Here is a 51,746-nt window from a genome sequence, read left to right as displayed (position 1 = left end):
CCGGCCGCAGCGGCCGAACGTCGTCCGCGCGGCCGTCGCTGCCGCGCCCGCCGGCGCCGGTGCAGTCGGGCGATCTGCAGCCGGCGCGCACACTGTCGCAACCATGATCGAAACATCCGCTGGCGTCCTTCCCGGCGCAGCCGCCTGCACGTCGCCATGCGCGTGCAGCGGCACCGTATCGCGCGCACGGTTGCTTCCATCTTAGGTAGAAACGCGTGCGGCCAGCAGTGGGAAACACCCGCGAAAAATCGAAAGTGTGCGACAGCCGTCACGTGCAAGACGATGCACGCGCAATTGTTCAGCGGATTGAGCGCAGGCGTGCGTCAAACTTCATACGTTCATCGGCGTCGCACGCTTGCGCGATGCGCGACGCTCGACGCACGGCGATCGTTTCGCGCGCTACGAAACCACCGACAAATCGAACGGTGTCTCGCGCAACCGTTTGCCGGTCAATCGGAATACCGCGTTCGCGATCGCCGGCGTAACGGCAGGACTCGACAGCTCGCCGACACCGCCCGGCTTCGCGCGGTCGCCCTGCACGATGTGAATGTCGGTTTCCGGCATGTCGTTCATGCGCATCACGCGATACGTGTCGAAGTTCGACTGCTGCACGCGGCCGTTGCGGATGTCGATGCGGTCGGACGTCGCGTGACCGAGCCCCCACATCAGCCCGCCGTACAGTTGCTCCTCGACGCCGGCCGGCGACACCGCGATCCCGCAGTCGGCGACGCACGTGAGCTTGGCGACGCGCACCGCGCCGTCCGCATCGCGCGCGACACGCGCCACCACCGCGACGTAGCTGTCGTAGGCCTGATTCGTCGCGACGCCGAGCGCGACGCCGTCCGGCAGCGGCTGCCCCCAGCCGGCGCGCGCCGCGGCCTCGCGCAGCACGGCCGCGTGCCGCGGGCGGCCTTGCATGTGCGCGAGCCGGAATTCGACCGGGTCGTGCGCGGCCGCGTGCGCAGCCTCGTCCATCAGCGACTCGACCGCGAATACGTTCGGGATATAGCTGACCGCGCGATACCAGCCGGTCGGCACGCCGGTCTCCAGACGAATCCAGCCGATGTCGCGATGCGGCGCCGCATACGCGAACTCCCATTTGGTGAGCGCTTCGGTCGTGCTGAAGTCCATCCGGTCCGCGCGCTCGAGATAGCCGGGCTCCCATTGCTGCGGCGAGGCGGGCATCACGGCGCGCAGCCACAGCGACGCGAGATTGCCGCGCGCGTCGAGCACCGCGCGTGCACGATGGCAGCTTGCCGCGTGATAGAACAGCGCGCGCATCTCGTCCTCGCGGCTGTTCATCAGCTTCACCGGCTTGCCGGTCTTCACCGCGAGCCAGGTCGCCTCGAACAGCCAGTACTTCGATTCGCGCGCACCGAAGCTGCCGCCCGATACGCGTTCATGCAGCGTCACGCGGTGCGCGGGAATGCCGCCGATCACCTGAGCGGCTTCCATAGCCGTGGACGGCACCTGCAGCCCGCCCCAGTATTCCATTCCGCCGTCGCGCGCCCATACGGTCACGTTGATCGGCTCGAGCGGATTCGCGGCCTTGTACGGCATCGCATAGGTCGCGTCGACCGTGCGCGCGCCCGCGAGCGATGCATTGGCGGGATCGCCGTCGCGGATCGTCGGCACGACGCGCGCGGCCGGATCGTCGACCCACGCGGCCTGCCGCGCGGCCAGCGTGCTGCTGTCGAACCTCTCGAACAGGCTGTCCTCCCATTCGATCTTCAGTGCGGCCTGCGCGCGATGCGCGGACCAGTAGTCGTCGGCCAGCACCGCGACGCCGGCCTGATTGCCGCCGAGCACGTCGGGGCGCGGCGGAATCTGCAGCACGTCGCGCACGCCGGGCATCGCGAGCGCTGCCTTCGCGTCGACGCTGCGCACGCGCGCGTCGATCACCGGCGCGCGCGTGACGACGGCGACCAGCATCCCCGGCAGCGATACGTCGATGCTGTACGGAAACGATCCGTCGGCCTTTTGCGCGGCGCCGCGCTTGCGACGCAGCTTGCCGATATAGCGGAATTGCGCCGGGTCCTTCAGCGCGACACGCTGCGGCGCCGGCAACCGTGCGGCAGCCGATGCAAGCGATCCGTACGTCGCGCGGCGTCCGCTCGCCGCATGCTGCACGGCGCCGTCGGCGGTTGTGCATGTCGACGCCAGCACGTTCCATTGCCGCGCAGCCGCTTCGACGAGCATCGCGCGCGCAGTCGCACCCGCCTCGCGCAGCCGGTCGTACTCCATCGCGACGCTCGTGCTGCCGCCGGTCGAGAACACCTTCCACAACGGATGGATGTAGTCGGCAAAGAACGGATCCTCGGGCGTGATCACCTCGACCCTGAACGGATCGACGTCCAATTCCTCCGCGACGAGTGCCGCGAGTGCGGTGCGCGTGCCGGTACCCGAATCGTGCTTGTGCACGACGAGCTTGATCGTGTCGTCAGGGAGCACGCGCACCCATGCGTTCGGCTCGAACTCGCCGGCGGCCGGATGCGGGTCGCCGCTCGCGCGTGGGCCGGCCGCCGTTGCATCGGCCAGCCGAAAACCGACGGCGACGCCGGCCGTGAGCAGCGCGGCGCTCTGCTTCAGAAAGCGGCGCCGCGGGGTGTCGTCGATGGGCGGCATCGGTTGGGTTCGATCGTGTCGCATCTCATGCCTCCTTGGCGTCGCCGGCCACCGCGTCGAGCGCGGGATCGCCCGACGCCGCGCGCTTGATCGCGCGATGGATGCGCGCATAGGTGCCGCACCGGCACACGTTGCCCGACATCGCGGACACGATCGCCGCGTCGTCGACGGGCCGGCCGCCGTTCAGCAGCGCGGCCGCCTGCATCAGCTGGCCCGGCTGGCAATAGCCGCATTGCGCCACGTCTTCGGCGACCCATGCGAGCTGCAGCGGATGCCGTCCGTCCGCCGACAACCCCTCGATCGTCGTCACGTGGCGGCCCTGCACCGCGACGGCCGGCATCACGCACGACCGCGCGGCCTGCCCGTCGACATGCACCGTGCATGCGCCGCACAAGCCCTTGCCGCAGCCGAACTTCGTACCGGTGAGCTTGAGCCGGTCACGCAGCACCCAGAGCAACGGCATATCGTCCGGTACCTGGTCGAGCGAATGGCGTGTATCGTTCACGACGATGTCGATCATACGCGGTCTCCTGAGTCGGGTCGTGGGGCCGCGCATCGCCGTGCGCGGTATCGCATTATCGAAACGCGGCACGCGGGCGCGCCAGCGATCATTTCGTCGATTCCCTGTCAGTCGGACTAACAGATGCTCAAGCGATACCCTTCGATCCAGTCGATGCAGGCATTTCTGCAGGCCGCGCGGGTCGGCAGCTTCTCCAGCGCCGCACGGCAGCTCGCGCTGACGCACAGCGCGATCAGTCAGCAGATCCGCTCGCTCGAGGAATTCATCGGCCAGCCGCTGTTCGTGCGCACGGGCGGCCGCGTGAGCCTCACCGATGCTGGCACGCTGCTCGCCCACCAGTTGTCGGACGGCCTCGAGCAGATCGATCGCGCGTTATCGTCCGTGAAGGGCCGCGCGAGCGCGCCGTCGCTGCGGCTCGACGTCGATCCCGAACTGATGCAGGGCTGGCTGCCGGCGCGCATGCCGGCTCTGATACGCGCGCTCGGCGGCACGACGCTGACGGTGCTGTCGGCGCCGCGCCACGATCGCGATGCGTTCGATCGCGTCGATGTCGCACTGCGCTACGGATACGGCGAATGGGAAGGCGTCGACAGCGCGCTGGTCTGCCCGGACCGGCTGACCGCGATGGCCTCGCCGGCGCTGCTCGAACGCTACGGGTTGCGCGCGCCGCTCGCGCCGGCCAACGTGCTGACGCTGCCGCTGCTCGGCTATACGAAACGCTCGTGGATTCCGTGGCTCGAAGCAGCCGGGCTCGCGCCGGTCGAACCCGACACGATCGCCGTGTTCGACAACGCGGCCGGGCTCGTCGCCGCGCTCGCCTCAGGGCTCGGCGCAGGCCTCGCACGCGGGCTGCTCGCCGCCGACGCTCGCCGCGACGGCCGCCTCGTCGAGCTGTGCACGATCGCGATTCCGACGCACTACAACCTCCATGCGATCTGGCCGCGCGAGCGGCACGCGCGCGTGAAGCCGCTGCTCGACGCGATCGGCGCGCTGGTCGCGCAAACGCTCGCGCGTTGAGTCACGCGCGGTATTCGGCCGCGACTTCGCGCACCGTATCGAGAAACGCGCCGAGCACGGCGGACGTGTCGTCCGCGCGGTAGCGCGCCTGCAGCGACACTTCGAGCTCGGGCGCGAGCAGCGGCACGAACGACACGCCGCCCGTCGAGATCTGTCGCGCCGACGCGGGCAGCAATGCGACGCCGAGCCCCTCGCGCACGAGCGACAGCAGCGTGTGCACCTCGACGACCTCATGCTCGATCCGCGGCGTGAAGCGCGCGTCCACACAACACTGTTGCAGGAAGCGCGCGAGCTGCGAATGGCGCAGCCCGAACGACACGAAGCGCTCGTTCGCAAGCTCGCCGAGCGCGATCGCTTCGCGCGACGCGAGCCGATGATCGAGCGGCAGCGCGGCCACCGCCGTTTCGCGCACGACGACCTCGCTGCGGATCGCCGGATCGTCCTGGAACAGCCGGAAGAAACAGACGTCGAGCCGCTTCTCCTTGAGCGCATCGATCTGCGCGGCCGGCGTCATCTCGTGCAGCGACCACTGCACGTGCGGATGCCGCTCGGCGAACACGCGCAGCGCGCGCGGAATCGGCGCGACCATCGCGGAGCTGATGATGCCGACCGCGACGCGGCCTTTTTCGCCGCGCCCTGCGCAGCGCGTCAGGTCGATCGCGCGATCGAACTGCGCGACGATCAGCGGCACCTGCTCCTTCAGTGTTTTCCCTGCCTCGGTCAGCTCGACGCGATGCTGCGAGCGCACGAACAACGCGGTGCCGAGCTGTTCCTCGAGCAGCCGGATCTGCTGGCTCAGCGGCGGCTGCGAGATATGGAGCCGCGCGGCCGCGCGCCCGAAATGCAGCTCGTCCGCAAGCACCGCAAAGTAACGCAACACACGCATGTCCATATCGGAAACGTATCAAGAGCGTCAGTAAAAAATATTGTACAGAGCGCATTTGGCTTGTGACACTCGGTCCCAAGCAGCAGTGCACGTCGCAGTGTGTCGCTCGATGCCGGCGAGGGGAAGGCGCCAAAAAAGGACGCCTTGAAAAGGGCCGCGTGAATCCGACCGGAACGGTCGCTTCATCGACGTGCCTGCCCGCGACCCGGCAACCGGCCCTTCCGGTTCCTCTCAAGGAGATCGAGTAGATGATCATCGACACAAGCTGTTATCCGACGAACCTCGTCGACCTCGCCTGGCGCCACGACGGCGAGCCGTTCACCGGCGAGCGCCTGATCGACACGATGAACGGCCCGTTCCTCATCAACGGCAAGCCGCGCCGCATCGACAAGGCGTTCATCCAGCCGCCGCAGGGCAACACGATCTACACGTACACCGACGGCGAAAAGTCCGGCACCGAATCGATCGATGCGTACATGGCCTACACCGTCGAGATGGTGCGCAAGTATCCGGACCGCTTCATCGGCTGCTTCGTCTACAACCCGCGGTGCGGCGTCGAGAACGGCGTAAACGCGATCGACCACTACGTGCGCAAGCTCGGCTTCAAGATGGTCCAGTTCCAGGCGAACATGCACGCGTACCGGCCCGACCGCGCGCTCGACTGGCTGCGGCCCGCGCTCAGGAAATGCGCGAAGCTCGGCGTGCTCGTGAAGCTGCATACGGGCGACGGCCCGTACAGCATCCCGACCGAATGGGTGCCGATGATCAAGGAATTCCCGACCGTCAATTTCATCATGGCGCACTTCGGCGTGCAGACGGGCGGCGTCTACTGCTTCGAGCCGTTCCAGCTCGCGATGGATTTGCCGAACGTGTACTGCGAATCCGGCTGGTGCCTGCAGTCGCGCATCGTCGAATTCGCGAAGGTGCTGCCGACGCACAAGATCCTGTTCGGCTCCGACACGCCGCCGAACGAACCGGGCATGTGGCTGCGCCTGCTCGAAGTGCTGTGCTTCGATCCGCCGCAAGGCATGAATCTCGACGAGGACACGCTCGAGGACTACCTCGGCAACAACACCGCGCGGATGATCGGCCTCGAACCGACGCCCGCGCCGCGCACCGTCGACGAAGCGAAAGCGCTGCTGGCCGCCTGACGCCGCATTCCCTGTCCCGATTCCGGAGCATTGCATGATCATCGATACGCACCTGCACCCGACCAACCTCGTCGACGAAGCGTGGCGCCACACCGGCGAGCCGTTTACCGGCGAACGCCTGCTGAAGATGATGGACGGCCCGTACATCATCAACGGCAAGCCGCGCCGCATCGACATGGGCTTCATCCAGCCGCCGCCCGGCAACACCGGCTATCGCGACGGCAACCGCCGCGGCCGCGAAGGCATTCGCGACTACATGGCCTATATCGCCGAACTGACGCAGAAGTACCCGGACCGCTTCATCGGCAACTTTACGTACAACCCGCGCTGGGGCCCGGAGAACGGTGCGGCGGAACTCGAGCTTCACATCAGGGAGTACGGCTTCAAGATGGTGAAGCTGCACGCGAACATGCACGGCTATCGGCCCGATCGCGCACTCGACTGGCTGCGGCCCGCGATGAAGGTCTGCGCGAAGTACAACACCGTCGTGCTGATTCACACCGGCGACGGCCCGTACACGATCCCGACGCAGTTCTACCCGATCATCCGCGAATTCCCGATGGTGAACTTCATCATCGGTCACTTCGGAATCCAGACGGGCGGCAACTATTCGTTCGAGGCGTTCTGGATGGCGATGGACACGCCGAACGTCTATTGCGAATCGGGCTGGTGCTACCAGTCGCGGATCGTCGAATTCGCGCGCCAGCTGCCGCGCCACAAGATCGTGTTCGGCACCGATTCGCCGCCGAACGAGCCGGGCATGTGGCTGCGCGAGCTCGAGATGCTGTGCGGGCCGGCCCCGCAAGGCATGGATCTCGACGAAGACGGACTCGAAGACTACATGGGCAACAACATCGCACGGCTCGTCGGTATCGAGCCGACGAAACCGCCGAAGGACCTCGCCGAAGCCGAGAAGCGCCTGAAGGCGACGTACGTGTAAGCGCGCGCGGCCGGACCGCGTCGCGCATATGCGCGTGCCGTCCGGCCATTTCTGTTCCGTATCCGACGGAGTGCATCATGGCGTCGAGCCTTTTCGCCGAGCAGCAGGACTTTCATCACTTCGCCAACGCATATCGCGCGCATTACCCCGACGACGTGCTCGAGATCGCGCAGCCGCTGTCGGCGGACCAGGACGTGACGGCCCTCGTCGCGTCGCTCGCGGCGCGCGGGCGGCACGACATGCTCGTCTGCGAGCGCGTCGACGGTCTCGCGGTGCCGGTCGTCACGAACGTGTTCGCGTCGCGCACGCGCATCGCGCGGCTGTTCGGCGTCGACGCGCAGGGCCTGTTCGACGCATGGCAGCGGCACGCAAGCGAGCCGATCGCGCCGGTCGTCGTATCGCACGGGCCCGTGCTCGATCACGTGGTCGAAGGCGACGCGGTCGATCTCGCGCAGTTGCCGATGATCCGCCACTTCGAAACCGATCGCGGGCCGTACGTGACAAACGCGGTGATCGTCGCGGAAGATCCCGAAACCGGCATCGCGAACCTCAGCTATCACCGTTCGATGCGCGCTGCGCGCGACGCGCTCGCGACGAGCCTGCATTCGCGCGGCCATCTGTGGCGGATGCTGCACGCGGCGAAGTCGCGCGGCGATACGCTGAAGGTCGCGATGGTGATCGGCGCGCATCCGCTGTTCATGCTGGCCGCCGCCGCGCGCGTGCCGTTCGGCGTCGACGAGCGCGCGATCGCGGGCGGGCTGTTCGGCGCGCCGCTGCAGCTCGTGCGCACGCCGCGTTACGGCATCGGTGTGCCGGCCGCGGCGGAGTTCGTGCTCGAAGGCACGATCGATCCCGACGCACACGCGCAGGAAGGGCCGTTCGGCGAATTCACGGGCTATTCGTCGGACCGATCGACGAACAACGTGCTGCGCGTCGACACGATGATGCGGCGCCGCGATGCGTGGCTCGTCGACGTGGTCGGCGGCCCCTATGCGGAGCACCTGACGCTCGCGCGGCTGCCGCGCGAAGCCGAGATGAGCGAGAAGCTGAAGGCGCGCTTTCCGGCCGTCACCGCGATCCACTATCCGAATTCGGGCACGCACTTTCACTGCTACGTCGCGCTGAAGCAGACGCGCGACGGCGAAGCGCGGCAGATCATGCTCGCGCTGCTCGGTTGGGATCCGTATCTGAAGAACGTCGTCGCGGTCGACAGCGACGTCGACATCACCGACGACGCGCAGGTGCTGTGGGCCATCGCCACGCACTTCCAGCCGCATCGCGACCTGTTCGTCGTCGACGGTCTGCCGGGCAGCCCGCTCGATCCGTCGTCGTCGGCCGACGGCACGACGTCGCGGATGGGCCTCGACGCGACGCGCGGTGCGCGCTTCGACGGTGTGCGCGCACGCGTCGGCGACGCCGCCATGAAGCGCGTGGCGCAGCTGGTCGCGCAACTCGACGGAGCCGCGCGATGAGCGCGCGCCGCCTCGTGGTCGGCATCAGCGGCGCGTCGGGCTTCGTGTACGGAATGCGGCTGCTCGCGCTGCTGCGCGCGCTCGACATCGAAACGCACGTGGTCGTATCGCGCGCGGCCGCGCTGACGATGGCGCACGAGACCGACTGCAAGCTCGCGGACGTCGCCGCGCTGGCCGGCGTGCTGTACCGCAGCGACGACATCGCGGCGCCGATCGCGAGCGGCTCGTTCCGCACGCTGGGCATGATCGTCGCGCCGTGCTCGATGAAGACGCTCGCCGAGATCGCGTGCGGTTTGACGTCCGGCTTGATCTCGCGCGCGGCCGACGTCGCGCTGAAGGAGCGCCGCCGGCTCGTGCTGCTCGCGCGCGAGACGCCGTACACGCTCACGCACCTGCGCAACATGGCGGCCGTCACCGAAATGGGCGCGATCGTCGCACCGCCCGTGCCCGCGTTCTACGCGCGCCCGGCATCGCTCGACCAGATGATCGATCACACGCTCGGCCGCGTGCTCGATCTGTTCGACATCGATTCCCGTACCGTCCATCGCTGGAAGGACAACGATTCGCAGCCCCACCGACTCAACGGAGACGCATCATGACGCATATCCACACCACGCACAGCGACGTCGAGAAGATCCCGGTCACCGTGCTCACCGGCTTTCTCGGCGCGGGCAAGACCACACTGCTCAACTACATCCTGCGCGAAAAGCACGGCCGCAAGATCGCGGTGATCGAGAACGAGTTCGGCGAGATCGGCATCGACGGCGGCCTCGTGCTGGAATCGACCGAGGAAATCTACGAGATGACGAACGGCTGCGTGTGCTGCGTCGGCGCCGTGCGCGAGGATCTGGTGCGCATCGTGCGGATGCTGGTCGCGCGGCCCGACCGGCTCGATCACATCATCGTCGAGACGAGCGGCCTCGCCGATCCGTATCCGGTCGCGCAGACGTTCTTTCTCGACGATCCGATCGCGAAGGAGGTCGCGCTCGATGCGGTCGTCACGATGGTCGATGCGAAACACATTCGCGCGCATCTCGACGATCTCGTGCTCGACGGCCGCGACAACCAGGCGGTCGACCAGATCGTCTGCGCGGATCGCATCGTGATCAACAAGGTCGATCTCGTCGACGCGGCCGACGTCGAATCGCTGAGCGCGCGGCTGCGCGCACTGAACGCGACGGCCGAGATCGTCACGTCGAGCTACGCGCAGGTCGATCTCGATCGCATTCTCGGCATTGGCGCGAACGAATTCGCGCAGATTCTCGTCGAGAGCGGCGGGCTGCACGCCGACACGGACGCGTATGCCGACGGACATGCCGAGGAACACGCGGCGCACGACGCGCACGACGGCCACGATACGCACGCGCATCGCGACCACCCCAGCTACGACCGCCACGACCGCCACGACGATCACGACGACCACGAACACGACGCGAGCGTGTCGTCGGTCGGGATCGAAGTCGACGCCGACGTCGATCTCGACGCGCTCGAAGCGTGGCTCGCGGAGCTGCGCGACGCCGACACCGCGAACCTGTTCCGGATGAAAGGGATTCTCGCGGTGCACGGCCGCGCGCAGCGCTACGTGCTGCAGGGCGTACACGGCGTGATCGAGCTGCGCGCCGCGCAGGCGTGGGGCACGGAGCCGCGTGCGTCGCGCATCGTCTTCATCGGCCGCGATCTCGATCGCGCCGCGCTGACCGTCCGTTTCCATGCCTGTCTCGCCGCGCCGGTCGCGGCCTGACGGGGCGCCGGGCGCGCGCATGCCGCGCGCGCCGGATCACGAACATCAGGAGACACGCCCATGCACTCTGCCTCACATCCCGTCGACCGCATACTGCCGCGCCGTCAGATGCTGACGCTCGGCCTGCAGCACATGCTCGTCGCGTATATCGGCGCGATCGCGGTGCCGCTGATCGTCGCATCCGCACTGAAGATGTCGCCCGCCGATACGACCGTGCTGATCAGCACCGCGCTGTTCTGCTCGGGGATCTCGACGATCCTGCAGACGGTCGGCATCTGGAAGCTCGGCGTGCGCCTGCCGATCCTGCAGGGCGTCGCATTCAGCAGCGTCGGCCCCGTGATCGCGATCGGCCTCACGCCGGGCGTCGGCTTCGCGGGCGTGTGCGGCGCAGTGATCGGCGCCGGCATCGTCACGACGCTCGCCGCGCCGCTGATCGGCCGGCTGCGTCGGCTGTTCCCGCCGGTCGTCACCGGCTGCATCGTGACCGTGATCGGCCTGCAACTGTTTCCGGTCGCCTATCAGTGGGCGGGCGGCGGCGACGCGGCGAAGCTGCAGTTCGGCGAGCTGTCGTTTCTCGCGGTCGCGCTCGTCGTCGCGGTCTCGATCCTCGCGATCAACCGCTTTGCGAACGCGTTCCTGCGCAACCTGTCGGTGCTGATCGGGCTCGTCGCCGGCAGCCTGCTCGCCTATGCGCTCGGGATGGGCAATTTCACGAACGTCGCCGCGGCGCCGTGGTTTACCGTGCCGATTCCGTTCCACTTCGGCGCGCCGGTGTTCGCCATCGTGCCGGTGCTCACGATGGTCGTCGTGATGATCGTGCAGATGGTCGAGTCGATGGGGCTGTTCGTCGCAATCGGCGAGATCGTCGAGAAGCACGTCAGCGAGGACGACGTCGTGCGCGGCTTGCGCGCAAACGGCGTGGCAAGCGCGATCGCCGGCACCTTCGCCGCGTTTCCGTTCATCGCGTTCATGGAGAACGTCGGCCTCGTGATCCTGACCGGCGTGCGCAGCCGCTGGATCGTCGCGGTCAGCGGCGTGCTGATGTGTGTGGTCGCGCTGGTGCCGAAAATCGGCGCGGTCGTCGCCTCGACACCATCCGCCGCGCTCGGCGGCGCCGGCATCGCGATGTTCGGCGTGGTCGTCGCGGCCGGCGTGCAAACGCTCGCGAAGGTCGACTTCGAAAACAACCGCTACAACGTGCTGATCGTCGGCTTCACGATCGCGACTGCGCTGATCCCCGTGATGGCGCCGAAAGTGTTCGCGCACATGCCGGACTGGACGCAGCCGTTCCTGCACAGCGGCGTCGTCATCGCGTGCATCGTGTCGGTCGTGCTGAACGCGCTGCTGAACGGCGTGCAGGCGGCCGACCCCGCACCGGCGCACGTCGCCGCCGACGCGGCGCACGGCGGCCCGTTGGCGCGCGAATGCGACTGACCATGCGACTGAATTGCAGCGCGCGGCGCGCGGGCGCGGGCTCGCGGGCGGCGTGCGACTGCCCCTATCTTTACGAGGAAACCGAATCGTGAGTCTTCCGTCTGCTTCCCTGCTGATTCGCCGCCCGCTCGCGATCATGAGCGGCCGCACGGGCGCCGCCGCGCGGCTCGCCCGCGCCGACCTGCGCGTCCGCGACGGCCGGATCGAAGCGATCGCGCCCGATCTCGCGCCGCAGCCCGGCGAGCGTGTGATCGACGCGCGCGACTGCGTCGTCTATCCGGGCTGGGTCAACACGCATCACCATCTGTTCCAGAACCTGCTGAAAGCGGTGCCGGCCGGCATCAACGCCGATCTGCAGGCATGGCTCGCGGCGGTGCCCTATCCGCGCGTCGCGCGCTTCACGCCGACGCTCGCGCGCATCGCCGCCCGGCTCGGCTTCGCCGAGCTGCTGCTGTCGGGCGTCACGACCTGCGCCGATCATCACTACCTGTATCACGCGGGCGGCACGACCGAGACCGGCGACCTGCTGTTCGACGAAGCGGCCGGCTTCGGCATGCGCTTCGTGCTGTGCCGCGGCGGTGCGCTGCAGGCGGCGGGCGATCATCCGGGCTTCGCGGGCACCGCACTGCAGCCCGAGACGCTCGACCGGATGCTCGCGGACATCGAGCGGCTGAAGGCGCGCTATCACGATGCGGGCGATGCATCGATGCGCCGCGTCGTCGTCGCGCCGACGACGCCGACCTTCTCGCTGCCGCCCGACCTGCTGCCGGAAGTCGCGCGTGCGGCGCGCGGAATGGGACTGCGGTTGCACTCGCATCTGTCCGAGACGACGCGCTACGTCGATTTCTGCCGCGAGCGCTACGGGCAGCTGCCGGTCGAATTCGTCGCCGGGCGCGAATGGCTCGGCCCCGACGTCTGGTTCGCGCATCTGGTCCATCTCGAGCCGACCGAGATCGCACTGCTCGCGGATACGGGCACCGGTTGCGCGCACTGCCCCGTCAGCAATGCGCGGCTCGGTAGCGGCATCGCGCTCGCGCCGCGGATGGCGGCCGCCGGCGTGCCGATGTCGCTCGGCGTCGACGGCGTCGCGTCGAACGAATCGGGCAGCATGACGCACGAAGCGAACTTCGCGTGGCTCGTGCATCGTGCGGCGCACGGCGCGTCGGCGACGACCGTCGAACAGGTATTGCACTGGGGCACGCGGGGCGGCGCACGCGTGCTCGGGCTCGACGCGGTCGGCACGCTCGACGTCGGACAGGCCGCGGATCTCGTGCTGTACGACGTCAGCGGGCCGCGCTTCGCCGGCTTTCACGACCCGGCTGTCGCGCCCGTCACGGCCGGCGAGCCGGCGCCGGTCAAATACAGCATCGTGAACGGGCGCGTCGTCGTCGACGACGGCGAGATTCCCGGCCTCGATCTGCACGCGCTGCGCCGCGATGCGATCGATGCGGTGCGGCAACTGATCGATTGACCGTCGATCGCCGGTACGCGCAGTTCGGGATCGTCCGCGTCGCGTAACGGCAACTCGGGCTGCGCGAGAACGCGTCATGCGCGGCGATGCGCGACCGACGTGTCGCCTACGCCGTCCATCACACCCTTCGCCCGCCCCGCTTCGCAAACGACCTGCCCACCCGCGCCTCTTGGTGCCGCACCCGCTCGCGAGTATGCTTGCAGTTCAAACGAATTCCGGCACGGGGCCACGCAACGGCGCTCACGTGCTGGCCGGCCAACCGCCTCTTCCGTCTATTACCACGCGTTCATGGATTTCGACGTCATCGTTCTCGGCGCGGGCATCGTCGGCGTGTCCGTCGCGCTGCATCTGCAGGACCGTGGCCGCAAGGTCGCATTGGTCGATCGTTCGGCCCCCGGCGAAGGGACGAGCTTCGGCAACGCGGGCCTGATCGAGCGCTCGTCGGTCGAACCGTATCCGTTCCCGCGCAGCCCGTTCACGCTGATGCGCTATGCGCTGAACCGATCGACCGACCTGTACTGGCACAGTGCATCGCTGCCCGCCTTCGCGCCGTGGCTCGCGCGCTTCTGGTGGGAGTCGGCGCCGCAGCGTCATGCAGCTGCCGCGCGCGACATGCTGCCGCTGATCGAGCGCTGCATCGTCGAACACGACGCGCTGATCGCCCGCGCCGGCGCCGGTGAGCTCGTGCGTGCGAGCGGCTGGATGGAAGCGTTCCGCACGCCGGCCGCATTCGAGCGCGGCGCGGCCGAGGCGCAGCTCACCGCGCGCCGCCACGGGCTCGGCGTCACGCCGCTCGACGCGGCGGCACTGCTCGCGCAGGAGCCGAGCCTCGCGCCGGGCTTCTGCGGTGCGCTGCACTGGCGCGACCCGAAAAGCGTCGTCGATCCGTCCGCCTTGGTCAAAGCGTATGCGCGGCTGTTCGAGCAAGGCGGCGGCACGCTGCTGTCGGGCGACGCCGCAAGCCTCTCCGCCCGCTCGCCGGGCTGGGCGGTCGCGACCGAGCACGGCACGGTGGCCGCACCGGCCGTCGTCGTCGCGCTCGGCCCGTGGTCCGACACGGTGTTCGCGAAGTTCGGCTACCGCATTCCGCTGCGCGAGAAGCGCGGCTATCACATGCACTACGCGCCGTCCGCGCGCGGCGTACCGTCGGCGCCGATCGTCGATCGCGAATACGGCTACGTGATCGCGCCGATGCGGCGCGGGCTGCGGCTGACGACCGGCGTCGAGATCGCCCGCCGCCGCGTGCCGCCGACCGGCGTGCAGATCGAACGCGCGGAGCGCATCGCGCGGCCGGTGTTCGGCTTCGGCGAACGGCTCGATCCGCAGCCGTGGCTCGGCTTTCGGCCCTGCACGCCCGACATGCGGCCCGTGATCGGCCCGGCGCCGGCGCATCGCGGCATGTGGTTCGCATTCGGCCACAACCACCACGGGCTGACGCTTGGCCCCGTCACGGGCCGGCTGCTCGCGGAAATGATGACGGGCGACACGCCGTTCACCGATCCGGCGCCGTATCGCGCCGATCGCTTCTGACGCGGCGCGCGCACGCGCACCGCGCGTCAGTCGAGCGCACGCCCGAAGATCCGGATCACCTCGTCCAGATGCTCGGCCATCGCGCGGCGCGCGGCCTCGGGGTCGCGCGCGCGGATCGCGTCGAGGATCGCACGATGTTCGAGTTCCGACCGATGCGGCATGTCGTGCGGCATGTACAGCGACTGCAATCGCTGAAACATCGGATCGTATTTGTGCGCGAGCAGCTGCTTGACCATCAGCGCATAGGCCGCGTTGTCGCTTGCCTCCGCGATGCGGATATGAAACAGCCGGTCGCCCGGATGCGTGACCGAGCCGCTGCGATTGTCCGCCTGATTGCGCTCGAACGCGGCGCCGATCGCCTCGATCTGCGCGTCCGAGGCATGCTTCGCGGCGAGCGACGCGGCTTCGGGCTCGATCAGGCGGCGTGCCTGCAGCAGCGCGAACGGCGGGATTTCGGTATCGAGATCGAGCGCGATCCCCAGTTCGGGATCGATCTCGACGACCGCAAGCGGCGCGGTCTTCGCGGCGGCGGCAGGCGGCGGTGCCGTCGCGGCCTCCGGATGGCGCACCTTCACGCCGTCGCCGACGCGCACGCTGACGCGCCCACCCACTTCGAGCGCGATCAGCGCCTCGCGCACCGACGTGCGCGACACGCCGAACTGCTCGGCCAGCTCGCGCTCCGGCGGCAGATAACTGCCCGGCGGAAAATCGCCGGACTCGATCATCGCGGTGAGCCTGTCGGCGATCTGCTGGTAAAGGCGGCGGTTCTGAATCGGCTGGATGGACATACGTCGATGCGGAAAATCGGTTGCGTGGCGAACGGGCCGGCGAAGCGGGCGAATCGTGCGCGCGTATTTTATAGGCGCGCGCCGGACGGTTCCGGCAGCGCATAGCAGCGCGCGGCCGTCCCGCCCCACAGCGCGCTGCGCTCGGCCGCCGACAGCCGCGACTCGGCCCATCGCTCGACGAGCGACGCCACTTCGTCGTACGACGCGGCCAGCAGGCACACGGGCCAGTCCGATCCGAACATCAGCCGCTGCGGGCCGAACGCGTCGAGCGCCGCATCGAGACACTGCTCGATGTGCCGGATGTCCGACGCGCGCAGTCCGCGCCGCCAGTCGGCCTCGGTCACGAGGCCCGACAGCTTGCACACGACGTGCGGCAGCGCGGCCAGTTCGCGCAACGCGGCACGCCAGCGCGCGAGCGCCGTATCGTCGCGGTCGAATTCGGCGAGTGCCGGCTTGCCCGCGTGGTCGAGCACGAGCCAGTGTGCGTCGTGCCGCGCGCAGAACGCCTGCACGTCCGGCAGCTGGCGTTCGAACACGAGCACGTCGTACACGTAGCCGTTCGCCTGCAGCCACGCGACGCCGCGCGTGAAATCGGCATCGTCGACGAACGCGCGCACGTCGGCTTCGTCCTGCAGCTGATGGCGAAACCCGCGCAACTTCGTGCCGCGCCACTCGGCGACGCGCTCGGCCAGTTGCGGCGCGCGCAAGTCCTCCCAGCCGACCACCGCCGCGATACGCGCCTCGTCGCGCGCGAGGTCGAGCAGGAACGCGGTTTCGTCGCGGCCCGCGCGCGCCTGCACGGCGATCGACGCGCCGAGCGCCTGCGCATGCATCAGCGGGTGCAGCGCGTCCGGCAGATAGTCACGCGCGAGCACGCCCATCCCGGCACCGATCCACGGATAGTCGGCGGCCCGATAGCGCCAGAAGTGCTGATGGGAATCGATACGCAATGCGCCCATGATGTCCTCGTATGCCGTCGTTCGGCGCGACCGCACGCGTGCGCGACCGCGCGTGCGACGTCGCCCGCAACGTTCAGTCGTACAGCACCGCCTTGATCTTCGGGTCGTCGATGTTGGTCTTGTCGTACCAGTAGAAGCCGGTATCGATGACCTTCGGCAGCTTCTCGCCCTTGATCGCCTTCACGGCGGCCTCGACGGTCTTGTAGCCGATGCCGATCGGGTTCTGCGTGATCGCGCCGGCCATCAGCCCGCTGCGGATCGCGTCCTTCTGCTGCTTGCCCGAATCGTAGCCGACGATCACGACCTTGCGCTTCATCTCGCGCACGCCGTTGACGACGCCGATCGCCGAGCCTTCGTTGGTGCCGAACAGCCCCTTGAGCTTCGGATAGGCCTGCAGGATCGACTTCGTCACCTCGGTCGATTTCAATTGATCGCCTTCGCCGTACTGCACGGTGACGACCTGCACCTTCGGATGCGCAGCCTTCATCCGGTCGAGAAAACCGTCGCGTCGATCGATGCCGGTGCGGCTCGTCTGATCGTGCGCGACCACGGCGACCTGCCCTTCATCGCCGATCAGCGCGGCGAGCTTGTCGGCGGCGAGCGCGGCGGCCGCCTTGTTGTTGGTCGTCGCGGTGGTCACGGGGATGTCGCTGTCGACGCCCGAGTCGAATGCGATCACCGGAATCTTCTCCGCCTGCGCCTTCTTCAGCAGCGGCAGCGCGGCCTTGCTGTCGAGCGCGGCAAAGCCGACCGCGGCCGGTTTCTTCGCGATCGCGGCGGACAGCATGTCGATCTGCTTGTCGACCATTGCCTCCGTTTCGGGGCCTTCGAACGTCACCCTCACGTGGTAGTCATTCGCGGCCTGCATCGCGCCCGACTTCACGGCCTGCCAGAACTGATGCTGGAAGCCTTTCGAGATCAGCGGGATGTAGCTTTCCTGCGCGTGCGCGCCGGTCGCGATGCCCGCGGCGAACGTCAGTCCGACGATCGCGTTCAACACCTTGCTCCTGATCACTTCGCGTCTCCTTGGTTATATCCGCTGGAATGCCGGCCCGGCCGGCGGTGATGCGCAGCCTGCGTGCGTCAGCGGCGTCGCCGGCGCAGGATGTCGACGTAGACGGCGAGGATGATGATCACGCCCGTCACGACGGTCTGCCATTCCTGCGCGACCGACATGATGCGCAGCCCGTTGGTCAGCACGCTCATGATGAACGCGCCGATGATCGTGCCGGCGATACTGCCGGCGCCGCCGGACAGCGACGTGCCGCCGATCACGACCGCCGCGATCGCGTCGAGCTCGTAGCCCTGCCCCAGCGCCGGCTGCGCGGAGTTCAGGCGCGACGCGATCAACAGGCCCGCGATCCCGCACACCGCGCCACTGAACGTATAGACGGCGATCTTCCACGCGTCGACGTTCACGCCGGACAGCCGCAGCGCCTCCTCGTTGCTGCCGAGTGCGAACGTATAGCGGCCGAAGATCGTGCGATTCAGCACGATCGACGCGCCGACCGCGACGACGAACAGGATCAGCACCGCGTTCGGAATCGGCAGTGCCGGAACGAGATGGCCGATCAGCGAATCCTGCGCGATCGCGGTGAAGCCGGGCGTGTCGTTGAAATAGATCGGCCGCGTGCCGGAGATCACGAGCGACAGCCCCTTGAGCAGCATCATCATGCCGAGCGTCGCGATGAACGGCGGCACCTTCATCTTCGCGATGACGAAACCGGACACGCAGCCCGACAGCGCGCCGAAGCCGAGCGCGGCCGCGATCCCGAGCGGCAGCGGCATCCCCCAGTTCGTCAGCACGACGCCGGCCATCACCGCGCAGAACGTCATCAGCGTGCCGACCGACAGATCGATGCCCGACGTGATGATCACGTACGTGCAGGCGACCGCCAGCACGCCGTTCACCGCGGTGGCCTGCAGGATCGCGACGAGGTTGTCGACTTCGAGGAAGTTCGGCGATGCGGCGCCGAAGAACACGATCAGCAGCACGAGGCTCGCGAATGCGAGCAGCCGCTGCCGCGTCGCCGGATTGAACAGGCGCGCGCGAAGGCCCGACGCGGCGGCCGGCGCGTCGCCGGAAGCAAGGGGCGGAACGGGATGCGTATCGTTGGACATGACGGACCCTGAACGGCTGACTCACGACAAAACGGTCGACTCGCGCTGCGTCGCGAGCTGCATGATCTTTTCCTGCGTCGCCTCGGCGGCGCTCAGCTCGCCGGTCACGCGCCCTTCGCACATCACGAGGATCCGGTGGCTCATGCGCAGCACCTCGGGCAGTTCGGACGAGATCATCACGATGGCCTTGCCGTCCGCGGCGAGCGCGTCGAGCAATTTGTAGATCTCGCTTTTCGCGCCGACGTCGATGCCGCGCGTCGGCTCGTCGAAGAACAGGATGTCGCAGTCGCGCAGCAGCCACTTCGCGATCACGATCTTCTGCTGGTTGCCGCCGGACAGCAGCCTCACCGGCTGCGCGACCGACGGCGTGCGGATCGCGAGCTGGCGCACGTATGCGTGCGCGGTGTCGCGCAGCGCGCGCGCATCGACGAACAAACCGCGGCGCACGAAGCGGCGCAGGCTCGACAGCGCGATGTTGTTCTGCACGTCCATCCCGAGCGCGAGCCCGAAGTGCTTGCGGTCCTCGGACAGATAGCCGATGCCGTGCGCGACGGCGTCTGCCGGCGTGCGGATCGTCACGCGCTTGCCGTGCACGCGGATCTCGCCCGCGTCGACCGGATCGGCGCCGAACACCGCGCGCGCGACCTCCGTGCGGCCCGCCCCCATCAGCCCCGCGAAGCCGAGAATCTCGCCGCGGCGCACCGTAAAGCCGACGTCGCGAATCGCACGGCCGCGCGTGAGGCCGCGCACGTCGAGCGCGACCGCATTCGCCGACGTATCGGGCGGCGTGCGAAACGCGCTGTCGAGCTGGCGGCCGACCATCATCGCGATGATCGCGTCCGTCGAGGTCTGCGCCATCGGCACGGTCGCAACGTATTTGCCGTCGCGCATGACCGTCACGCGATCGGCGATCTGACGCAGCTCGTCCATCTTGTGCGAGATGTAGACGATGCCGACGCCGTGCGCACGCAGCTCGCGGATGATGCGGAACAATTCGGCGATCTCGGCGTCGTTCAGCGCGGCGGTCGGCTCGTCCATGATCAGCACGCGCGAATCGAACGACAGCGCCTTCGCGATCTCGACCATCTGCTGCTTCGCGACCGTCAGGCGGCCGACCCGCGTGCGCGGGTCGAGATCGAGGCGCATCCGCGCGAAGATCGCGGCCGCGTCGCGGTTCAGCTTGTCCTCGTCGACGAACACGCGCAGGCGCCCGCGCGGCTCGCGGCCGATGAAGATGTTCTGCGCGACGCTCAGATGATTCATCAGGTTCAGTTCCTGATGGATGATCGCGATGCCCTGCGCCTGCGCGGCGCGCGGATCGGCGATGTCGACTTCGCGGCCGTCCATCAGGATCTCGCCGGCATCCTTCGGGTAGACGCCCGCGAGGATCTTCATCAGCGTCGACTTGCCGGCGCCGTTCTCGCCCATCAGCGCGTGCACTTCACCGGCGTACAGCTCGAAGCGGCAATCGTCGAGCGCCTGCACGCCCGGAAAGCGCTTGCAGATGCCGCGCAGCGCGATCAGCGGCGCGGCGGCTTCGGCGTTCGGATCGGGTTGCATGAGGCCTATCCGTCGCGTTCAGACGAGCGCACGATCGAGATGCGTATAGCCGCCGTCGACGAACAGCCATTCGCCCGTCGTGTGCGACGCGCGCGGCGACAGCAGGAACACGGCCGTATCGGCGATCTCGTCCGGTGTCGTGAAGCGCTTGCCGAGCGGCACCTTCGCCGCGATCTCGGCGAGCTTCGCCTCGGTATCCTCGAACGTCGCGATCCAGTTCCGATAGAGCGGCGTCATGACCTCGGCCGGAATCACCGCGTTCACGCGCACGCCGTGCTCGCGCAGCGCGACCGCCCATTCGCGCGTCAGCGCGAGCTGCGCGCCCTTCGACGCGCAATAGCCGCTCGTATTGCCCTGCCCGGTCACGGCCGTCTTCGACGAGATGTTGACGATCGCGCCGCGCGTCGCCTTCAGATGCGGCACGCAGTAATGCGCCATCGCGTAGTAGTGGATCAGGTTGCGCTCGAGCGATGCGACGAACGCGTCGCGCCCCGCGTCGAGCCCGATGCCGTCGTTGACGCCCGCGTTGTTCACGAGCCCGTCGAGGCGTCCGAACGTCGCGATCGTCTGCGCGACCGCGTCGCGGCATTGCGCATCGTCCTGCAGCTCGACCGGCAGATACGTCGCGCGCGGCTGCCGTTGCGCGAGCGCGTCGAGGAACGCGCCGTCGGGCGCGTGGCGCGCGAACACGACCGGAATCGCGCGTTCTTCGGCGAGCCGCATCGAGATCGCGCCGCCGATGCCCGACGCGCCGCCCGTCACGATCACGACCTTGTCCTGCAGATTCAGATCCACTTCGCGTCTCCGTCGTTCATGTCGCGGCCGTGCAGGCCGTCTGTCGGCCGCATTTGCGTCAGCCGCGGAACCGGTATTGCTCGAGTGAGGCGGGCTTCATCTCGATCGAGAAGCCCGGCGCGCTCGGCGGCAGGTACGCCGCGTCGCGCACGACGCACGGCTCGACGAAATGCTCGTGCAGATGATCGACGTACTCGGTCACGCGCCCCTCCTTCGTGCCCGCGATGCACACGTAGTCGATCATCGACAGGTGCTGCACGTACTCGCAGAGCCCGACGCCCCCCGCATGCGGGCACACGGGCAGCCCGTACTTCGCGGCCATCAGCATCACCGCGAGAATCTCGTTCACGCCGCCGAGCCGGCACGCGTCGATCTGCACGACGTCGATCGCGCAACGCTCGATGAACTGCTTGAACAGCACGCGGTTCTGGCACATTTCGCCGGTCGCGACCTGCACCGGCGCGATCGCCTCGCGGATCTTGCGATGCCCTTCGACGTCGTCGGGGCTCGTCGGCTCCTCGATGAACCACGGCCGCGCGAACGCGAGCGCACGCACCCAGTCGATCGCTTCGCCGACTTCCCAGACCTGGTTCGCGTCGATCATCAGCTTGCGGTCCGGGCCGATCACGTCGCGCGCGATCGACACGCGGCGAATGTCGTCGTCGAGATTCGCGCCGACCTTCAGCTTCACGTGATCGAAGCCCGCGTCGACCGCTTCGCGGCAGAGCCGCTGCAGCTTGTCGTCGCTGTAGCCGAGCCAGCCCGCGGAGGTCGTGTAGCACGGATAGCCTTCGCGCTCGAGCACCGCGATCCGGTCGGCCTTGCCGGGCGCCTGGCGGCGCAGCAGGTCGAGCGCCTCGTCCGGCGTCAGGCAGTCGGTCAGATAGCGGAAGTCGATCGCACGCACGAGCTGCTCGGGGCTCATGTCGGCGACGAGCCGCCAGAGCGGCTTGCCTTCGACCTTCGCCCACAAGTCCCACACCGCGTTGACGATCGCGCCGGTCGCGAGATGGATCGCCCCCTTGTCGGGGCCGATCCAGCGCAGCTGGCTGTCCGACGTCACGTGCCGCCAGAAGCGGCCCATGTCCTCGCGGATCCAGTCGAGATCGAGGCCGACGACGAGATGCCGCATCGCGGCGATCGCCGCGCAGCAGATCTCGTTGCCGCGCCCGATCGTGAACGTGAGTCCGTGCCCTTCGAGCCCGTCGCGGTCGGTTTCGAGCACGACGTAGGCGGCCGAGTAGTCGGGATCGGGATTCATCGCGTCGGAGCCGTCGAGCTGGCGCGAGGTCGGAAAGCGCACGTCGAGCACGCGTATCGATCGAATGAGCGTCATGAAGAACCGTCCGCGAAAGAAGGTCAGGCCTGTACCGTGCGCTGGCGCTGCTCGCCCAGCCCGTCGATGCCGAGCGTCATCACCTGCCCGGCACGCAGATAAACGGGCGGCTTCTGGCCGAGCCCCACGCCGGGCGGTGTGCCGGTCGAGATCACGTCGCCCGGCTGCAGGCTCATGAAGCGGCTCAGATAGCTGATCAGGTAGGGCACGCGAAACACCATCGTCGCGGTCGTGCCGTTCTGATAGCGACGGCCGTCGACCTCGAGCCACAGACGCAGCGCATGCGGATCGGGCACTTCGTCGGCCGTCACGAGCCACGGTCCGATCGGGCCGAACGTGTCGTTGCCCTTGCCCTTGTCCCACGTGCCGCCGCGTTCGAGCTGATATTCACGCTCCGACACGTCGTTGACGACGCAGTAGCCGGCGACGTGCGACAGCGCATGGGCTTCGGCGATGTAGCGGCCGCCGCGGCCGATCACGACGCCGAGCTCGACTTCCCAGTCGGTCTTCTCCGATCCGCGCGGAATCTCGACGTCGTCGTTCGGCCCCGAGATCGCGCTCGTCCACTTGCCGAACACGACGGGTTCCTTCGGCACGTCCATGCCCGACTCGGCCGCGTGATCCGAATAGTTGAGGCCGATGCAGATGAACTTGCCGACGCGGCCCACGCAGGCGCCGATGCGCGGCGTGCCTTCGACGAGCGGCAGCGACGACGGCGGTATGTCGCGCAGCCGCGCGAGCGACTCCGGTAGCAGCACGTCGCCGGCGATGTCGTCGACCACGACCGACAGATCGCGGATCTGTCCGTGCGCATCGAGCAAGCCCGGCTTTTCACGATGTTTGTCGCCGAATCTGAGCAGTTTCATGTCGCGTCGATAGGAAAGGAGAATGGGAACGGTCAGTTGGACCAGCCGCCGTCGATCAGATGAATCGCGCCCGTCGTGAACGACGATTCGTCGGAGGCCAGATACAGCGCGAGCGCCGCGACTTCGTCCGGGCTGCCGATGCGGCCCATCGGCTGACGCGCGACGAACGCCTGTCGCACGGTGTCGACCGGTACCTGCCGCGCCCGCGCCTGCTCGGCGATCCGCTGCTCGAGCGACGGCGACTCGATCGTGCCCGGGCAGATCGCGTTGCAACGAATGCGCTGCTCGACGAAATCGGCGGCGATCGACTTCGTGAGGCCGATCACGGCCGCTTTCGTCGTCCCGTAGACGAAACGGTTCGGCACGCCCTTCACGCTCGACGCGGCCGAGGCCATGTTGACGATCGACGCGCCACCGGCCGCGATCATCGCGGGCAGCAGCGCGCGCACGAGCCGGTACATCGACGTGACGTTCAGCTGCCACGAGAAGGTCCATGCCGCGTCGTCGCAGTCGAGGATCGAGCCGTGATGGACGTAGCCCGCGCAGTTGAACAGCACGTCGAACGCAGGTTCGGCTGCCGCCAGCGCCGCGATCGCCGTCGCGTCGGTCACGTCGAGCCCGCGCGTGGTCACGCGCGTGCCGGCCGCGTCGGCGTCGGCCGCGAGCCGCGCGAGCGCGGTTTCGTCGATGTCCGTCGCCAGTACGTCGGCGCCTTCGCGCGCGAAGCGCAGCGCGGTCGCGCGGCCGATGCCCTGACCGGCGGCCGTGACCAGCGCGCGTTTGCCCTGCAATCTCATGAGCCGCTCTCCGATGACGTCGCCAACGCCCGCAGACCGCCGTACATTGGCGCAATGGACCAAAGGTCCAACCAATCATAGGAAGCGATCCCGCGTTTGTCACGGGCCGGCAATTCAGTGTTTTCCCGAGCGAACGGATCGCGCGGCTGCGCCGCGATGCTGCCCTCTCCGGCACGGCGGCAGGTTCGCATCGTTCGCCGCACAGCCAATACCGGCGCGGCTTTCAGGCCGTCGCCGCACGCCGCGTCGCGGGCCCTTTCGTCGAAACTGACCGAATCGTCATCTTCGCGTCAGGGTCTCAACGGGCCGCGCGCGCGATCATCCGAAGACCGGGCCGCGCGGTGCGTCGCCAGCGCCCGCCGCCGATCCCTGCGGGCGTCTCCGTCCCCCGGCGGCGCACCCCGTGACTGGGCGAGCAGACACGGTTGCGCGGGCCCGTTTTGCCGCCTCGGACGTTCGCGTCCGGGGCGTTTTTGTGCACGCGTGCGCAAGAAAATAAGCGTGGATTGTTTCTGAATCGGCAAAAGGTAATTCAATCCAGACAGGATGTTTTTTCACGTCACAGACGCTTACATTTACCGCACCACTCATGGAAACCCCTAACGGAAACGCCATCGGGCACTGAGACCTGTTGCCCGGGCGCACACCGCACGAGCTTTAGGAAACGGCACAATGAAGGCTTCCAAATCTTTGCCTGCGCTCGATCCCGCCGACGTCCACGTCGAAATCCTCGAACAGTCCGATACGCTGCTCGTCGTCCGCTGGGTCGAACCCGGCCGCTGCCACTACGGCGAGCAACGCTGGCGCCGCCGCTTCGCGCAGCGCACCGGCACCTGCGCGCTGTCGCGCCAGGTGATCCACCGCGGCGACGAAGTGTTCCGCCCCGCCGAGCGTCCGGCGCCCGCGAATGCCGGCGCGATGATCTCCGCGGCCGAAGTGCTCGGCCTCTCGAGCGGCAAGTAACGCGCTTCGTCGCGCACCGGCAGCGCGGTCGCGCCATGCCGGCACGCCGCGGCCGCCGCGCGCTTTTCTTCATACTTATTGCGTCAGTTGCAAAGAAAGGCGAATGAAAGATTGATTCTTGCGCCGACTGTTACGCCCCAGGAAACAATTTATCGTCAAAATCAGCGTTTACCCTGAGATCGCCGGTCACTACCATGGAGTCAATCGCTCAAGACATGGTGTCGCGAGCGAACCGAATAAAACACCGGAGGTCATCATGAAATCGCTCGTTATCGCCGTTGCTGCCGCTGCCGCCCTGTCCGCTTCGTTCAGCACGTTCGCCCAAAGCACCGTGACGCGTGCGCAAGTGCGCAACGAACTGGTTCAGCTGGAAAAGGCCGGCTACAAGCCGGGTCTGGCAAGCCCGTACTACCCGAACGACATCCAGGCCGCCGAAGCACGCGTGCATGGCGCCGACGCAAGCGGCTACGGCGCACAGCCGGCGCCGGTCGTCCACTCGGGCGCGCCCGCTGCCGCGACGTCGAACGCACGCGATTCGATCTTCTTCGGCCAGTAAGCCGAAGCGCCCGGAGCGGGCGCCGCGCGTTGCGCGATGAAGCTGTATCCGGACGAGCCCGTCACACGGGCTCGTCTTTTTTTGCGAAGCACCGCATACCTCCGCCGCCCGGCAACGGGTGGCTTCGCCCGGGCGCATCGCGTCCGGGCGCTTTTTCGTCTGCGCCGCGCGCGGGCCCGCTAGGTATCGGGCGCGAGCAGGAACGCGCCGACCATGCGGTGCAGGCGCGCCGCCTGCGGACTCGTCGCGAGCGCGCGCCAGCAGCCGTGCACGAGCCCCTCGCCCATCCAGTAGCGCGCACGGCCGCCGGCCGCGCGAATCCGTTCGACGTACACGCGCGCATCGTCGCGCAGCGGATCGTGCTCGGCGCCGATCGCGAGCACCGGCGGCAGTCCGTCGAAACGCGCGGCCTCCAGCGGCAGCGATGCACGCGGCAGCGGATCGGCGTGCGACGCACGATCGCCGCTGCGCGCCGTTGCCTCGCCTTCGCCCCAGTACCACGCGCGATAGCGATGCACGTCGTCGAGCGTCAGCATCGGCGCATGCGCTTCCGTCTCGCGCGCCGGCGATTGCGGTTCGAAGCCGAGCATCGGATAGACGAGCGCGACGCCGTCGATGCCGTCGATGCCGCGCGCGTCCGCATCGCGCAGCACGGTCGCGACGGCCGCCGCGAGATTGCCGCCCGCGCTGTCGCCGGCGAGCGTCAGCGGCGCCGCGCACGGGCCGAACGGCAGGTGCGCATCGCGTGCCGCGCGCGCGACCGCCGCGCAATCCTCGAGCGCGGCCGGCGCACGATGCTCGGGCGCGAGCCGATAGTCGACCGCGATCACCGCGAGGCCCGTATCGGCCGCGAGCTGCGCGGTGATCAGCTGATGACTGTCAAGCGAGCCGACGACGAACCCGCCGCCATGAAAAAACAGCACCGTGCCGCGCGGCGCACCGTGCGTCGGCGCGTAGCGCCGCAGCGCGATCGGCTGGCCGTGCGGCGCGTACCATACCGCGTCCTGCCGTGCGATGCCGGCCGGCAGCGTCGCGGGCGTCCACGCGGCCGCAAAGCGGTCGTACAGGCGACGCTGCTCGTCGGGCGCGCACGCGGCCGCGCCCGGCGGATACCACGCATCGACCGCCGCGACGAACGCCGCGATTTCCGGTTCCAGCATCGCGCGGCCCGCGTACGCTAGCGGCGCGGCGGCAGCGCGATCACGCGGCCCGCATACGCGGGCGCCGCGCAATCGCGCTGCAACGCGTGAAGCTCGGCCACACGCGCGGCGACGTCGTCGTCGAACGGCGCCGATTTCGCGCCGCCGCGCGTATCGACGTGCAGCAGCATCTGCTCGCTCGCCGACACCGCGCCGTCGTGCCCGTCCGCGAACAGCTCGAGATACAGGTGCAGCCGCTTCGCGTCGTGCGCGAGCACGCGCGCATCGACGCGCACGCGCGTGCCTTCCTTGATCTCCTGCAGATAGTTGACGTGCGCTTCGAGCGTATAGATCGAGCGGCCGCGCTCGCGACGCGCGGCGTCGTCGAGACCGATGCGGTCCAGCAGCGCATCGGTCGCGAAGCTGAAGATCAGCAGATAGAACGCGTCGCGCAAATGGCCGTTGTAGTCGACCCACTCGGGCCGCACGACGTCGCGGTAGAGCGTCAGCGGGGTATCGCCGGTCATGTTCGTTCAGTCCTCGAATCGCATCCCATGCCGCGCCTTCACCGCGGCGATCGCCTTCAGCACCTCGGTAATGCACTCGTCGCGATAGCGTTCGAGTTCCTTGATGCTGCGCTTGCCCTGCTGCTCGCTCGTGCCGTCGACGACGCGATCGATCAGTTCGTCGGTCAGCGTCGGCGCGACGAGCTTCGTCCACGGCAGTTCGAGCGCGGGGCCGAACTGCTGCATGAAGTGTCGCATGCCCGCGTCGCCGCCGGCCAGCGTGTAGGTCAGGAACGTCCCCATGAACGACCAGCGGATGCCTGCACCGAAGCGGATCGCGTCGTCGATTTCGCCGGTCGTCGCGACGCCTTCGTTGACGAGATGCAGCGCCTCGCGCCACAGCGCTTCGAGCAGCCGGTCCGCGATGAAGCCCGGCACTTCCTTGCGCACGTGCAGCGGCCGCATGCCGAGCTTCCGATAGATCGCCATCGCGGCCTCGACCGCTTCGGGCGACGTGCGCGCGCCGCCGAGCACTTCGACGAGCGGCAGCAGATACACGGGATTGAACGGATGGCCGACCACGCAGCGCTCCGGATGCGTCGCGCGCGCATAGAAATCGGTCGGCAGCAGTCCCGACGTCGACGATGCGATGATCGCGTCGGGCTTCGCCGCGCGGCTGATCTGCTCGTGCAGTTCGAGCTTCAGCGCTTCGCGCTCGGGCGCGCTTTCCTGGATGAAGTCGGCGTCGGCGACGCAAGCTTCGATCGTCGACTCGAAACGCAGCCGCGCGGGATCGGCGCCCGCTGCAAGACCGACGCGTTCGAGCGCGGGCCACGCGTTCGCGACGTTCGCCCGCAGCCGCGCTTCCGCGCCCGGCGCCGGATCCCATACCACCACGTCGAGACCGTGCGCGAGCGCGCGGGCGATCCATCCGCTGCCGATCACGCCGGTGCCGATGGCGGCGAACGTCTTGATGTCGGTTATCACTGCCATGTCAACGCATCCTTCAATTCGAGAGAAATCGGACGGCGCGCGCGCATCGTGCGCGCCGCCATGTCATATCGGTCGTTCAGCGCGCTCATGCAAATTCGGCGATCGCGCGGCGCTCGAGCGGACGTTCGCCGCGCGGCGGCAGCCCGAGCTTGCGGCGGCCTTCGGCCGGCGTCAGCACGCGTCCGCCGAGCCGCTCGACGATTTCGCGTGCGCGCTCGACGAGCGTGCCGTTGCTCGCGTGGACGCCGCGGTCGAGCCACAGGTTGTCTTCGAGGCCGACGCGCACGTGCCCGCCGAGCAGCATCGCCTGCGCGACCATCGGCATCTGCATGCGGCCGATGCCGAAGCCGGCCCAATGCGCACCCGGCGGCAGGTTGTCGACCATCGCCTTCATCGTGCCGGTGTCGGCCGGCGCGCCCCACGGAATGCCGAGACACAGCTGGAACAGCGGCGGATCGTCGAGCAGCCCTTCCTTCAGCAGCTGCTTCGCGAACCAGAGATGGCCCGTGTCGAAGATTTCCAGTTCCGGCTTCACGCCGAGTTCCTGGATCCGTTTCGCGCCGGCGCGCAGCTGCGCGGGCGTCGACACGTAGATGTAGTCGCCGTCGCCGAAATTGAGCGTGCCGCAGTCGAGCGTGCAGATCTCGGGCAGCAGCTCCTCGACGTGCACGAGCCGCGTGAGCCCGCCGACCAGATCGGTGCCCTTGCCGAAGCGCATCGGATCCTCGCCGGGACCGATCTCGAGATCGCCGCCCATGCCGGCCGTCAGGTTGATGATCACGTCGACGTCGGCCGAGCGGATCCGGTCGACCACTTCGCGATACAGGTTCGGGTCGCGGCTGCCGCGGCCCGTTTGCGGATCGCGCACGTGGCAGTGCGCGACCGTCGCGCCGGCCTTCGCGGCCTCGATCGCGGCGGCCGCGATCTCCTTCGGCGTGACCGGAATCGCCGGGTGTTTGCCGACCGTGTCGCCTGCGCCGGTGACCGCGCAGGTGACGATGACTTCATGGTTCATGCTGTATGCCTCGCTTGAAACGGGTTGTGTCGCATTGCGCGGAAATCGTTGCGCGCGGCGCGCGCGCCGGCCGTCACAGGCCGAGATACGCCTTCACCGCGGGCAGGCCGTCCTTGCCGTCGAACGTCTTCACGCCCGCGAGCCACGGATCGAGCACCTGCGGATTCTTCTTCAGATACGCCTTCGCGGCGTCGGCAGGCTTCGTCTTGTTCATCACGGCCTGCATCAGCTGGTTCTCGAGCTGCGTCGTGAAGCGCAGGTTCGTCACGAGCTTGCCGGCGTTCGGGCAGCGCGTCAGGAAGTCGGGCGCGGTCAGCGTGTAGACGCGCGCTTCGCCGTAGTTCGGCCCGAACGCCGCGTCGCCGCCGGACAGATAGTTCATGCTGATCTGGATGTTCATCGGGTGCGGTTCCCAGCCGAGGAACACGACCCACTTCTTCTCGCGGATCGCACGTTCGACCGTCACGAGCATGCCCGCCTCGCTCGACTCGACGAGCTTGAACCCGCCGAGCCCGTACTGGTTCGTGTCGATCATCTTCTGGATCGTCGCGTTCGCGCTGCTGCCCGGTTCGATCCCGTAGATCTTGCCGTCGAGTTCCGCGCGGTGCTTCGCGATGTCGTCGAACGTCTTGAGGCCCGCCTGATATTCGTAGCTCGGCACCGCGAGCGTCGCCTTCGCGCCGGATAGGTTCGGCGGTTCGATGACGTTGATCGACTTGCTGTCGAGGAACGGCTGCAGCTGCTTCTGCTGCACGGGCCACCAGTAGCCGAGCGACACGTCGAGCTGCTTGCTCTTCAGGCCTGCGAACGAGATCGGCACGGAAGAGATCGTCGTCGTCGGCTTGTAGCCGAGCGCTTCGAAGACGGTCGACGCGAGCGCCGTCGTGGACGTGATATCGGTCCAGCCGATATCGGCAAAGCGGACGTTGCGGCAGGAGGCGGCATCCGCATCGGCGTGCGCCGCCTGCATGAATGCGCCTGTCGTCAGCATGACCGCGGCCAGCGCGGCGATCTTCGTCGACTTCATGGTCTCTCCCGGTTCAACCGATGGGCCGCGGGTGCGCAGGATTGCGTCCCGGCCTGCATCGTGGACTCAAAAGTAACGAGCCATATTGGCGGCGAGAAGCCCGGCGGCGACCTATTCTTGACTGGCTGCGACTATGAGTGGAAACCACTATGTTGCGCCCGATGCTTGCCGCACGGCGGTTTGCGCGTGGTTTCCGCGGATGCGGGTTTGTTTGGATGCGGCGTCGGGCGATTTGCGGCGGGCGGTCCGTGTCGGGTTGCGGCGCCGCGTGCCTGCGCGGTGCGCGAAACGGCAGGGCGAAGACGGTCGGGGACCGCCGCCGGCATGCCGCGAGCGCGGCGTGCGGTGTGCGGCGCGACTGCTCAGAAGTTGTGCCGCACGCCCATCGTCAACGCCAGTTGCCGGTTGCCGTTCGCATTCGGCAGGTTCGGAATCTGCGCATAGTTGGCCGGCGCGCCCGTCGCCGGATCGCGACCGATGCCGTGCCCCGCGGCCTGCTGGAAGAAACCGACCGCATAAAGCGCCGTGCGCTTCGAGAGGTTGTAGGTCGCGCCGAGATTGACCTGATGGAAGGTCGGCGAGCCGCTCGCGTCAGTCTTCATCGCGTTGTAGATGTATGCGGCACCGAGTGTCAGCGCCGGCGACACCGCGAACGCCGCATTCACCTCGACGATGTCGAAGCGTGCGTCGGCGCCGTGCGAATGCGCGGCATCGGCAAAGTACCGGCTGTCGTCGAGCGTCGTATGCGTGTAGACGAGGCCGAGCGTCAGCGGCCCGATCGTGTACGCACCGCCCGCGCCGATCGCCGTCAACGATCGCGCGTTCTGCAGCGTGCAATACATCGCGGCCGGATTCGAGCACGCGAAATCGCCGATATAGCCGCTCGCGCCACCGAGTGCCGCGTCGAGCGGCCGGTTCAGATCGAGCACGCCCACGCCGAACGAGAACGGCGCGCGGTTGTAGCTCGCCGCCAAGGCCCAGCCGCGCCGCCGCGAGAAGTCGCCGGCCACGCCGCCGAACGAGAACGTGCCGCTGAACGAGAAACCCGCGAAGGTCGGGCTCGCGTACTGAATCGCGCTGTTCAGGTTGAGCGCCGCGTTCAGGTTGTCGACGTCGCCGATATGCGAGCCGTACAGCGTCGCCCACGGAATACTCGATGCGTACGGCGCGAGCGTCGTCGTGTACGAGTCGAACTGGCGGCCGACGGTGAGCGTGCCGTAGCGTTCGTTCGTCAAGCCGACCCACGCGTTCTGGTTGAACAGCGTACCGGCCTGCAGCGGGCTGCCGCTGCCGGTCCAGAAGCTGTTCTCGAGCTTGAACGTCACGGCCGTGCCGCCGCCGATGTCCTCGCTGCCCGTCAAGCCGAGGCGCGACGGCGCGAGATTGCCGCCGCCGAGCTGCACGGCGCGGCCGCCGCGCACGCTGCCGTCGGCGCTCGTCGTCTGCTGATCGTTCGTGTACGTGATGCCGGCATCGACGTCGCCATACAGCGTGACGCTGCTCGATGCCTGCACGCCTTGCGCGACGGCGAGCGCCGCCACCGCCGCCACGATCCGGCGCGGCGTCGTCAGACTGTTCATCGTCATCCCCCTGATCGATCGCGTTCGTGTCGCGCGCGACGGACTGCGCATGCATCGGCCTGCCGTCGCGCGGCGCACTGCTGAAGCGAGCGGGCACGCGCGCGCGTGCCGCAACGCTCACGCGTAGTTCATCATCACCGACTTCGTTTCCGTGTACTGGTCGATCACCGCGCGCCCGAGTTCGCGGCCGAAGCCCGACTGCTTCATCCCGCCGAACGGCATCGCGTTGTCGAGCAGCGAATGGCAGTTCACCCACACGGTGCCCGCCGCGATGCGCGGCACGAGCTTGTGCACGGCCGACAGATCGTTCGACCAGATGCTCGCGCCGAGCCCGTACGGCGTATCGTTCGCGAGCCGCACGGCCGTATCGATGTCGTCGAACGGCATCGCGACGAGCACCGGCCCGAAGATCTCCTCGCGCACGACGCGCATCGCATGCGTCGTGTCGACGAGCACGGTCGGCTCGACGAAGAAACCCGCGCCGTCGCGCGCGCGTCCGCCTGCGATCGCGCGTGCGCCTTCCTCGAAGCCGGACGCGATGTAGTCGCACACGCGCGCACGCTGCTTTGCCGACACGAGCGGCCCGATCTGCGTCGCCGGATCCATGCCGGGCCCGATCTTCAGACCGGCGGCAATCTGCGCGACGCGCTCCATCACGCGGTCGAATACCTTCGTATGGACGTAGGCGCGCGAGCCGGCCGTGCAAACCTGCCCCTGGTTGAAGAAGATCGCATTCGCGATGCCTTCGGCCGCCTTGTCGACGTCGACGTCGGGCAGCACGATGACCGGCGACTTGCCGCCCAGCTCGAGCGACATGCGCGTCATGTTGTCGAGCGCCGCGTGGCCGATCGCCTTGCCGGTCTGCGTCGAACCGGTGAACGCGATCTTGTCGATACGCGGATCGCGCGACAGCGCCGCGCCCGCCGTATGCCCGTAGCCGGCCACGATGTTGACGACGCCGTCCGGAAAGCCGGCGTCGCCGATCAGTTCGCCGAGCCGCAATGCGGTCAGCGGCGTATCTTCGGCCGGCTTCAGCACGACCGTGCAGCCGGTCGCGAGCGCGGGCGCAAGCTTCCATGCGGCCATCAGCAACGGAAAATTCCACGGAATGATCGCGCCGACCACACCGACCGGCTCCTTGCGCGTATAAGTGAACGTCTCGCTGCCCGGCAGATACGGCATGCCGGCGTCGATCACGCTCCCCTCGATCTTGGTTGCCCAGCCGGCCATGTAGCGAAAGCACTGCGCGGCCATCGCGACGTCGAGCCCTTGCGCGACGCTCACCGATTTGCCGTTGTCGAGCGATTCGATCTCGGCGAGTTCGCGCGCGTTCGCGTCGATGAGGTCGGCCAGCGTCAACAGCAAACGCTCGCGGTCGGTCGTCTTCGCGGCACGCCACGGGCCCGTATCGAAGGCGCGGCGCGCGGCCGCGACCGCGCGCTGCACGTCGCGCTCGTCCGCTTCGGGCACGCGCGCGAGCGTGCTGCCGTCGGCCGGATTGACGACCTCGATCGTGCGGCCCGACGCGGCGTCGCTCCACTCGCCGCCGATCAGCATGCGCTTCGGCTTCGCGAGGAAGGCGCGCGTGGCGTCGAGCAGCGCAAAGTTGTCGTTCGTCTCCATCCTGGTTCTCCTGGAATCGGTCACAGCCGTGAGTGGTTCAGTAGCGGTCGGCGACGCCGTCGATGCCGCGCTCGTGCAACGCGCGAACGAGCCGTGCGCGTACGGTCGCGACGTCGGACAAGGCGGGACGGCGATGCGCGGCGACTTCGTCGGCCGTATAGGGCTTGAAGTCGCGCGGCAGCGCATCGCGATTCATCGTCGTCAGCACCCAGTTCAATACGTCGGCCAGTTCCTGATCGGACAGCGTCGAATTCGATGCGCCGGGCACGCGCATCACGTACTCGCGTCCGGCCGGCACATGCGTGAAATAGCCGAGCGAATTCGCGAGCGGCGGCACCTTGCCGGGAATGCCGCCGCCCGTCGCCGTATGGCAGCCCATGCAGTTGAGTACCCAGTGCTGCCGCGCGCGCGCGGCATCGGCAACGTCGCCGGCCCATGCGTGCGCCGCCATCGCACACGCGGCGGCGGCAGACAGCCACCGTGCCGCGACGCGCGTGCCGACGCGACGCGCTGCGCCGCGGCGGCCCCGTGCACGCGCGGCAGTCACAGCCCCAGCCCCTTCGTCACCGCCGCGCGCTGGGCGTGCACGGCCGCGCCGTCCATCTCCTTCGCGCGCCCCGCGCGAATCTCGGCCGCGGTGAACGGCTTCGCATCGCCGTGCTGCACGCCGAGATCGAACACGATGTAGTTCAGCACGTGCGCGATATCGTCATCGCTCGCACTCGCAAACGACGGCATCTTGAAGTTGTAGTGTTTGTCGCGCACCGCGATCTCGCCGAACATGCCGTGCAGCAGCGTCGCGACGAGCTGCGCGCGACCCTGTTCGACCGTCGCGTACTTGCCCGGATAGTCGGTCAGCGGCGGCGCGAGGCCGTCCTGCCCCTTGCCGCCCGCCTGATGACACACCGCGCATTGCGCATCGAACAGGCTCTTGCCCGCCGGGTAGTGCACGGCCTGCTGCGCGCCGGCCGCACCGGGCCACGCGAATGCGACGGACGCCGCCACGCATGCGGCCCCCCACTTACTTGCATCGATCGCCTTCATTGCTTTGCCGCTCCCAGCAGGACCGAAACCGAACAGTGATAGTTCGAGTTGCCGTTCGCCATGCACCAGTTGATGTCGTTGTTCAGCGACAGCTTGTACAGCGGCTTCTCGCGCTCGTTGCGATTGCAGAAGCACTTGCCGCACGAGGTTTTCCCGCAGCAGTCGTTGTACGACACGATGTAGTCCGACCCGTCGTGCGGATTGCGGCAGGTGCCGATCCACGTGATCGGCGACGGCGTCGTGCCGGGCGGGCAGCTGCTCGACGTACCGCCGCAGCAGCTGCAGAGCCACCCGTCGATCGCGCAGTATTTCCAGTAGTCGCAGCTCGTCGGATCGTCGCTCGCGCCCGAGGCGGCCGCGCCGCCGGCACTCGACGCGCCGGACGCCGCATCGACCGCATACGCGGTGCGATCGACGGGCAACAGCGGCAGCATCGCGGATCCGACGAGCACCTTGCCGAGCTTCGCCATCGCGCTGCGCCGCGAGCTGTGCTGCGCGACGCCGCGCGCGGAGCGCTCGAACCATGAATCAAACAGCCCCATCTCGTTGTTCTCCCGTGACGTTGAAAAAGGTCCGGTCGCTCACGCGTGCTGCGCGTGCGCTTCGTGGCCGTGACGATCGCGATCGCCGTGCACGAACTGCTGCAGCGATGCGACGCCGCGCTCCTTCGCTTCGAACAGGCTCTCCAGATGCTCGCGCGTATTGACGAGCCCCTTTGCGCGCACCGTGCCCGTTTCGTCGAGCAGCACCGCGTAGGGCAGCTTGCCGATCTGATAGGCGAGGCCGAGCTCCTGCGACAGCACGTACGGGAAGCGTGCGAGGTCGTGCTTCTGCGCGAAGCGCGCATGCTCGTCGCGATCGCCGTCGCTGGCGAGCACGATGTCGACCGGCGTCGTTTCGCTCGCCTGCAGCGACGGCAGCAGCGGCAGCAGCTTCTTGCACACCGGGCAAGTCGGCGACAGGAAGAACAGCAGCGTCGAGCGGCCTGCCGTGTCGATGCCGCCGACCTTCACGCGCGTGCCGCGAATGTCGGTCAGCTCGAACGTCGGCGCGATTGCACCGACGGCCGGCCCCTTGTCGATCATCAGTGCGCCGGCCGGCATGATCCGTTCGTACAAGATGCCGATCTGACGGACGAGCGCGAGACAGATCGCGCCGAGCGCGACGACGGCAACCCACAACAGGGCGGTGGAAACGGCGAGAGCGGTTTGCATCATGAATTCCTCATAGCGGTCAGGCGCGGTACGTTGGCGAGCAGCACGTCGACGATGAGCAGCGCGCAGACGATCAGCGGTACGGAAAAGAACAGCGTCAGATAGTCGAACCACACGACGGCGCGTGTGTCCGGTGCGAGCAATGCCGTCGCGATCAGCGCGACGATCAGCAGCACACGCGCGACATGCAGCCAGCCGATGCGGCGCGGCGCGGCGGCGCCCGACGCGTTGGCGCCCGGCACGGCGCGGACGCCGGCAAGCCCGGTGCAGCCGCAGTCGATGTCGGTGCGGCCGCGCAGGATGTTGGCGGCGAGCGCGGCAGCGAACGCGATCAGCAGCGCGATCAGGCCGATCGCGGCGGCCGTACGCGTATCGCGGAACAGCAGCGCGGCGGCGCCGAGCGCTTCGGCAAGCGGGATCGCGAGCGCGGCCGGCGCGACGAGTGCGTCGGGCAACAGCCGGTAGCCGGCCACCGCGTCACGGAACGCAACCGGCGCGCGCAGCTTCGCAACCGCGCCGAGCAGCACGACGGCGGCTGCGCCGGCCTGCGCGCTGGTGGCGAGTACGGGATCGATCTTCATCGCGGCCTCACGGGTTGACGAGCAGCGTCGACGTGTTGCCGATCTGCTTCTCGACGTGCTGCAGCTTGCCGCTGCGCGCGTCGATCACGACGAGATCGGACGTCGCCGTCAGCCCGTAAAGCAGCGGCGCATCGTCGTCGCTCACCTGGATCGACACGAGCGGCTCGACCTTCTGCTGCGCGAGATCCCAGCGCGCGATGCGCTGCTTCGTCTTCAGGTCGTACGCCCACACCTGCGTGCCGGGATCCTTGTGCGAGTGCGCGTCGCCCTGGTGCATCAGCACGTAGTAGCGGTCGAGCTTCGCGTGCACCGCGGTCTGCTGCATGCCGCCCGGACGCCATCCTTGCGCGCGCTCCGCATCGCTCAGCAGCGACCACGGCCGGCCGAACGACGGCTGATCGCCGCTGAAGTCCGCACGCCGCACGTTGCCGCCGAACGTCGTGAACAGATAGCCGCCGCGATACGGCGACGCATTCACGAATGCGGGGTCGCGATCGACGTCGATGAACGCATCCGACATCGTGCGCTTCACTTCGTGGCCGTTCGCGTCGAGCATGACCGTCAACGCCTTGCCGCTTTCGCAGAGCGAAGTAAAGCGATCGTTCGCGCTCGGATACGCGAGCACGCAGGCGGCCGTGTCGATTTCGGAGAGCACCTTCTTCGAGACCGCGTCGATCACCGTCACCGATGCAGCGGGCGTGATGTTCGCGACGTACAGCCGCTTGCCGTCCGCGCTGAACGCAGTGTTGTACGGCGACGGCACGTGCTGCGCATGCTTTGCCGGAATCGCGATCTCGCCGGCATGATCGAGCGTCGTGTTGTCGGTCAGCTCGACGACGTCCGTGCGCGCGCCGTGCGAGCCGCGCGAGAAGTAAGTCGTCGCGACGTAGCTGGTCTTGTGATCGGGCGAAATCGCCAGGCCGGGCGCGAAGCCCGCGTCGATCTGGCCGAGCAACTTTTTCGCATCGGCGTCGTAGACGTAGATGCGTCCGTCGGTCATCGACGGCATCGAGATGTCGACGATGTAGATCTCGTGCGGATGCCATGGCGGCATCTTCTGCACGATCAGTTCCTCCGGTTTCTCTGCTGCGTGCGCGCCGCCGGCCGATGTCGCAGCGAGCGCCAGCGTCGCTGCGAGCGCCGCGGCTCGTCGCGTTGTCCTCATGTCGCCTCCAGTCGGAAAATCGTGTGATGTGGGGCGACTGTAGTTCGACAATAAATCGCGTCAGCACCCGGACCGGCAACGCGTGCGTGCCGATTCGGGATATTGGAAAACCGCCTGAAAGCCGCGCGTCGCGCGCACGCTCCGACCCTCGGCACGCCGCGCCCGGAATAACCCTCGGCCTTATTGCGCCGGTCGGTCGGCCGGTTTAATCTTGCGCCGTTTGCACGCTACCGGGAGGCGCTGTGTTGGTGTTTCACCAGACGTTCGACGACGCAGACCGACATGCGGAGGCGCTGCGCGGCTGGAATCAGCGCTACGACCAGATCGGGCCGGGCGCGTATCGCAGCGCGGTCAAGCATCTGGCGCTCGAGGGCCTCGAGCTGTTTCAGGAAACCGCGAACGTCCGCATCACGCAGCGCGGCTGGCTGCCTGCCGGTCACACCGTGTTCGGCATGCCGCTCGCCGGCGCCGGCGCATTCGCGTTCGGCGGCGCGCGCATCGAACGCGGCACCATCGTGCTGGCGCGAGGCGGCGCCCCTTTCGAATTGCATTCACCCGACGACATGTCGCTGATCGGCGTGCTCGTCGATGCGGCGCTGATGGCGCAGATCGAGGAGGCCGCCGAGTTGCGCATCGACGAACGCACGCTGCGGCGCGGCGTGATCGATCTGCCGATGGCCGCGCGCATGCGCGCGGGCGTGCAGCTCGCGACGCTGCTCGAGCGCGCGCTCGCCGCGCCGGACGCGCTGCGCGACGCGCGCATGCAGTGCGAGTTGCGCGGCGAAGTGGGCAACGTGCTCGTCGATCTGCTCACGTACTGGATGCCCGACGCGTCCAGCGGCCTCACGCAGGCGTGCCGCGCCGACATCGTGCGGCGCGTGCACGACTACGTGATCGCGCATCCCGAAGCGCCGGTCGACATCCTGAGCCTGTGCGCGCAGTTGCGCGTGAGCCGCCGCACGATGCAGAACAGCTTTCAGTCGGTCGTGCAGACGAGTCCGCTCAACTACGTCCGCTCGCTGCGCCTCGCGCAGGTGCGCCGGATGCTGCTCGATACGCGGCAGTCCGATCTGTCGATCGCCGATGCCGCCGCGCACTGGGGCTTCATTCATCTCGGGCATTTCGCGAACGCCTACAAGGCGCAGTTCGGCGAATTGCCGTCGACGACGCAGCGCCGCTCGGCGCGCGGTGCAAAATCGCACTGAGCCGGCCCGAAACCCGCGATAATCTGCGGCAGGCCGTTCTGCCGTCGCGGCCGCGCCCCGCACGCGACCTTTCGTCGACTTCTTCCTACGCTCCGATGCCCGAGGATTTCCACTTCCTGCTGCTGCCCGGCTTTTCCGCGCTCGGCTTCATGTCCGCGGTCGAGCCGCTGCGCGTCGCGAACCGGTTTCGCACCGAGCTTTACCGTTGGCACGTGCTGAGCATCGACGGCGGGCCCGTGCGCGCGAGCAACGGCATCCCGGTCGCTGCCGAAGCCGCTTGCGCGGACGTCGAGCGCGTCGATACGGTCTTCGTCGTGGCCGGCTTCGAACCGCTCGCCTGCTACACGCGCGCGCTCGGCGACTGGTTGCGCCGGCAGCATCGCCACGGTGCGACGCTCGGCGGCATCGATACGGGCAGCTTCGTGCTCGCGGAAGCCGGGCTGTTCGACGCGTCGCAGCCGCTGACCGTGCACTGGGAAGCGCTTGCCGCGTTCCGCGAGCGCTATCCGCGGCTGAAGGCGACGCAGGAGCTGTTCGAAATCGACGCGCGCCGCATCACGTGCGCGGGCGGCACCGCGTCGATCGACATGATGCTCGACCTGATCGGCCGCCGGCACGGCGCCGAACTCGCGGCCGTGATCTCCGAACAATTCGTCGTCAGCCGGATCCGGCAGCGCTCGGACAGCCAGCGGCTCGAGATCGCCGCGCGCTACGGCGTGCACAACCGCAAGCTGATCCAGGTGATCGGCACGATGCAGCGGCATATGGAGAACCCGCTCGGCTCCGACGCGCTCGCGCAGGAAGTGTCGATCACGCGCCGCCAGCTCGAACGGCTGTTCAGCGCGACGCTGAACGACACGCCGACGCGCTTCTATCAGAACCTGCGGCTCGACCGCGCACGCGAACTGCTGCAGCAGACGGACATGAGCATCACGTCGGTGTGCGTCGCGTGCGGATTCGAATCGCCGTCGCATTTCTCGCGCGCGTATCGCGCGCGGTTCGGGACGAGCCCGCGCAACGACCGGTGCGCGACGCGCTGAAGCGGCCGGCGCTCGCCCGGCGTTCCGGCATCGGCGCCGGCACGCATGGCGGCCCGGCTACAATCGCCGTTCGACCCGCAACCGATGGACGGCTTTCCCGATGACCGACGCTTCCCGCTCTCCCGACGCGCTGTCGCCCGATCGCGTCACGACCGCATTCGACCTGCCCGGCCATACGACGGTACGCGCGCTCGGCGTCGCGCAAGGCATCGTCGTGCGCTCGCGCTCGATCGTCGGCACGTTCGGCGCGTCGCTTCAGACGCTGTTCGGCGGCAACATCACGCTCTATACGTCGCTATGCGAAGAAGCGCGCCAGCACGCGTTCGACAAGATGCTCGACGACGCACGCCGGCTGGGCGCGAACGCCGTCGTCGCGATGCGCTACGACTCGACCGAGATCGGCTCGGGCGTCACCGAAGTCATCTGCTACGGCACGGCCGTGCAGGTCGCGCCCGACGCGGGTCGCTAGCGCCGGCTCGAAGCAATACGCGCCGGGCGCTTCAGACGCTCGCCGTGCACACGATCGCGACGATCGAGCCGACCACGAGCAGCGCACCGACCGTCTTGCGCTTGTTGAGCCCCGTCCACAGCAGCACGCCGGTCAGCGACAGCAGGATCAGCGCGCCGGCCAGCGTATCGACGAGCAGCACCCAGCCGATGCTCATGCCGACGCCCTTGTGCAGGTTCGTCAGCCACGCAAGCGTGCCGTTGCCGGTACGCTTGAGCGTGATCGCGTCGCTGCCGACCCAGTAGTCGACCGCGACGTTCTCGCGCGGCGACGCGAACACGAGCTGCCAGTGCTCGGGCTGCACGGTCTCGCGATCGCCCCATGCGACCGGATGCGCGGGTTCCTGCTGCACGCGGCCCATGCGCGCCGGCAGATGCAGATCCGGTTGCGTACGCAACCACCTCGCAAGTTCGCGCGGCGACGCGGGCGCCGGGACGGGCACCGCGAGCCGCAGCGTGTCGACGCGCGGCGCGCCGGTCTGGATGCGCAGCGGCGGCGCACGATGATTCAGCAGGAAGCCGGTCGTGCCGAACAGCAGCCCGAGCGCCGCGCCCCAGAGCCCGACCCAGCCGTGTATCTTGCGCAGCCATTGGAGGAATGTGCCGCGACGCGAGCGCGCGCTGCCGGTCCGCGCGCCGGGCGCCGTCCGCGACACGGGCGTCGCTGCAATTTCGACAGAATCGATCACGCTCACATCTCGCTCCAGATTCGCAAAAGGTTGTGGTAGCAGCCGACGAGGCTGCGGCATGCCTGCGGATCGGCGCCACCGGCATTGAGCCGCTGGATCGCCGTATCCATGTCGAACAGCAGCGCGCGCTGCGCATCGCTGCGCACGAGGCTCTGCACCCAAAAGAAGCTCGCGACGCGCACGCCGCGCGTGACCGGCGTGACCTGATGCAGGCTCGTCGCCGGATAGACGATCATGTCGCCGGCCGGGAGCTTCACCTGCTGCACGCCGTACGCATCCTCGATCACGAGTTCGCCGCCGTCGTATTCGTCGGGCGCGGACAGGAACAGCGTGACCGACACGTCGGTGCGCAGCTTCACGCCGTTCGGCAGCACGCGCACCGCGCCGTCGACGTGGCTGCCGAACGTCATCCCGCCTTCGTAACGGTTGAACAGCGGCGGATAGACCTGATTCGGCAGCGCCGCGCTGATGAAGAGCGGATGGCGCTCGATCGCCGCCAGGATCACGTCGCCAAGCTCGCGCGCGATCGGCGAATGCTCGGCGATCTGCTGGTTGCGCTTGACCGGCGCGCCCGTATAGCCGGCCGTCGCGCGGCCGTCGACCCACGCGTCGCCCGCCTGGTCGAGCCGGCCGCGGATCATGCGGACCTGTTCCGGCGTCAGCACGTTCGGAATGTGTACAAGCATCGTTTCACCTGTTTCGTCGATTGGCACGCCGGCCGCACCGCCGCTCAGAACCGGTAGTCGAGCGTCGCGAGGAACGTGCGCCCGATGCCCGGCACCGCGCGCCCGCCGTCCGACTGGATCAGCGCATCGTAATAGAACTTGTCGGTCAGGTTCAGCACGTTGAGCCGCAGATCCCACCGCTTCGCGTGATACGCGGCCGTCGCATCCCAGCGCGTGTAGCCGCCCACCTGCACGTAGTTCGTGTTGGCCGCATAGCGCCCCGACATGTAGGTCGGGCCGCCGCCGATTTCCCAGTGCGGCGTGAACGCGTACGTGGTCCACAACGTCAACGTGTTGCGCGGCGTATTCGCGAGCGTTTTGCCCTGCGTGCCGTCGCGCGCACTGAGGATCGTGCCGTTCATGTACGTGTAACTGCCGAACACCTGCCACTTCGGCGTGATATGGCCCGTCACGCTCGCCTGGAAGCCGCGCACGCGAATATCGCCTTCGAGCAGGTATTCGCCCGTCGACGTCTGCGTGCGTGCATTGCTCTTCTCCTGCTGGAACAGCGCCGACGTGACCGACAGGTTGTCGTTCAGCAGATCCCACTTGCCGCCGACCTCGTACGACTTCGTGTGTTCGGGCGACAGGTTCTGCGTGTTGTTCGTGACCGTCAGCGTCTCGAGCGACGGGTTGAACGACGTGCCGTACGAGAAGTAGTACGACTGCGATTCGGTCGGCTGATAGATCACGCCGGCACGCACGCTCGTGAAGTTGTTCGTCTGCGACGCGTAGCCGGGCGCGCTGATCGTGTTCGCGAGATGCGCGCGGAAGCGATCCCAGCGCAGCCCGCCGACGAGTTTCCAGTCGCGGCCGATCGATACCGTGTCGTTCAGATACGCGGCGAGCGTCGTCGCGCCCGATTCCGCGTGGTTGGCCGGCGTCTGCCGCGCGTTCGCCGCGCTCGACGACAGATATGCGGGATCGATCAGCGACAGGATCGGTAGCCCGCTGCGCGTGTATGCCTGGTTCGTATAGCTGTCGTGGCCGACTTCGATGCCCGCGATCAGGTCGTGCTTGACGAAGCCCGTGTCGAACTTGAAATGCGCCATCGTATCGTTGTCGATCGAATGGTTTTCGATCACGCGATCGTGTCTCGCGAGCCGCACGTACAGCGCCGACATCGGCAGCGACGTGTAGTTGCCGTTCGTCAGCGCGGTGCTCGACGACAGCGGCCCCGTCAGCACCGCGTTCGCGGCCGTCTCGCGCGCGTCCGTCATCGAATGCGAGAACGACGTGCGGTTGCTGATCGTCAGCGCGTCGTTCACGCGATGATCGATCCGCGCGGACACCGTCTGCACGTCCTGGATCGTGCGGTCGTCGGTCAATCCGTAGAACGTGTGCTTCGATACGGGCGCCGGATGGCCGTTCACGGCGAGCACGCCGTAATCGGGCATGTCGTAGTTGTGCTGGATCAGCGCGGACAGCGTGATCTCGGTCGGCGTGCCGATGCCGAAGCGCAGTTCCGGCGCGATCCCGTAGTCCTTGTTTTTCATCACGTCGCGCGTCGAGCCGAGCGACTGGCCGAACGCGTTGATGCGCAGCGCCGAGGTCGCGCCGAGCGGCCGGTTCAGATCGACGCTCGTGCGATAGCGGTCGTCAGTACCGATCGTCGTCGACACTTCCGCCGACGGCTTCAGGTTCGCCTTCTTCGATACCTGGTTGATCACGCCGCCCGTCGAGCCGCGCCCGAACAGCATCGAGGACGGTCCGTACAGCACCTCGACCGCATCGAGATCGAAGGTGTCGCGGTAGTACTGGTTGCGATCGCGAAAGCCGTCGAGATAGATGTCGTTCTGCGCGGTGAAGCCGCGCAGGTTGATGTTGTTGCCGATCTGCCCGCCTTCCGCGCCGCCGATCGTGATGCCCGGCGCATTGCGCAACGCATCCTGGAACGACGTGAGCCCCTGCGACTCGATCAGCGCCTTGTTGATCACCGTGACCGACTGCGGAATGTCGCGCAGTGCGGTCGGCGTCTTCGCGCCGACCGTCGAGCGCTCGGCCTGGAAGTCCTGCTGCACGGCTTGCCCGGATACGCTGATCGTCGGTAGCGCGTCGCGCACGGCGCTGGAAGCGGCCGGCGCCGTATCGCCGGGCGAGGCCGCAGCGGGCGAAGCGTCGACACGCGCACTCTGTGCGACGGCGGGCGAAGCAATAGGCAAGGCAAAGGCCAACGCGAGCGCGCTCGCGAACGGGGTCCTGTTCGGCATGGTAATTCAGTGTGGATGAACCGGCCGCGTGGACGCGCGGCGATACGCGCGCACGAGGCACGATGCGTTGGCTTGCCGGCCGCGGACGCTCGGAATCAGCGCCGACGAGGCTGGCTGGCTACGGTGGACAGGTGACCGGCGGCAGCGCCGCGGCGGTCATGCAAATGAGAATCGGTATCATTCCATGTATTTCTTTTTGTTTCAATTGATAACCGCATCATCAGACGAAAGCGAGTTGTTTCGGAAAATTACAGAAAGGGAAGCGTAATTTAAATAATGTTTTTGCAATGATCGCGCATCGATTCATCCGACGAAATGATCGCGTCAGCCTTGACCAGCAAGGCTTTGACGCATATGCCGTTTTGAATTCCACCCGCGCACCCGAAAGCTTCCGACAACTTTCTGCCGAATCGACATTCCGCATTCAGCTGCATGCGTTTTTTATCGGTCGGAAGATTGCACGGGCTGAAAATGTTGTTGATTCGACAGAAACAAGAAGGCAATTTGAAATAAACCGCACGCAATATGTCCGCGGCCGTCGCCGCACCCGTTACTCGCGCGCATTACCGATCGCGTTCGAGCGACGTCATGTTGCGCAGCGTCGGAAAGAGCCGCATCCACGCGAGCGCGACCGCGATCGTGGCCGCGCCGCCGACGACGATCGCCGCGGGCGCGCCCCACCACGCAGCCGTAACGCCCGATTCGAATTCGCCAAGCTGGTTCGACGTGCCGATGAACAGCGCATTGACGGCGCTGACGCGGCCGAGCATGTCGTCGGGCGTGCGCAGCTGCACGAGCGACAGCCGCACGACCACGCTGATGACGTCGGACGCGCCGAGTGCCGCGAGCGCGACGAGCGACAGCACGACATGCCGCGACAGGCCGAACACGATCGTCGCGATGCCGAACGCGATCACGCCGCCGAACATTGCACGGCCCGGCCGTGCCTTCAGCGGAAAACGCGTGAGCCAGAGCGTGCCCGCGAGCGCGCCGACCGCGGGCGCCGCGCGCAATGCGCCGAGCCCCCACGGCCCGACCTGGAGGATGTCGCGCGCATAGATCGGCAACAGCGCGGTCGCACCGCCGAACAGCACCGCGAACAGATCGAGCGACAACGCGCCGAGTATCGCCGGCTCGCGCCGGATGAACGCGATGCCGGAAAACACCGAGCGCAGCGTCACGGGCTCGCGCGCGGGCGGCGCGCTGCGCAGCGGAATCGTGCCGCTCAGCAGCGCGGCGATCGCGAACGCGGCGACGCTCGTGCCGAACGCGACCGGCGCACCGAGCCCGTACAACAGCCCGCCGAATGCCGGCCCGAGAATCTGTGCGGCCTGATTCGCGGAGGTCGACAACGCAGTCGCACGCGGCAGCTCGGCGCGCGGCACGACGGCCGGCAGCAGCGACGATACCGACGGCGACTCGAATGCGCGCGCGGTGCCGACGATCGCCGCGAGCGCATAGACGCCCGGCGCGGCGAGCCACCCTTGCGCGGCGCCGAGCAGAAACACGCCCGCGGCAAGCGCCTCCACGCTTTGGCAGATCGTCGCGATGCGCCGCCGGTCGAAGCGGTCGGCGACCTGCCCGACGACGAGCGTCAGCGCGAACATCGGCACGAACTGCGCGAGGCCGACGAGGCCGAGCGCGAACGCGCTGTGCGTGAGCGCGTACACGTACCAGCCGATCGCGACCGACAGGATCTGGAAAGCCAGCGACGACATCACGCGCGTGCCCCAGAACCGCCGGAACGGGGCGTGACGAAACAGATTGGCGGGCAGTTCGGAAGCGGTGCGGGCGTCGGGCAACGGAGCGGTCATCGATATCTCGGCTGGGCGGCACGGCGTGCCGCCGACCGCTTGGCCGGACGGCCCGATCGCGGCCAAGCCGCGATGATATGACAAATGCGCGCGCGCAGCCGGCCCGCCGTGCGCGCCGTGCCGCGCACATAAAAAAAGCGCGAACCGCAGTTCGCGCGAAAGAGAGACCTCGCTGAAGACGTCGAACGAGCCGGTGCGCCGGTCAGAACGAATGCCGCATCCCGATGCGCACGTCGGCCTGCGTCTGCGTCGTGGACGGCGTGAAGCTGTAGCCGATCACCGCATCGACACCCTGCGATGCACGCAGGTAGTCGCCCGAGATGTACACGTCGGTGCGCTTCGACAGCAGGTAATGCAGGCCGGCCGTGCCCTGGTTCCAGTGGTGGCCTTCGAAGCGCGTGTGCTGATAGCCGGCGATGAAGCTCAGTGCCGGCGTGAACTGATACAGGCCACCGCCTTCGTACACCTGCATGTGCGACGACTGGCCGAAGCCCTTGATCGTCGTGTACGAGTAGTTCGCATCGAGCGTCAGCTTGCCGATCGTATAGCTTGCGCCGACGCCGAACGTGCCCTGGCTGTCGACGTTCATCGCCGTGTTCGCGAACAGGTCGGTCCGCTGGCCGGTCGCCGGATCGACGGTCACCGTCTGCTGGCCGAGGAACGTGTGCGTGCCGATCATCGCGTACGGATCGAACGCATAGATGCCGTTCGGGTTGTTCAGGCGCGTGTAGGCCGCGCCGATCGAGAAGTCGCCCTTCGTGAAGCTGGCGCCCGCGCTCCATGCGCTGTTGCGGTGGAAGTTGCCGGCGACGTTGCCGAACGAGTACATCGCGCCGAACTTGAAGCCGCTCAGGTCGCTCGACAGGAACTTGACGGAGTTGGGCAGGCGATCGCCGTTGAAGCGGTCGAAGTCGCCCTGGTGGATCGCGTAGCCGCTGCCCCACGCGGAGATGTTGTAGATCGACACGAGCTCGTTGGTGATGTCGAGCTGATTGCCGAACGACAGCGTACCCCAGTTGTTCTGCAGGCCGACGTAGGCCTGGCGGCCGAATTCGGCGCCGCCGAAGCCGAGCTGCCCGTTGCCGAGACGGAAGCCGCTTTCGAGCGCGAACACGGCCTTCAGGCCGCCGCCCAGATCCTCGGTGCCCTTCAGGCCGAAGCGGTTTCCATATGCGACGCCGTCGTCGAACTTGAACACGTGCGAGCCGCCGGTGTTGTTCACGTACGTGACGCCTGCGTCGATGATCCCGTACAGCGTCACGCTGCTTTGTGCATGACCGATCGCGGGAACACACGCCGCGCATGCGAGCGCGACTGCCACGGCAACTTTCGATTGCTTCATTGTCGACCACCCTCCCTGACCCGTTCGATGGAAATAACCGCTGGTCCGGCGCGCGCCGCGATACGCCGGCTCAGGGTTGATATGTAATTCGGTAAATCGGATGGCTTCGGTATTTCGTTTTCCGCAATAGCGCAGCCATGGCCGAAAAATACAAACCCATATTTCCTGCGACCCGTCTGAACGCGACACCAAATGGTCTCGTTGCGACCGCTCGGGAAAACACGGATGCCGCGCGGCACGGTGCAACCGGCCGGCCGCGCAGCCGATCAATGGCCGTCCAGCGCCGCGCGCACGGCCGGCAGGCCCGGTGCGCCGGTAGCCGTCGTCACGCCGTCCAGCCAGCCGGCGACGAGCGACGGGTCGGCCTTCAGCGCGTGTTGTGCGGCGAGCGCAGGCGACGTCTTCTTTTCCAGCATGTCGGCGATCATCCGGTTCTCGACATCGACCGAGAACGTCATTTGCCGGAACAGGCGCGCGAGGTTCGTGCACTGATCGGCGAAGCCGGCGCGGGTCACCGTGTTGACCGTCGCGCCGCCGTAGTTCGGGCCGAAATATGCGTCGCCGCCGGAGAGGTATGTCAGCTTGAACTTCGTGTTCATCAGGTGCGGCTCCCACGCGAGGAACACGATCCAGCGCTTGTCGCGCACCGCGCGCTCGACCTGCGTGAGCATCCCGGTCTCGCTCGACTCGACGAGCGACCAGTTCGCCGGGCCGAGCGCATGGTCGGACAGCATCCGCTTGATGTTCTGGTTCGCCGGCGCGCCGGGCTCGATCCCGTAGATCTTGTCGCCGAAGCGATCCGCGTAGCGTGCGAGATCGGCGAACGTATGAACACCGGCCGCCGCGACGTAGTCGGGCACCGCGAGCGTGAACTTCGCGCCGCTCAGATTCGCGTGCAGCACGTCGATCGATTTCTCGTCGACGAACGGCTTCACGAGCGGCGCCTGCGCCGGCATCCAGTTGCCGAGGAATACGTCGACCTGCCCTTTCTTCAGCCCCTGATACGTGATCGGCACCGACAGGTTCGCCACGTCCTGCCGATAGCCGAGCGCCTTCAGCACGACGCCCGCCATCGCGTTCGTCGCGTCGATGTCGGTCCAGCCGGGCGCCGCCATCCGCACGTCGCGGCACGTCTGCGGTTCGGCCGCGTGCGCGGCCGTCATGCACGCGGCCGCGGCGAGCGCCGCACCGATCCGGATTGCTGCATTGCATTGCCGTTGCCGTTTCATCGTCCGCTTCCTCCGTCGTTTGTCAGTGATCGCGATGCGATACGTTCAGTGCCCGACGCGCGGAAAGCGCGCCATCGCTTCGAGCGTGTCGAGTTCGATGTGATTGCGCATATAGCGCTGGCTCGCATCGGTGAAAGGCTGCCAGTCCCACGGCTGGATCCGGCCTTGCGTCGTCGCCGCGTAATGAAAGCGGCGGCGACGCTGGCTCGCGCGCACCTGCCGGTCGAGTTCCGCCAGGTTCCAGCGCCGTGCCGCTTCCGCGCGGAAGGCAGCGAGCACGTCGGCCGCCTCCGGCGCGCCCGCGAGATTCGTCAGTTCGCGCGGATCGTCGGACAGGTTGTACAGCTGCTCCGGATCGGCCGGGCAATGCACGTACTTCCAGTCGCCGCGCCGAATCATCACGATCGGCGCGATCGCGCCTTCAGCCAGATATTCGCCGAGCGCGACATCGTGTGCGGCCGTGCCGCGCAGATGCGGGACGAGACTGGCGCCGTCCACCGCGTCGGGCCAGCCGCCTTCCGGCGTCGCGTTCGCGAGTTCGACGAGCGTCGGCAGCAGATCGAGATGCGACACGGGACCGCGCACGCGCGCCGCGTCGAAGCGGTGCGGCGCATGGACGATCAGCGGCACGCGACAGCCGCCTTCGAAGAACGTCATCTTGTACCAGAGCCCGCGCTCGCCGAGCATGTCGCCGTGATCGGACGTGACGATCACGATCGTGTCGTCGGCGAACCCGCACTGCTCGAGCGCCGCGAGCACACTGCCGAACTGCGCGTCGACGTACGACGTCGCGCCGTAGTAGGCGCGTCGCGCCGCGCGGATCTGCGCCTCGCTCGGCGGCGTGCGGTCGTTCTCGCAGACGAAGCGCAGCCGCTGCGAATGCGGATCGCTGTCCGATGCGCCGAGCCGCACGGCCGGCATGTCGATCTCGTCGTCGCTGTACAGATCCCAATATTCGCGCGTGATCGCATACGGGTCGTGCGGGTGCGTCAGCGACATGACCATGCAGAACGGCCGTTCGTCGCGGCCCGCTGCGCGCTCGCGCGCGACGTCGTACAGCTTCTGCTTCGCGGCGAACGTCACTTCGTCGTCGAAGTCCAGCTGGTTCGTGCGCACGCACGGGCCAGCATCGAGCACCGAGCTCATGTTGTGATACCAGCTCGGCCGCTCCGTCGGGCGGTCCCAGTCGGGCACCCAGCCGAAGTCGGCCGGGTAGATGTCGGTGGTCAGCCGCTCCTCGAAACCGTGCAGCTGGTCGGGGCCGCAGAAGTGCATCTTGCCGGACAGCATCGTCCGATAGCCGGCCGCGCGCAGGTAGTGCGCGAACGTCAGCGTTTGCGCCGGCAATTCGGCGGCGTTATCGTAGGCGCCGATCCCGGACGGCAGCTTGCCGGTCAGCAGCGAGAAGCGCGACGGCGCGCAGAGCGGGCTTGCGCAGTAGGCGGCGTCGAACACCACGCCTTGCGCGGCGAGCCGGTCGAGCGTCGGCGTGCGCGCGACGCGGTTGCCGTAGGCCGGCAGCGCGAACGGCGTCAGCTGGTCGGCCATCAGGATCAGGATGTTGGGAGTCGGGTTCGTCATCGGCGGTCGTGAGGAAATCGCTGTTCGAATGGAACGGATCGACGCGCAGGCAGCGGCGCATCCGGCATCGCGGACGCAGCCTGCAGAAAGTGCCGCGCGCAGCGGCCGCGACTGGCTAGAATCGCGGAAGGCCTTGCGCGGCGCGGTGCCGCGCCGTCGGATGCACTATCTCCCGCCCGAATTCGCGCGGGAAGGCGTCCGGCTCTTATGGGGCCATTAGAGGGACTTATGTCGAAACCGGAACCGTTACCGTCGATGCAGGCGTTGCGCGCGTTCGAGTCGGCCGCGCGGCTCGCGAGCTTCACGGCCGCTGCGCGCGAGCTCGGCTCCACACAGCCGGCCGTCAGCCAGCAGGTGTTTCAGCTCGAGGCCGAGCTCGGCGTGCCGCTCTTCGAGCGCAGCCCGCGCGGCGTCACGCTGACGGCCGACGGCGAATGCCTGTACGAGGCCGTCCGGCTCAGCCTCGACACCCTGCGCGGCGCCACCGCCACGCTGCGCGCGCGCCGCGAGCACGGCACGCTGACGATCGTCACCGACTTCGGTTTCGCGACGTACTGGCTGATGCCGCGCCTTGCGGGGCTCAAGCGCGTGATGCCCGACGTCGACGTGCGCGTGGTCACGTCGCAGGACTACGACGCGCAGCGCGACCATGCCGACATCGCGATCCTGTTCGGCGACGGCCACTGGCCGTCGTGCACGGCCGCAAGGCTGTTTGCGGAGTCGGTCACGCCCGTCTGCTCGCCGGCGTTCCGCGATGCGCATCCGCACGTCTCGCGGCCCGAGCATCTGGCTGCGCTGCCGCTGCTGCACGTGCAGCCGACGCGCCCCGAGCGCTGGCTGTCGTGGGCCGGCTGGTTCGACGCGCACGGCCTCGACGCGCAGGCCGCGGCGCGCGGCGTGACGTTCAACAGTTACGCGCTCGTGATTCATGCGGCGCTGCTCGGCGAAGGCGTGGCGCTCGGCTGGTCGCCGCTCGTCGACGAGCTCGTCGCGGCCGGCCAGCTCGTGAAGCTCGTCGACGCGCCGGTCGTCACGTCGCGCGGTTATTTTCTGGTACGGCCGCCGCAGCGGCCGGAGCCGGACGCGACGCATGTGTTCCGGCGGTGGCTGCTCGATGCGTGTGCGGGGGCGGGGGCGGGCGTGTAAACCCTGCGCCGCTCCCCTTCCCCGATTTCCGGGCCGCCCGCCCGCTGGCGCGCCGATACCAGTCACACGGCGCGTCGGTTCTATCCGCTCGCAATCTGGCCTGATTTACTACCGCATCGCGATTTGCAGTCGCGAATCGCCTACCGAGACCAGAGGAGCCCCATGAGCGACGTCCACCGTCCCGAACAATTCGTCCTGACGCTGTCGTGCGCGAGCGCAGCCGGCCAGGTCGCTGCCGTCGTCGGTTTTCTCGACCGCCATCGCTGCTACGTCGACGCGCTGAACGTGTTCGACGACGATCTCAGCAATCGTTTCTTCGTGCGCTGCGTGTTTCATCCGACGGATGAGACGCTGCAGATCGACGCGCTGCGCCAGGAATTCGCGCCGATAGCGGCCGGCCTCGGCAGCGAGCTGCAATGGGCCATCCACGACGTAAACGCGCGTCCGAAGGTACTGATCATGGTGTCGAAGCTCGAACACTGCCTCGCGGATCTGCTGTTCCGCTGGCGGATGGGCGAGCTGAAGATGGACATCGTCGGCATCGTGTCGAACCATCCGGACTTCGAACCGCTCGCCGCGCAGCACGGGCTGCCGTTCCGCCACTTCCCGATCACGCCCGACACGAAGGCGCAGCAGGAAGCGCAGTGGCTCGACTTCTTCGAGACGAGCGGCGCCGAGCTCGTGATCCTCGCCCGCTACATGCAGGTGCTGTCGCAGGAAACGAGCGCGAAGCTCGCGAACCGCGCGATCAACATCCATCATTCGTTCCTGCCGGGTTTCAAGGGCGCGAAGCCGTATCACCAGGCGCATGCGCGCGGCGTGAAGCTGATCGGCGCGACCGCG

General features: G+C 67.8%; 48 protein-coding genes. 16 read left to right on the top strand and 32 right to left on the bottom strand.

Annotation, left to right across the window (positions count from 1 at the left end; genetic code table 11):
- Window positions 1–399: 399 nt before the first annotated feature.
- Window positions 400–2,649, bottom strand: a complete 2,250-nt coding sequence (locus HMPREF3115_RS03150) for a xanthine dehydrogenase family protein molybdopterin-binding subunit (RefSeq protein ID WP_070553404.1) — start codon at window positions 2,647–2,649, stop codon at window positions 400–402.
- Between the two features lies 1 nt (window position 2,650).
- Window positions 2,651–3,145 (bottom strand): (2Fe-2S)-binding protein, encoded by a 495-nt coding sequence (locus HMPREF3115_RS03145; protein ID WP_070553403.1) that lies wholly within the window; start codon window positions 3,143–3,145, stop codon window positions 2,651–2,653.
- Window positions 3,146–3,268: 123 nt separating this feature from the next.
- Here HMPREF3115_RS03145 and HMPREF3115_RS03140 point away from each other — a divergent pair, with 123 nt between their 5' ends.
- Window positions 3,269–4,162: a LysR substrate-binding domain-containing protein gene (locus HMPREF3115_RS03140; RefSeq protein WP_070553402.1), complete on the top strand. Its 894-nt coding sequence runs from the start codon at window positions 3,269–3,271 to the stop codon at window positions 4,160–4,162.
- Between the two features lies 1 nt (window position 4,163).
- On the opposite strand, the gene HMPREF3115_RS03135 is transcribed toward HMPREF3115_RS03140, so the two are convergent.
- Entirely contained in the window at window positions 4,164–5,054 is an 891-nt protein-coding gene (locus tag HMPREF3115_RS03135; protein ID WP_006406084.1) for a LysR substrate-binding domain-containing protein, read from the bottom strand.
- A gap of 242 nt (window positions 5,055–5,296) precedes the next feature.
- Here HMPREF3115_RS03135 and HMPREF3115_RS03130 point away from each other — a divergent pair, with 242 nt between their 5' ends.
- The 8 genes from HMPREF3115_RS03130 to HMPREF3115_RS03095 all read left to right on the top strand — a co-directional run bounded on the left by HMPREF3115_RS03130 (window position 5,297) and on the right by HMPREF3115_RS03095 (window position 14,787).
- Window positions 5,297–6,199, top strand: a complete 903-nt coding sequence (locus tag HMPREF3115_RS03130) for an amidohydrolase family protein (RefSeq protein ID WP_070553401.1) — start codon at window positions 5,297–5,299, stop codon at window positions 6,197–6,199.
- Between the two features lie 34 nt (window positions 6,200–6,233).
- Window positions 6,234–7,139 carry an amidohydrolase family protein gene (locus HMPREF3115_RS03125; RefSeq protein WP_070553400.1) on the top strand — a complete coding sequence of 302 codons (906 nt, stop codon included), beginning with the start codon at window positions 6,234–6,236 and terminating at the stop codon, window positions 7,137–7,139.
- Between the two features lie 77 nt (window positions 7,140–7,216).
- Window positions 7,217–8,611, top strand: a complete 1,395-nt coding sequence (locus HMPREF3115_RS03120) for a UbiD family decarboxylase (protein WP_006406081.1) — start codon at window positions 7,217–7,219, stop codon at window positions 8,609–8,611.
- Entirely contained in the window at window positions 8,608–9,210 is a 603-nt protein-coding gene (locus HMPREF3115_RS03115) for a UbiX family flavin prenyltransferase (RefSeq protein ID WP_006406080.1), read from the top strand. The genes HMPREF3115_RS03120 and HMPREF3115_RS03115 overlap by 4 nt, the downstream gene beginning before the upstream one ends.
- Window positions 9,207–10,352 carry a CobW family GTP-binding protein gene (locus HMPREF3115_RS03110; protein ID WP_070553399.1) on the top strand — a complete coding sequence of 382 codons (1,146 nt, stop codon included), beginning with the start codon at window positions 9,207–9,209 and terminating at the stop codon, window positions 10,350–10,352. Before HMPREF3115_RS03115 ends, HMPREF3115_RS03110 begins: the two co-directional genes overlap by 4 nt.
- 60 nt (window positions 10,353–10,412) lie before the next feature.
- On the top strand, window positions 10,413–11,786 hold the full coding sequence (locus tag HMPREF3115_RS03105; protein ID WP_070553398.1) for a nucleobase:cation symporter-2 family protein: 1,374 nt from the start codon (window positions 10,413–10,415) through the stop codon (window positions 11,784–11,786).
- Window positions 11,787–11,874: 88 nt separating this feature from the next.
- Complete coding sequence (locus HMPREF3115_RS03100) at window positions 11,875–13,257, top strand: amidohydrolase family protein (protein ID WP_070553397.1); 1,383 nt, start codon at window positions 11,875–11,877, stop codon at window positions 13,255–13,257.
- A gap of 288 nt (window positions 13,258–13,545) precedes the next feature.
- Window positions 13,546–14,787 (top strand): NAD(P)/FAD-dependent oxidoreductase, encoded by a 1,242-nt coding sequence (locus tag HMPREF3115_RS03095; protein WP_059940909.1) that lies wholly within the window; start codon window positions 13,546–13,548, stop codon window positions 14,785–14,787.
- 26 nt (window positions 14,788–14,813) lie between these two features.
- On the opposite strand, the gene HMPREF3115_RS03090 is transcribed toward HMPREF3115_RS03095, so the two are convergent.
- The 9 genes from HMPREF3115_RS03090 to HMPREF3115_RS03050 all read right to left on the bottom strand — a co-directional run bounded on the left by HMPREF3115_RS03090 (window position 14,814) and on the right by HMPREF3115_RS03050 (window position 24,009).
- Window positions 14,814–15,575 (bottom strand): FadR/GntR family transcriptional regulator, encoded by a 762-nt coding sequence (locus HMPREF3115_RS03090; RefSeq protein ID WP_006406075.1) that lies wholly within the window; start codon window positions 15,573–15,575, stop codon window positions 14,814–14,816.
- Window positions 15,576–15,643: 68 nt separating this feature from the next.
- Window positions 15,644–16,534, bottom strand: a complete 891-nt coding sequence (locus HMPREF3115_RS03085; RefSeq protein WP_006406074.1) for an L-fucono-1,5-lactonase — start codon at window positions 16,532–16,534, stop codon at window positions 15,644–15,646.
- 73 nt (window positions 16,535–16,607) lie between these two features.
- Window positions 16,608–17,549, bottom strand: coding sequence for an ABC transporter substrate-binding protein (locus tag HMPREF3115_RS03080; protein ID WP_006406073.1), 942 nt, complete (start codon window positions 17,547–17,549; stop codon window positions 16,608–16,610).
- A 68-nt stretch (window positions 17,550–17,617) separates the two neighbouring features.
- Window positions 17,618–18,655 (bottom strand): ABC transporter permease, encoded by a 1,038-nt coding sequence (locus tag HMPREF3115_RS03075; RefSeq protein ID WP_006406072.1) that lies wholly within the window; start codon window positions 18,653–18,655, stop codon window positions 17,618–17,620.
- A gap of 21 nt (window positions 18,656–18,676) precedes the next feature.
- Window positions 18,677–20,215: a sugar ABC transporter ATP-binding protein gene (locus tag HMPREF3115_RS03070; protein WP_070553396.1), complete on the bottom strand. Its 1,539-nt coding sequence runs from the start codon at window positions 20,213–20,215 to the stop codon at window positions 18,677–18,679.
- Between the two features lie 18 nt (window positions 20,216–20,233).
- Window positions 20,234–21,010 (bottom strand): SDR family oxidoreductase, encoded by a 777-nt coding sequence (locus tag HMPREF3115_RS03065; protein WP_070553395.1) that lies wholly within the window; start codon window positions 21,008–21,010, stop codon window positions 20,234–20,236.
- A 58-nt stretch (window positions 21,011–21,068) separates the two neighbouring features.
- On the bottom strand, window positions 21,069–22,346 hold the full coding sequence (locus HMPREF3115_RS03060) for an L-fuconate dehydratase (protein WP_070553394.1): 1,278 nt from the start codon (window positions 22,344–22,346) through the stop codon (window positions 21,069–21,071).
- 23 nt (window positions 22,347–22,369) lie between these two features.
- Window positions 22,370–23,212 carry an ureidoglycolate lyase gene (locus HMPREF3115_RS03055; RefSeq protein WP_070553393.1) on the bottom strand — a complete coding sequence of 281 codons (843 nt, stop codon included), beginning with the start codon at window positions 23,210–23,212 and terminating at the stop codon, window positions 22,370–22,372.
- Window positions 23,213–23,244: 32 nt separating this feature from the next.
- Entirely contained in the window at window positions 23,245–24,009 is a 765-nt protein-coding gene (locus HMPREF3115_RS03050) for an SDR family oxidoreductase (RefSeq protein ID WP_070553392.1), read from the bottom strand.
- 672 nt (window positions 24,010–24,681) lie between these two features.
- On the opposite strand from HMPREF3115_RS03050, the gene HMPREF3115_RS03045 reads away from it, so the two are divergent.
- Window positions 24,682–24,972, top strand: coding sequence for a DUF3331 domain-containing protein (locus HMPREF3115_RS03045; RefSeq protein ID WP_006396408.1), 291 nt, complete (start codon window positions 24,682–24,684; stop codon window positions 24,970–24,972).
- Window positions 24,973–25,228: 256 nt separating this feature from the next.
- Entirely contained in the window at window positions 25,229–25,528 is a 300-nt protein-coding gene (locus HMPREF3115_RS03040) for a DUF4148 domain-containing protein (protein WP_006396407.1), read from the top strand.
- Window positions 25,529–25,707: 179 nt separating this feature from the next.
- Here HMPREF3115_RS03040 and HMPREF3115_RS03035 read toward each other — a convergent pair whose 3' ends face one another.
- The 13 genes from HMPREF3115_RS03035 to HMPREF3115_RS02975 all read right to left on the bottom strand — a co-directional run bounded on the left by HMPREF3115_RS03035 (window position 25,708) and on the right by HMPREF3115_RS02975 (window position 37,415).
- On the bottom strand, window positions 25,708–26,688 hold the full coding sequence (locus tag HMPREF3115_RS03035; protein WP_070553391.1) for an alpha/beta hydrolase: 981 nt from the start codon (window positions 26,686–26,688) through the stop codon (window positions 25,708–25,710).
- 17 nt (window positions 26,689–26,705) lie between these two features.
- Complete coding sequence (locus tag HMPREF3115_RS03030; RefSeq protein ID WP_053298263.1) at window positions 26,706–27,194, bottom strand: thioesterase family protein; 489 nt, start codon at window positions 27,192–27,194, stop codon at window positions 26,706–26,708.
- 6 nt (window positions 27,195–27,200) lie between these two features.
- Complete coding sequence (locus HMPREF3115_RS03025; RefSeq protein WP_006406063.1) at window positions 27,201–28,166, bottom strand: L-carnitine dehydrogenase; 966 nt, start codon at window positions 28,164–28,166, stop codon at window positions 27,201–27,203.
- 85 nt (window positions 28,167–28,251) lie between these two features.
- Window positions 28,252–29,181 carry a 3-dehydrocarnitine:acetyl-CoA trimethylamine transferase CdhC gene (locus HMPREF3115_RS03020; RefSeq protein WP_006396403.1) on the bottom strand — a complete coding sequence of 310 codons (930 nt, stop codon included), beginning with the start codon at window positions 29,179–29,181 and terminating at the stop codon, window positions 28,252–28,254.
- A gap of 73 nt (window positions 29,182–29,254) precedes the next feature.
- Window positions 29,255–30,208: a choline ABC transporter substrate-binding protein gene (locus HMPREF3115_RS03015; protein ID WP_006406062.1), complete on the bottom strand. Its 954-nt coding sequence runs from the start codon at window positions 30,206–30,208 to the stop codon at window positions 29,255–29,257.
- 362 nt (window positions 30,209–30,570) lie between these two features.
- A complete protein-coding gene (locus HMPREF3115_RS03010; RefSeq protein ID WP_175835477.1) occupies window positions 30,571–31,794 on the bottom strand; it encodes a porin in 1,224 nt (407 codons plus the stop codon).
- 111 nt (window positions 31,795–31,905) lie between these two features.
- Entirely contained in the window at window positions 31,906–33,411 is a 1,506-nt protein-coding gene (locus HMPREF3115_RS03005) for an aldehyde dehydrogenase family protein (RefSeq protein WP_070553390.1), read from the bottom strand.
- Window positions 33,412–33,448: 37 nt separating this feature from the next.
- On the bottom strand, window positions 33,449–33,862 hold the full coding sequence (locus HMPREF3115_RS03000; RefSeq protein ID WP_069221467.1) for a c-type cytochrome: 414 nt from the start codon (window positions 33,860–33,862) through the stop codon (window positions 33,449–33,451).
- A gap of 92 nt (window positions 33,863–33,954) precedes the next feature.
- Window positions 33,955–34,455 carry a c-type cytochrome gene (locus HMPREF3115_RS02995; RefSeq protein WP_070553389.1) on the bottom strand — a complete coding sequence of 167 codons (501 nt, stop codon included), beginning with the start codon at window positions 34,453–34,455 and terminating at the stop codon, window positions 33,955–33,957.
- Window positions 34,452–34,997, bottom strand: a complete 546-nt coding sequence (locus HMPREF3115_RS02990; RefSeq protein ID WP_053298259.1) for a methylamine dehydrogenase light chain — start codon at window positions 34,995–34,997, stop codon at window positions 34,452–34,454. Before HMPREF3115_RS02990 ends, HMPREF3115_RS02995 begins: the two co-directional genes overlap by 4 nt.
- Window positions 34,998–35,036: 39 nt before the next feature.
- A complete protein-coding gene (mauD, locus tag HMPREF3115_RS02985; protein ID WP_006406056.1) occupies window positions 35,037–35,672 on the bottom strand; it encodes a methylamine dehydrogenase accessory protein MauD in 636 nt (211 codons plus the stop codon).
- Window positions 35,669–36,250 carry a MauE/DoxX family redox-associated membrane protein gene (locus tag HMPREF3115_RS02980; protein ID WP_070553388.1) on the bottom strand — a complete coding sequence of 194 codons (582 nt, stop codon included), beginning with the start codon at window positions 36,248–36,250 and terminating at the stop codon, window positions 35,669–35,671. The genes mauD and HMPREF3115_RS02980 overlap by 4 nt, the downstream gene beginning before the upstream one ends.
- A 7-nt stretch (window positions 36,251–36,257) precedes the next feature.
- Window positions 36,258–37,415, bottom strand: a complete 1,158-nt coding sequence (locus HMPREF3115_RS02975; RefSeq protein ID WP_070553387.1) for an amine dehydrogenase large subunit — start codon at window positions 37,413–37,415, stop codon at window positions 36,258–36,260.
- A 242-nt stretch (window positions 37,416–37,657) separates the two neighbouring features.
- Here HMPREF3115_RS02975 and HMPREF3115_RS02970 point away from each other — a divergent pair, with 242 nt between their 5' ends.
- The 3 genes from HMPREF3115_RS02970 to HMPREF3115_RS02960 all read left to right on the top strand — a co-directional run bounded on the left by HMPREF3115_RS02970 (window position 37,658) and on the right by HMPREF3115_RS02960 (window position 40,129).
- Entirely contained in the window at window positions 37,658–38,620 is a 963-nt protein-coding gene (locus tag HMPREF3115_RS02970) for a helix-turn-helix domain-containing protein (protein WP_070553386.1), read from the top strand.
- Window positions 38,621–38,715: 95 nt separating this feature from the next.
- Window positions 38,716–39,660, top strand: coding sequence for a GlxA family transcriptional regulator (locus HMPREF3115_RS02965; protein WP_006406052.1), 945 nt, complete (start codon window positions 38,716–38,718; stop codon window positions 39,658–39,660).
- A 100-nt stretch (window positions 39,661–39,760) separates the two neighbouring features.
- Window positions 39,761–40,129, top strand: coding sequence for a YbjQ family protein (locus tag HMPREF3115_RS02960; protein ID WP_070553385.1), 369 nt, complete (start codon window positions 39,761–39,763; stop codon window positions 40,127–40,129).
- A gap of 31 nt (window positions 40,130–40,160) precedes the next feature.
- Here HMPREF3115_RS02960 and HMPREF3115_RS02955 read toward each other — a convergent pair whose 3' ends face one another.
- The 7 genes from HMPREF3115_RS02955 to betC all read right to left on the bottom strand — a co-directional run bounded on the left by HMPREF3115_RS02955 (window position 40,161) and on the right by betC (window position 49,757).
- Window positions 40,161–40,862: a PepSY-associated TM helix domain-containing protein gene (locus HMPREF3115_RS02955; RefSeq protein WP_070553384.1), complete on the bottom strand. Its 702-nt coding sequence runs from the start codon at window positions 40,860–40,862 to the stop codon at window positions 40,161–40,163.
- On the bottom strand, window positions 40,859–41,542 hold the full coding sequence (locus tag HMPREF3115_RS02950; protein WP_006406049.1) for a Fe2+-dependent dioxygenase: 684 nt from the start codon (window positions 41,540–41,542) through the stop codon (window positions 40,859–40,861). The genes HMPREF3115_RS02955 and HMPREF3115_RS02950 overlap by 4 nt, the downstream gene beginning before the upstream one ends.
- Before the next feature lie 44 nt (window positions 41,543–41,586).
- Window positions 41,587–43,791 carry a TonB-dependent receptor gene (locus tag HMPREF3115_RS02945; RefSeq protein WP_070553383.1) on the bottom strand — a complete coding sequence of 735 codons (2,205 nt, stop codon included), beginning with the start codon at window positions 43,789–43,791 and terminating at the stop codon, window positions 41,587–41,589.
- 563 nt (window positions 43,792–44,354) lie between these two features.
- Window positions 44,355–45,605 (bottom strand): MFS transporter, encoded by a 1,251-nt coding sequence (locus tag HMPREF3115_RS02940; protein WP_070553406.1) that lies wholly within the window; start codon window positions 45,603–45,605, stop codon window positions 44,355–44,357.
- Window positions 45,606–45,807: 202 nt separating this feature from the next.
- Window positions 45,808–46,947, bottom strand: a complete 1,140-nt coding sequence (locus tag HMPREF3115_RS02935; protein WP_006396383.1) for a porin — start codon at window positions 46,945–46,947, stop codon at window positions 45,808–45,810.
- Window positions 46,948–47,213: 266 nt separating this feature from the next.
- A complete protein-coding gene (gene choX / locus HMPREF3115_RS02930; protein WP_070553382.1) occupies window positions 47,214–48,176 on the bottom strand; it encodes a choline ABC transporter substrate-binding protein in 963 nt (320 codons plus the stop codon).
- Window positions 48,177–48,221: 45 nt separating this feature from the next.
- Window positions 48,222–49,757 carry a choline-sulfatase gene (betC, locus tag HMPREF3115_RS02925; protein ID WP_070553381.1) on the bottom strand — a complete coding sequence of 512 codons (1,536 nt, stop codon included), beginning with the start codon at window positions 49,755–49,757 and terminating at the stop codon, window positions 48,222–48,224.
- A 228-nt stretch (window positions 49,758–49,985) separates the two neighbouring features.
- On the opposite strand from betC, the gene HMPREF3115_RS02915 reads away from it, so the two are divergent.
- Together HMPREF3115_RS02915 and HMPREF3115_RS02910 are read left to right on the top strand one after the other, a co-directional pair.
- Complete coding sequence (locus tag HMPREF3115_RS02915; RefSeq protein WP_053298251.1) at window positions 49,986–50,903, top strand: choline sulfate utilization transcriptional regulator; 918 nt, start codon at window positions 49,986–49,988, stop codon at window positions 50,901–50,903.
- 162 nt (window positions 50,904–51,065) lie between these two features.
- Window positions 51,066–51,746 (top strand): formyltetrahydrofolate deformylase (locus tag HMPREF3115_RS02910; RefSeq protein ID WP_256275980.1); only part of this gene is annotated, 681 nt, incomplete at its 3' end.

Source organism: Burkholderia sp. HMSC10F09 (genome assembly GCF_001806955.1).
Taxonomy (GTDB): domain Bacteria; phylum Pseudomonadota; class Gammaproteobacteria; order Burkholderiales; family Burkholderiaceae; genus Burkholderia; species Burkholderia multivorans.
This window is presented reverse-complemented; position numbering and strand designations above follow the sequence as displayed.

What these genes read in the sequence shown, in the direction of transcription:
- HMPREF3115_RS03150 (WP_070553404.1), bottom strand. Translation starts at nt 2,649, where the DNA reads ATGCGACACGATCGAACCCAACCGATGCCGCCCATCGACGACACCCCG.
- HMPREF3115_RS03145 (WP_070553403.1), bottom strand. Translation starts at nt 3,145, where the DNA reads ATGATCGACATCGTCGTGAACGATACACGCCATTCGCTCGACCAGGTA.
- HMPREF3115_RS03140 (WP_070553402.1), top strand. Translation starts at nt 3,269, where the DNA reads ATGCTCAAGCGATACCCTTCGATCCAGTCGATGCAGGCATTTCTGCAG.
- HMPREF3115_RS03135 (WP_006406084.1), bottom strand. Translation starts at nt 5,054, where the DNA reads ATGGACATGCGTGTGTTGCGTTACTTTGCGGTGCTTGCGGACGAGCTG.
- HMPREF3115_RS03130 (WP_070553401.1), top strand. Translation starts at nt 5,297, where the DNA reads ATGATCATCGACACAAGCTGTTATCCGACGAACCTCGTCGACCTCGCC.
- HMPREF3115_RS03125 (WP_070553400.1), top strand. Translation starts at nt 6,234, where the DNA reads ATGATCATCGATACGCACCTGCACCCGACCAACCTCGTCGACGAAGCG.
- HMPREF3115_RS03120 (WP_006406081.1), top strand. Translation starts at nt 7,217, where the DNA reads ATGGCGTCGAGCCTTTTCGCCGAGCAGCAGGACTTTCATCACTTCGCC.
- HMPREF3115_RS03115 (WP_006406080.1), top strand. Translation starts at nt 8,608, where the DNA reads ATGAGCGCGCGCCGCCTCGTGGTCGGCATCAGCGGCGCGTCGGGCTTC.
- HMPREF3115_RS03110 (WP_070553399.1), top strand. Translation starts at nt 9,207, where the DNA reads ATGACGCATATCCACACCACGCACAGCGACGTCGAGAAGATCCCGGTC.
- HMPREF3115_RS03105 (WP_070553398.1), top strand. Translation starts at nt 10,413, where the DNA reads ATGCACTCTGCCTCACATCCCGTCGACCGCATACTGCCGCGCCGTCAG.
- HMPREF3115_RS03095 (WP_059940909.1), top strand. Translation starts at nt 13,546, where the DNA reads ATGGATTTCGACGTCATCGTTCTCGGCGCGGGCATCGTCGGCGTGTCC.
- HMPREF3115_RS03090 (WP_006406075.1), bottom strand. Translation starts at nt 15,575, where the DNA reads ATGTCCATCCAGCCGATTCAGAACCGCCGCCTTTACCAGCAGATCGCC.
- HMPREF3115_RS03085 (WP_006406074.1), bottom strand. Translation starts at nt 16,534, where the DNA reads ATGGGCGCATTGCGTATCGATTCCCATCAGCACTTCTGGCGCTATCGG.
- HMPREF3115_RS03075 (WP_006406072.1), bottom strand. Translation starts at nt 18,655, where the DNA reads ATGTCCAACGATACGCATCCCGTTCCGCCCCTTGCTTCCGGCGACGCG.
- HMPREF3115_RS03070 (WP_070553396.1), bottom strand. Translation starts at nt 20,215, where the DNA reads ATGCAACCCGATCCGAACGCCGAAGCCGCCGCGCCGCTGATCGCGCTG.
- HMPREF3115_RS03060 (WP_070553394.1), bottom strand. Translation starts at nt 22,346, where the DNA reads ATGACGCTCATTCGATCGATACGCGTGCTCGACGTGCGCTTTCCGACC.
- HMPREF3115_RS03055 (WP_070553393.1), bottom strand. Translation starts at nt 23,212, where the DNA reads ATGAAACTGCTCAGATTCGGCGACAAACATCGTGAAAAGCCGGGCTTG.
- HMPREF3115_RS03050 (WP_070553392.1), bottom strand. Translation starts at nt 24,009, where the DNA reads ATGAGATTGCAGGGCAAACGCGCGCTGGTCACGGCCGCCGGTCAGGGC.
- HMPREF3115_RS03045 (WP_006396408.1), top strand. Translation starts at nt 24,682, where the DNA reads ATGAAGGCTTCCAAATCTTTGCCTGCGCTCGATCCCGCCGACGTCCAC.
- HMPREF3115_RS03040 (WP_006396407.1), top strand. Translation starts at nt 25,229, where the DNA reads ATGAAATCGCTCGTTATCGCCGTTGCTGCCGCTGCCGCCCTGTCCGCT.
- HMPREF3115_RS03035 (WP_070553391.1), bottom strand. Translation starts at nt 26,688, where the DNA reads ATGCTGGAACCGGAAATCGCGGCGTTCGTCGCGGCGGTCGATGCGTGG.
- HMPREF3115_RS03030 (WP_053298263.1), bottom strand. Translation starts at nt 27,194, where the DNA reads ATGACCGGCGATACCCCGCTGACGCTCTACCGCGACGTCGTGCGGCCC.
- HMPREF3115_RS03025 (WP_006406063.1), bottom strand. Translation starts at nt 28,166, where the DNA reads ATGGCAGTGATAACCGACATCAAGACGTTCGCCGCCATCGGCACCGGC.
- HMPREF3115_RS03020 (WP_006396403.1), bottom strand. Translation starts at nt 29,181, where the DNA reads ATGAACCATGAAGTCATCGTCACCTGCGCGGTCACCGGCGCAGGCGAC.
- HMPREF3115_RS03015 (WP_006406062.1), bottom strand. Translation starts at nt 30,208, where the DNA reads ATGAAGTCGACGAAGATCGCCGCGCTGGCCGCGGTCATGCTGACGACA.
- HMPREF3115_RS03010 (WP_175835477.1), bottom strand. Translation starts at nt 31,794, where the DNA reads ATGACGATGAACAGTCTGACGACGCCGCGCCGGATCGTGGCGGCGGTG.
- HMPREF3115_RS03005 (WP_070553390.1), bottom strand. Translation starts at nt 33,411, where the DNA reads ATGGAGACGAACGACAACTTTGCGCTGCTCGACGCCACGCGCGCCTTC.
- HMPREF3115_RS03000 (WP_069221467.1), bottom strand. Translation starts at nt 33,862, where the DNA reads ATGGCGGCGCACGCATGGGCCGGCGACGTTGCCGATGCCGCGCGCGCG.
- HMPREF3115_RS02995 (WP_070553389.1), bottom strand. Translation starts at nt 34,455, where the DNA reads ATGAAGGCGATCGATGCAAGTAAGTGGGGGGCCGCATGCGTGGCGGCG.
- HMPREF3115_RS02990 (WP_053298259.1), bottom strand. Translation starts at nt 34,997, where the DNA reads ATGGGGCTGTTTGATTCATGGTTCGAGCGCTCCGCGCGCGGCGTCGCG.
- mauD (WP_006406056.1), bottom strand. Translation starts at nt 35,672, where the DNA reads ATGATGCAAACCGCTCTCGCCGTTTCCACCGCCCTGTTGTGGGTTGCC.
- HMPREF3115_RS02980 (WP_070553388.1), bottom strand. Translation starts at nt 36,250, where the DNA reads ATGAAGATCGATCCCGTACTCGCCACCAGCGCGCAGGCCGGCGCAGCC.
- HMPREF3115_RS02975 (WP_070553387.1), bottom strand. Translation starts at nt 37,415, where the DNA reads ATGAGGACAACGCGACGAGCCGCGGCGCTCGCAGCGACGCTGGCGCTC.
- HMPREF3115_RS02965 (WP_006406052.1), top strand. Translation starts at nt 38,716, where the DNA reads ATGCCCGAGGATTTCCACTTCCTGCTGCTGCCCGGCTTTTCCGCGCTC.
- HMPREF3115_RS02960 (WP_070553385.1), top strand. Translation starts at nt 39,761, where the DNA reads ATGACCGACGCTTCCCGCTCTCCCGACGCGCTGTCGCCCGATCGCGTC.
- HMPREF3115_RS02950 (WP_006406049.1), bottom strand. Translation starts at nt 41,542, where the DNA reads ATGCTTGTACACATTCCGAACGTGCTGACGCCGGAACAGGTCCGCATG.
- HMPREF3115_RS02945 (WP_070553383.1), bottom strand. Translation starts at nt 43,791, where the DNA reads ATGCCGAACAGGACCCCGTTCGCGAGCGCGCTCGCGTTGGCCTTTGCC.
- HMPREF3115_RS02940 (WP_070553406.1), bottom strand. Translation starts at nt 45,605, where the DNA reads ATGACCGCTCCGTTGCCCGACGCCCGCACCGCTTCCGAACTGCCCGCC.
- HMPREF3115_RS02935 (WP_006396383.1), bottom strand. Translation starts at nt 46,947, where the DNA reads ATGAAGCAATCGAAAGTTGCCGTGGCAGTCGCGCTCGCATGCGCGGCG.
- choX (WP_070553382.1), bottom strand. Translation starts at nt 48,176, where the DNA reads ATGAAACGGCAACGGCAATGCAATGCAGCAATCCGGATCGGTGCGGCG.
- betC (WP_070553381.1), bottom strand. Translation starts at nt 49,757, where the DNA reads ATGACGAACCCGACTCCCAACATCCTGATCCTGATGGCCGACCAGCTG.
- HMPREF3115_RS02915 (WP_053298251.1), top strand. Translation starts at nt 49,986, where the DNA reads ATGTCGAAACCGGAACCGTTACCGTCGATGCAGGCGTTGCGCGCGTTC.